Origin of the sequence: Saccharopolyspora cebuensis (assembly GCF_039542665.1) — a bacterium.
Lineage (GTDB): Bacteria > Actinomycetota > Actinomycetes > Mycobacteriales > Pseudonocardiaceae > Saccharopolyspora > Saccharopolyspora cebuensis.
This window is the reverse complement of the sequence record NZ_BAABII010000006.1, coordinates 56728-113779: the sequence shown is the minus strand read 5'-3', so window position 1 is coordinate 113779 and position 57052 is coordinate 56728. Positions and strand designations below refer to the sequence as shown.

General features: G+C 74.1%; 53 protein-coding genes (2 of these 53 running past the window's edge). 38 read left to right on the top strand and 15 right to left on the bottom strand.

The genetic code is table 11. From position 1 onward, the window contains the following. Positions 1-66, top strand: partial view of a heme o synthase gene (locus ABD976_RS12160; protein WP_345362033.1) — the 3' portion only. It extends 861 nt beyond the left edge of the window; the window shows 66 of its 927 coding nt (coding positions 862-927); its start codon lies beyond the left edge, outside the window; its stop codon occupies positions 64-66. A 164-nt stretch (positions 67-230) separates the two neighbouring features. Continuing rightward, positions 231-1163 carry a hypothetical protein gene (locus ABD976_RS12155; RefSeq protein ID WP_345362030.1) on the top strand — a complete coding sequence of 311 codons (933 nt, stop codon included), beginning with the start codon at positions 231-233 and terminating at the stop codon, positions 1161-1163. A 37-nt stretch (positions 1164-1200) separates the two neighbouring features. On the opposite strand, the gene ABD976_RS12150 is transcribed toward ABD976_RS12155, so the two are convergent. Then, positions 1201-2169 (bottom strand): quinone oxidoreductase family protein, encoded by a 969-nt coding sequence (locus tag ABD976_RS12150; RefSeq protein ID WP_345362027.1) that lies wholly within the window; start codon positions 2167-2169, stop codon positions 1201-1203. Positions 2170-2284: 115 nt separating this feature from the next. Here ABD976_RS12150 and ABD976_RS12145 point away from each other — a divergent pair, with 115 nt between their 5' ends. From ABD976_RS12145 to ABD976_RS12135, 3 genes are read left to right on the top strand one after another with little or no spacing between them, the layout of a single operon-like run. Next, positions 2285-2602, top strand: a complete 318-nt coding sequence (locus tag ABD976_RS12145) for a hypothetical protein (protein ID WP_345362024.1) — start codon at positions 2285-2287, stop codon at positions 2600-2602. Then, a complete protein-coding gene (locus ABD976_RS12140) occupies positions 2599-3489 on the top strand; it encodes an ATP-grasp domain-containing protein (protein ID WP_345362021.1) in 891 nt (296 codons plus the stop codon). The genes ABD976_RS12145 and ABD976_RS12140 overlap by 4 nt, the downstream gene beginning before the upstream one ends. Before the next feature lie 43 nt (positions 3490-3532). After that, positions 3533-4027, top strand: a complete 495-nt coding sequence (locus ABD976_RS12135; RefSeq protein WP_345362018.1) for a GbsR/MarR family transcriptional regulator — start codon at positions 3533-3535, stop codon at positions 4025-4027. 306 nt (positions 4028-4333) lie between these two features. On the opposite strand, the gene ABD976_RS12130 is transcribed toward ABD976_RS12135, so the two are convergent. The 5 genes from ABD976_RS12130 to mptB form a co-directional block, all read right to left on the bottom strand. Next, the gene (locus tag ABD976_RS12130; RefSeq protein ID WP_345362015.1) at positions 4334-5290 is read right to left on the bottom strand and encodes a COX15/CtaA family protein; all 957 of its coding nucleotides are present in this window, start codon (positions 5288-5290) and stop codon (positions 4334-4336) included. Between the two features lie 82 nt (positions 5291-5372). Continuing rightward, positions 5373-6221 (bottom strand): SCO6745 family protein, encoded by an 849-nt coding sequence (locus tag ABD976_RS12125; RefSeq protein WP_345362012.1) that lies wholly within the window; start codon positions 6219-6221, stop codon positions 5373-5375. Positions 6222-6300: 79 nt separating this feature from the next. Next, positions 6301-7107 (bottom strand): ABC transporter permease, encoded by an 807-nt coding sequence (locus ABD976_RS12120; RefSeq protein ID WP_369774590.1) that lies wholly within the window; start codon positions 7105-7107, stop codon positions 6301-6303. Further along, positions 7104-8039 carry an ABC transporter ATP-binding protein gene (locus tag ABD976_RS12115; RefSeq protein WP_345362009.1) on the bottom strand — a complete coding sequence of 312 codons (936 nt, stop codon included), beginning with the start codon at positions 8037-8039 and terminating at the stop codon, positions 7104-7106. The genes ABD976_RS12120 and ABD976_RS12115 overlap by 4 nt, the downstream gene beginning before the upstream one ends. A gap of 11 nt (positions 8040-8050) precedes the next feature. After that, positions 8051-9634, bottom strand: coding sequence for a polyprenol phosphomannose-dependent alpha 1,6 mannosyltransferase MptB (gene mptB, locus ABD976_RS12110; protein WP_345362006.1), 1584 nt, complete (start codon positions 9632-9634; stop codon positions 8051-8053). Between the two features lie 87 nt (positions 9635-9721). On the opposite strand from mptB, the gene ABD976_RS12105 reads away from it, so the two are divergent. From ABD976_RS12105 to ABD976_RS12075, 7 genes are read left to right on the top strand one after another with little or no spacing between them, the layout of a single operon-like run. Then, the gene (locus tag ABD976_RS12105; protein WP_369774591.1) at positions 9722-10543 is read left to right on the top strand and encodes a helix-turn-helix transcriptional regulator; all 822 of its coding nucleotides are present in this window, start codon (positions 9722-9724) and stop codon (positions 10541-10543) included. Next, a complete protein-coding gene (gene sufB, locus ABD976_RS12100) occupies positions 10540-11991 on the top strand; it encodes a Fe-S cluster assembly protein SufB (RefSeq protein ID WP_345362003.1) in 1452 nt (483 codons plus the stop codon). Before ABD976_RS12105 ends, sufB begins: the two co-directional genes overlap by 4 nt. A 1-nt stretch (position 11992) precedes the next feature. Continuing rightward, positions 11993-13171 (top strand): Fe-S cluster assembly protein SufD, encoded by a 1179-nt coding sequence (gene sufD / locus ABD976_RS12095; RefSeq protein ID WP_345362000.1) that lies wholly within the window; start codon positions 11993-11995, stop codon positions 13169-13171. Positions 13172-13224: 53 nt separating this feature from the next. Next, a complete protein-coding gene (gene sufC / locus ABD976_RS12090) occupies positions 13225-13998 on the top strand; it encodes a Fe-S cluster assembly ATPase SufC (protein WP_345361997.1) in 774 nt (257 codons plus the stop codon). Then, positions 13995-15311, top strand: coding sequence for a cysteine desulfurase (locus ABD976_RS12085; RefSeq protein ID WP_345361994.1), 1317 nt, complete (start codon positions 13995-13997; stop codon positions 15309-15311). The genes sufC and ABD976_RS12085 overlap by 4 nt, the downstream gene beginning before the upstream one ends. A gap of 23 nt (positions 15312-15334) precedes the next feature. Continuing rightward, a complete protein-coding gene (sufU, locus tag ABD976_RS12080; protein ID WP_345361991.1) occupies positions 15335-15793 on the top strand; it encodes a Fe-S cluster assembly sulfur transfer protein SufU in 459 nt (152 codons plus the stop codon). Beyond that, complete coding sequence (locus ABD976_RS12075) at positions 15790-16218, top strand: metal-sulfur cluster assembly factor (RefSeq protein WP_345361988.1); 429 nt, start codon at positions 15790-15792, stop codon at positions 16216-16218. The genes sufU and ABD976_RS12075 overlap by 4 nt, the downstream gene beginning before the upstream one ends. Positions 16219-16539: 321 nt before the next feature. Here the strand turns inward: ABD976_RS12075 and ABD976_RS12070 are convergent, their stop codons facing one another. Then, positions 16540-19188, bottom strand: coding sequence for a helix-turn-helix transcriptional regulator (locus ABD976_RS12070; protein ID WP_345361985.1), 2649 nt, complete (start codon positions 19186-19188; stop codon positions 16540-16542). Between the two features lie 161 nt (positions 19189-19349). Between ABD976_RS12070 and ABD976_RS12065 the strand changes: the two genes are divergently transcribed. Continuing rightward, the gene (locus ABD976_RS12065; protein WP_345361982.1) at positions 19350-20015 is read left to right on the top strand and encodes an esterase/lipase family protein; all 666 of its coding nucleotides are present in this window, start codon (positions 19350-19352) and stop codon (positions 20013-20015) included. Here the strand turns inward: ABD976_RS12065 and ABD976_RS12060 are convergent, their stop codons facing one another. Together ABD976_RS12060 and ABD976_RS12055 are read right to left on the bottom strand one after the other, a co-directional pair. Then, positions 20016-21764, bottom strand: coding sequence for a GGDEF domain-containing protein (locus tag ABD976_RS12060; protein WP_345361979.1), 1749 nt, complete (start codon positions 21762-21764; stop codon positions 20016-20018). It abuts the gene before it with no gap. Between the two features lie 209 nt (positions 21765-21973). Next, positions 21974-23170: a lycopene cyclase family protein gene (locus tag ABD976_RS12055; protein WP_345361976.1), complete on the bottom strand. Its 1197-nt coding sequence runs from the start codon at positions 23168-23170 to the stop codon at positions 21974-21976. Positions 23171-23272: 102 nt separating this feature from the next. Between ABD976_RS12055 and ABD976_RS12050 the strand changes: the two genes are divergently transcribed. The 6 genes from ABD976_RS12050 to ABD976_RS12025 all read left to right on the top strand — a co-directional run bounded on the left by ABD976_RS12050 (position 23273) and on the right by ABD976_RS12025 (position 28826). Continuing rightward, positions 23273-24844: a deoxyguanosinetriphosphate triphosphohydrolase family protein gene (locus tag ABD976_RS12050; protein WP_345361973.1), complete on the top strand. Its 1572-nt coding sequence runs from the start codon at positions 23273-23275 to the stop codon at positions 24842-24844. Then, complete coding sequence (locus tag ABD976_RS12045; RefSeq protein WP_345361970.1) at positions 24841-25509, top strand: acVLRF1 family peptidyl-tRNA hydrolase; 669 nt, start codon at positions 24841-24843, stop codon at positions 25507-25509. The genes ABD976_RS12050 and ABD976_RS12045 overlap by 4 nt, the downstream gene beginning before the upstream one ends. A 178-nt stretch (positions 25510-25687) precedes the next feature. Beyond that, on the top strand, positions 25688-27316 hold the full coding sequence (locus ABD976_RS12040; RefSeq protein ID WP_345361967.1) for an ABC-F family ATP-binding cassette domain-containing protein: 1629 nt from the start codon (positions 25688-25690) through the stop codon (positions 27314-27316). Positions 27317-27381: 65 nt separating this feature from the next. Then, positions 27382-27702, top strand: coding sequence for a hypothetical protein (locus tag ABD976_RS12035; RefSeq protein WP_345361964.1), 321 nt, complete (start codon positions 27382-27384; stop codon positions 27700-27702). Continuing rightward, complete coding sequence (locus ABD976_RS12030) at positions 27690-27899, top strand: helix-turn-helix domain-containing protein (RefSeq protein WP_010310662.1); 210 nt, start codon at positions 27690-27692, stop codon at positions 27897-27899. The genes ABD976_RS12035 and ABD976_RS12030 overlap by 13 nt, the downstream gene beginning before the upstream one ends. A 132-nt stretch (positions 27900-28031) precedes the next feature. Next, entirely contained in the window at positions 28032-28826 is a 795-nt protein-coding gene (locus tag ABD976_RS12025) for an enoyl-CoA hydratase/isomerase family protein (protein WP_345361961.1), read from the top strand. Positions 28827-28872: 46 nt separating this feature from the next. Here the strand turns inward: ABD976_RS12025 and ABD976_RS12020 are convergent, their stop codons facing one another. Continuing rightward, the gene (locus ABD976_RS12020) at positions 28873-29616 is read right to left on the bottom strand and encodes a sugar isomerase domain-containing protein (RefSeq protein WP_345361958.1); all 744 of its coding nucleotides are present in this window, start codon (positions 29614-29616) and stop codon (positions 28873-28875) included. Between the two features lie 151 nt (positions 29617-29767). Here ABD976_RS12020 and ABD976_RS12015 point away from each other — a divergent pair, with 151 nt between their 5' ends. Then, positions 29768-30394, top strand: a complete 627-nt coding sequence (locus tag ABD976_RS12015) for a TetR/AcrR family transcriptional regulator (protein WP_345361955.1) — start codon at positions 29768-29770, stop codon at positions 30392-30394. 170 nt (positions 30395-30564) lie between these two features. Further along, positions 30565-31281 carry an Imm1 family immunity protein gene (locus ABD976_RS12010; protein WP_345361952.1) on the top strand — a complete coding sequence of 239 codons (717 nt, stop codon included), beginning with the start codon at positions 30565-30567 and terminating at the stop codon, positions 31279-31281. A gap of 214 nt (positions 31282-31495) precedes the next feature. On the opposite strand, the gene ABD976_RS12005 is transcribed toward ABD976_RS12010, so the two are convergent. Continuing rightward, entirely contained in the window at positions 31496-32323 is an 828-nt protein-coding gene (locus ABD976_RS12005) for a M55 family metallopeptidase (protein ID WP_345361949.1), read from the bottom strand. A 159-nt stretch (positions 32324-32482) separates the two neighbouring features. Here ABD976_RS12005 and ABD976_RS12000 point away from each other — a divergent pair, with 159 nt between their 5' ends. The 4 genes from ABD976_RS12000 to ABD976_RS11985 are packed head-to-tail and all read left to right on the top strand — an operon-like array spanning position 32483 to position 37790. Continuing rightward, entirely contained in the window at positions 32483-34264 is a 1782-nt protein-coding gene (locus ABD976_RS12000; protein ID WP_345361946.1) for an ABC transporter substrate-binding protein, read from the top strand. 3 nt (positions 34265-34267) lie between these two features. Continuing rightward, a complete protein-coding gene (locus ABD976_RS11995; RefSeq protein ID WP_369774592.1) occupies positions 34268-35314 on the top strand; it encodes an ABC transporter permease in 1047 nt (348 codons plus the stop codon). Next, positions 35311-36207 carry an ABC transporter permease gene (locus ABD976_RS11990; protein WP_345361943.1) on the top strand — a complete coding sequence of 299 codons (897 nt, stop codon included), beginning with the start codon at positions 35311-35313 and terminating at the stop codon, positions 36205-36207. Before ABD976_RS11995 ends, ABD976_RS11990 begins: the two co-directional genes overlap by 4 nt. After that, the gene (locus ABD976_RS11985) at positions 36204-37790 is read left to right on the top strand and encodes a dipeptide ABC transporter ATP-binding protein (RefSeq protein ID WP_345361940.1); all 1587 of its coding nucleotides are present in this window, start codon (positions 36204-36206) and stop codon (positions 37788-37790) included. Before ABD976_RS11990 ends, ABD976_RS11985 begins: the two co-directional genes overlap by 4 nt. Before the next feature lie 111 nt (positions 37791-37901). On the opposite strand, the gene ABD976_RS11980 is transcribed toward ABD976_RS11985, so the two are convergent. Next, positions 37902-38525, bottom strand: a complete 624-nt coding sequence (locus ABD976_RS11980; protein ID WP_345361937.1) for a nucleoside/nucleotide kinase family protein — start codon at positions 38523-38525, stop codon at positions 37902-37904. 64 nt (positions 38526-38589) lie between these two features. Then, positions 38590-39516 (bottom strand): S66 peptidase family protein, encoded by a 927-nt coding sequence (locus ABD976_RS11975; RefSeq protein ID WP_345361934.1) that lies wholly within the window; start codon positions 39514-39516, stop codon positions 38590-38592. A 206-nt stretch (positions 39517-39722) separates the two neighbouring features. On the opposite strand from ABD976_RS11975, the gene ABD976_RS11970 reads away from it, so the two are divergent. From ABD976_RS11970 to ABD976_RS11955, 4 genes are all read left to right on the top strand, one after another. Further along, positions 39723-40289, top strand: a complete 567-nt coding sequence (locus tag ABD976_RS11970; protein WP_345361931.1) for a DUF3090 domain-containing protein — start codon at positions 39723-39725, stop codon at positions 40287-40289. 6 nt (positions 40290-40295) lie between these two features. Continuing rightward, positions 40296-41090, top strand: coding sequence for an SCO1664 family protein (locus tag ABD976_RS11965; RefSeq protein WP_345361928.1), 795 nt, complete (start codon positions 40296-40298; stop codon positions 41088-41090). 280 nt (positions 41091-41370) lie between these two features. Continuing rightward, positions 41371-42297 (top strand): MBL fold metallo-hydrolase, encoded by a 927-nt coding sequence (locus ABD976_RS11960; RefSeq protein WP_345361925.1) that lies wholly within the window; start codon positions 41371-41373, stop codon positions 42295-42297. A gap of 22 nt (positions 42298-42319) precedes the next feature. Continuing rightward, the gene (locus ABD976_RS11955; RefSeq protein WP_345361922.1) at positions 42320-43135 is read left to right on the top strand and encodes an SDR family oxidoreductase; all 816 of its coding nucleotides are present in this window, start codon (positions 42320-42322) and stop codon (positions 43133-43135) included. A gap of 306 nt (positions 43136-43441) precedes the next feature. Here the strand turns inward: ABD976_RS11955 and ABD976_RS11950 are convergent, their stop codons facing one another. Next, positions 43442-44680 carry a serine hydrolase domain-containing protein gene (locus ABD976_RS11950; RefSeq protein ID WP_345361919.1) on the bottom strand — a complete coding sequence of 413 codons (1239 nt, stop codon included), beginning with the start codon at positions 44678-44680 and terminating at the stop codon, positions 43442-43444. Between the two features lie 106 nt (positions 44681-44786). On the opposite strand from ABD976_RS11950, the gene ABD976_RS11945 reads away from it, so the two are divergent. From ABD976_RS11945 to ABD976_RS11935, 3 genes are all read left to right on the top strand, one after another. After that, positions 44787-45299: a nitroreductase family protein gene (locus tag ABD976_RS11945; RefSeq protein ID WP_345361916.1), complete on the top strand. Its 513-nt coding sequence runs from the start codon at positions 44787-44789 to the stop codon at positions 45297-45299. 65 nt (positions 45300-45364) lie between these two features. Further along, positions 45365-46603: a cysteine--1-D-myo-inosityl 2-amino-2-deoxy-alpha-D-glucopyranoside ligase gene (gene mshC / locus ABD976_RS11940; RefSeq protein WP_345361913.1), complete on the top strand. Its 1239-nt coding sequence runs from the start codon at positions 45365-45367 to the stop codon at positions 46601-46603. Between the two features lie 266 nt (positions 46604-46869). Further along, the gene (locus ABD976_RS11935; RefSeq protein WP_345361910.1) at positions 46870-48675 is read left to right on the top strand and encodes a C69 family dipeptidase; all 1806 of its coding nucleotides are present in this window, start codon (positions 46870-46872) and stop codon (positions 48673-48675) included. Positions 48676-48844: 169 nt separating this feature from the next. Here the strand turns inward: ABD976_RS11935 and ABD976_RS11930 are convergent, their stop codons facing one another. Then, a complete protein-coding gene (locus tag ABD976_RS11930) occupies positions 48845-49732 on the bottom strand; it encodes a PAC2 family protein (protein WP_345361907.1) in 888 nt (295 codons plus the stop codon). 567 nt (positions 49733-50299) lie between these two features. Between ABD976_RS11930 and hppD the strand changes: the two genes are divergently transcribed. The 6 genes from hppD to ABD976_RS11900 form a co-directional block, all read left to right on the top strand. Then, on the top strand, positions 50300-51415 hold the full coding sequence (gene hppD / locus ABD976_RS11925) for a 4-hydroxyphenylpyruvate dioxygenase (protein ID WP_345361904.1): 1116 nt from the start codon (positions 50300-50302) through the stop codon (positions 51413-51415). 114 nt (positions 51416-51529) lie between these two features. Next, the gene (locus ABD976_RS11920; RefSeq protein WP_345361900.1) at positions 51530-52552 is read left to right on the top strand and encodes a prenyltransferase; all 1023 of its coding nucleotides are present in this window, start codon (positions 51530-51532) and stop codon (positions 52550-52552) included. A 59-nt stretch (positions 52553-52611) separates the two neighbouring features. Next, complete coding sequence (locus ABD976_RS11915) at positions 52612-53628, top strand: polyprenyl synthetase family protein (protein ID WP_345361897.1); 1017 nt, start codon at positions 52612-52614, stop codon at positions 53626-53628. Beyond that, positions 53625-55286, top strand: a complete 1662-nt coding sequence (locus tag ABD976_RS11910) for a prenyltransferase/squalene oxidase repeat-containing protein (RefSeq protein ID WP_345361894.1) — start codon at positions 53625-53627, stop codon at positions 55284-55286. Before ABD976_RS11915 ends, ABD976_RS11910 begins: the two co-directional genes overlap by 4 nt. After that, on the top strand, positions 55287-56546 hold the full coding sequence (locus ABD976_RS11905; RefSeq protein WP_345361890.1) for an FAD-dependent oxidoreductase: 1260 nt from the start codon (positions 55287-55289) through the stop codon (positions 56544-56546). Beyond that, a protein-coding gene (locus tag ABD976_RS11900) for an NAD(P)/FAD-dependent oxidoreductase (RefSeq protein WP_345361887.1) crosses the window boundary here: on the top strand, positions 56537-57052 show its start. It continues 867 nt past the right edge of the window; 516 of the gene's 1383 nt are visible here — the first part of the coding sequence; it begins with the start codon at positions 56537-56539; the stop codon falls past the right edge of the window. Before ABD976_RS11905 ends, ABD976_RS11900 begins: the two co-directional genes overlap by 10 nt.

Below are 57052 nucleotides of genomic sequence, written 5' to 3'. Positions count from 1 at the left end.
TACCTGATGATCGTCTGCGTGGCCCTCGCGGTCGACTCGGCCCTCAGCCTCCCCACGGTCTTCTGAACCGTCTTCTGAGCCAGGTGAGGGGCACCCTTATCCGAGTTACTTGGTCAAGGGTGCCCCTCACCTGGCTCTCGAACGGGTGACGGCGTTCGGCTCGGGTGTCGGCCGCGGGGCGGTGAGCCGGTGGTTCCCGGTGGGTAACCTCCCGCCGAGAGGTGATGACCATGACGCTGACCGCGCGCCAGCGCACCGCGCTGCGCGGCCTGGTCGATCGGGGCGTGCTCACCGACGCGCAGGCCGAGGCGGTGACCGCCGAGCTCGGCGGTGCCGCGCCCGGCGGACGGCGCGGCACCCTCTGGGAGGTCTTCGGCTACCTCGGCGGGGTCCTGGTGCTCGGCGGAGCGGCGCTGCTGCTCGGCACCACCTGGGACGAGCTCTCCCGCACCGGGCAGGTGCTGGTGCTGGCGCTGGCCACCGCCGCGCTGGCCGCCGCGGGCGGCTTCATCGGCGGCGCCCCGCGCGCCTGGCGGCTGCTGGACGGGGTCCGGGCCCGGGTGGTGGCGGTGCTGTTCGCGCTGGCCTCGGTGACCGGGGCGTGGGCCGTCGGCACCGGCCTGCCCGACGACGCCCACGACGTGCTCTGGGCGCTGGCCGGACTCGTCCTCGCGCTGGCCGGGTACGCCGCGCTGCCCGCCGCCCCGGGTGTGCTGGCCGCCGGCGGGTTCAGCGCGGCGGTGGTGCATACCGGGGTGGTCGACCTGGGCGACTGGCCGTACAGCGCGGCGATGCTCGCCCTCGGCGCGGTGTGGACCGGCCTGGCGCTGGGCGGGCTGCTGGCCGCGCGCCGCGTCGGGCTGGCCGTCGGCCTGGTGCTGGCGCTGATCGGCGCGCAGTGGCAGGTCTCCGAGCCGCCGTGGGCGTACCTGCTGACCTTCCTGCTCGCGGTGGTGCTGCTGGCGGGCTTCCTGCGCTGGGACGAGCCGCTGCTGCTCGCCGGGGGAGTGGTCGGGATGACCCTGGCGGTGCCGGAGGCGGTCTGGGACTGGACCGGCGGGCGCCTCAGCGCCCCGCTGATCGTGCTCCTCGCCGGGGCGGTGCTGCTGCTGGTCGGCGGGTTCGGGCTGCGCAGGCACCGCCGCACTCCGTCGACGGAGTGATCAGGGCCGACGGCGTGACCAGGTCCCGCGGGCGTGGTCAGGGCAGCAGCAGCACCTTGCCGGTGGTGCGGCGGCCTTCGAGGTCCTCGTGCGCCCGGCGCGCCTCGGCCAGCGGGTAGGTCGCGCCGACCCGGATGTCCAGGACCCCGGTGCCGATCCACTCGAAGACCTGGCCCGCCCGCCACTCCAGCTCCTCGCGGGTGAGGATGTGGTGCGCCAGGCTCGGCCGGGTCAGGAACACCGAGCCCGCCGAGTTCAACCGCTGCGGGTCCACCGGCGGCACCGGGCCGCTGGCCGCGCCGTAGAGCGCCAGCAGCCCGCGCGGGCGCAGGCTGGCCAGGCTCGCGTCGAAGGTGCTCGCGCCCACGCCGTCGTAGACCACGTCGACCCCGCGCCCGTCGGTCAGGTCCCGGACCTCCTCGGCGACGTCGACCTCGGTGTACCGGACCACCTCGTCGGCCCCGGCCTGCCGGGCCAGCGCCTCCTTCTCGGCGGTCGAGACGGTGCCGATCACGTTGCCGCCGAGGCTCTTGACGAGCTGGGTGAGCAGCAGCCCCATGCCGCCGGCCGCGGCGTGCACCAGCGCGGTCTCCCCGGTGCGCACCGGGTGCGTCGAGGTGACCAGGTAGTGCGCGGTCATGCCCTGCAGCAGCGCGGCGGCTGCGGTCCGGTCGTCCACCGCGTCCGGCACGCGCACCGCGGACTCCTGCGGGACCAGCGCCCGCTCGGCGTAGCTGCCCGGGGTCATCGCCCACGCGACCCGGTCGCCGACCGCGAACCCGGTCACCTCCGGGCCCACCGCCACGACCCGGCCGGCGCCCTCCGACCCGGGCGTGAACGGCAGCGACATGCGGTAGAGCCCGCTGCGCTGGTAGGTGTCGATGAAGTTCACCCCGATCGCGGCGACCTCCACCAGGAGCTGCCGGGCCGCCGGTTCGGGTGCCTCGACCTCGGCGAGCTCCATGACCTCGGGTCCCCCGCTGGTCGCCACCCGGATCGCGCGCATGTCCACCTCCACGTCGACGGTCGTCCCCCGAACTCAACTGCATCCACCGGTGGTCCGGCAACAGGGAGGCGTAGGACACGCCCGGAGATCCTCCCGGCTGTTCTACGATCCGGGTGTGGCGGAGGACAAGACGGTCGAGAAGCAGCCCGAGCCCACCGCGAAGGCGATCGCGACGGCGCAGGCGTTCGTGCGCGAGCACGGCGAGTCCGCGCGCGCGGTGGTCGAGCACCTGGGCAACGCCGGTGCGCGCGTCGTGCTGGTCGGTGCGGACGGCGCGTTCGGCGACGTGCTGGTGCCCGACGTGGCGACCGGTACCGCGCTGGTCGAAGCGGTCGACGGGCTCGACGCCCACGACTGGGACGCGGAGACCACCGCGGCGCTGAAGATCGGTTCGGCGCACCGCAGGAAGATGGCCGGACCGCGCGCCCGATGACGCCCCGCGTCCTGCTGGCGAGCTGCGCCGGGCTGCCCAGCGCCCACCGGGACGACGCGCCGCTGGTCGACGCGCTCGCAGCCCTCGGCATCACCGCCGACTGGGCCCGGTGGGACGACCCGGACACCGACTTCGGCGCCGCCGAGCTGGTCGTGCTGCGCTCCACCTGGGATTACCCGGAGCGCCGCGCCGAGTTCCTGGCCTGGTGCGACGCGGTGCCGGGGCTGCGCAACCCGGCGGCCGCGGTCCGCTGGAACACCAGCAAGCACTACCTGCCGGAGCTGGCCGCGCGGGGGGTCGACGTGGTGCCGACGCAGGTGCTCGAACCCGGTGACCCCCCGGAGTGGCCGGTCGGCGAGTTCGCGCTCAAGCCCGCCGTCGGGGCCAGCTCCCGGGGCGCCGCCCGCTTCGGCCCGGGGCGGCTCGCGGAGGCCGCGGCGCACCTCGCCGAGCTGCGCCGCGACGGCGGCGCGGTCGTGGTGCAGCCGTACCAGGAGGCGGTCGACCGCGAGGGCGAGGTGGCGCTGGTCTTCCTCGGCGGGGTGTACTCGCACGCCTTCGCCAAGGGCCCCGCGCTGGCCGCCGCCGAACCGGCGGAGTTCCGCGGCGGCGCGCGGCACGAGGTCCCGGCGCCGGGACCGTGGCGGGCGCTGGCCGAGTCGGCGCTCGACGCCGCCGCCGGGATGCTCGGCCTGCCGCGCCGGGCGCTGCTCTACGCGCGGGTCGACCTGGTGCGCTCGGCGCGCGGCGCCCCGCTGCTGCTGGAGCTGGAGCTGACCGAGCCGTTCCTGGGACTGCGGCTCGCCCCCGGTGCCCCCGAGCGCTTCGCCTCGGCGGTGCGCGCCGAACTCGCCGCCGCTGTGGACAGGGACTTCGCGGTGGTTTAGCGTTTCAGCGCGCATTGAAACCGATCAGCGGGGGATGCACGCCGTGACCGAGTACCTGGACCGGACCGATCGCCCGGCGATGTCGGAGTGGATCGAGCAGATGGCGGCGCACTTCGAGGCCAGCGAGGGGATGCCGCTGATCGCCGGGCGGGTGCTGGCGTTCCTGCTGATCTGCGACCCGCCGGAGCGCACCGCCGCCGAACTGTCCCTGGCGCTGAGCGCGAGCTCCGGTTCGATCAGCACCAACGTGCGGTTGCTGATGCGCCTCGGCATCGTGTCCAAGACGACCCGGCAGGGGCGGGAGGCCGCGCTCTACCGCGTCGAGGAGGACCGCTGGCCGGAGCTGGTGCAGCAGCGGATGCGCCGGGTCACCGGCCTGGAGGAGCTCACCGAGCAGGGGCTGCGCATGTTCAGCGGCCAGGGTGAGCGGGCCCGCAGGCTGCGCACGGTGCACGAGTTCTACCGCTGGCTGGCCGGGGAGATGCCGGAGTTGTGGCGCAGGTGGGAAAGGGAAGGCCGCCCCCGCCTGCGTTTTTGAGGCTCTCCCTTTGCGTAGGGGTGCGGGTGGCGGAACCTCAGCGGCCTTCTCGCTCCGGGCGCCCTTCCTCATGTACCAACCACGTACACAGCGTCAGGGCGTCCTCGCGAGAAGACCGCTGAGAACCCGCGGCGGTGCAAGCTGCGAGGGTGGGGCAAGACGGAAGCGGCTTTCGCCGCTTGCCTGACGATGATCGGGTTTCGCGCGTGCGTGGCTGGAAGCGGCTTTCGCCGCTTGCTTGACGGTGGTCGCTGAGGTTCCGCCACCCGCACCGCCACGCACAACAACCACAGGGGCGGGGTCCGATCAAGCCGGGATCGGTTCTGCTTCTTGCCGGTCTTCGGTGGGTAGCGGGCCTCGGTAGCGGGACTCGGCCCACAGCAGGGCGGTGGCGATGATCACCAGCGTCGAGCCGAGGACGTGCAGCACCACCAGCGCCTCGGGGACGCTCAGCGCGTACTGCAGGGAACCGATGGCGCCCTGCACGAGCACCACCGCGCAGGCCGTGCCGTAGGCGCGCAGCAGCGCCTTGGTCGGGCGCGCGGTGCGCAGCCACACCCCGAACACCGCGAGCAGCAGCACGTAGGCCATCACCAGCAGGCCGTGGACCTGGGTGAGAGTGAGCACCGGCAGTCCCAGCCGCGGCGTCTCGGGGTCGCCCGCGTGCGGACCGGCGGCGGTGACCAGCGTTCCGGCGACGAGCATCGCGGCGGTGACCGCGGTCAGCGCCACCAGCAGCCTGCGCATCGGGCGGGGCACCACGTCCACCGGCGGCTGGTCGCCCTCGGCGGCGGCCTTGTAGAGCATCGCGGCCAGCCAGATCAGCACCGCGGAGGCCATGAAGTGCACCGAGACGCTCCACCAGGCCAGGTCCACCAGCACCGTCATGCCGCCGATGACGGCCTGCACGACGACCCCGAGCGGCATGATCCAGGCCAACCGGATCAGCCGGGGCCGTCGCGGACGCACCTTCCACGCCGCGATCAGGCAGGCCAGCGCCACGAAGCCGACCAGGAAGGTCAGCAGGCGGTTGCCGAACTCGATCACCTGGTGCAGCGTCGCCACCTCGTGGTGGTCGACGGGCACCATGCTGCCCGGGAAGCACTGCGGCCAGGTGGGGCAGCCCAGCCCCGAACCGGTCACCCGGACCGTCGCACCGGTCACCGAGATCAGCGACTGGGTGACCACCACCAGCAGCGCGAGCACGCGCACCAGCCGGGGGGTGGATCGGAAGGTCCGGGAGGAAGAGGACGCCTTCGGCACCCCTCGATGGTATGTCGGCCCGGGGCCGGTGCCGCGCGGTGGGTCGGCGGCACCGGCCCCGGCGGCAGCGGGGACCGGGTGCTCAGCCCCGGCCGAACAGCCCCTGCGGGACCGCTCCGGCGGCCAGGAGCTGCTTGGTCAGCCGCACGCCCGTCGCGCACAGCACCTCGGTGCCGTCCTCGCCCAGCACCTCCCAGGGGCCCATCGACATCGCGTCGGTGTCGCTCTCCACGGCCTCGCGCAGCGCGGTGCCCTGCTCGGTGACCCCGCCGTCGGGGTCGACCAGGCCGCGCTCCCGCAGCCGCTGCTCGGCCGCGGTCCACTCCTGCTCGGTCCAGCCGCGGGTCTTGCGGGCGGCGGCCGGGGTGAAGCCGCTGCCGGTGGCGCTGTGCAGCACCAGCGCGTCCAGGCCGGGCAGCCCGGCGCGCTGGAGGGCGGCCAGGTGGGCGTCGCCCCGGAACTCGCGCAGCAGCGTCACCGCGTGCCAGAGCCGCAGGTGGGGTTCGGCGGGCCGGTCCAGGTCGGCGTGCGCGGCGTAGAGCGGCTTGCCCTCCGGCGAGCACCCGGTCGCGGCCCGCTCGGCCAGGTCAGCGGCGTCGACGACCGCGGTGGACCCGACTTCCTCGCCGAGCATTCGGCGCAGCGCCACGTCGGCGGCGCGCAGCCGTGCGGCGAGCACGTCCTCGGGCGCGGCGATGCTCCAGGCGCGCGGGATGACCTCGGCGATCGGGCCGGGCGCGAAGTTGTAGAAGGTCGCGGTGACCGCGCCGGGCCCGACCCGCCCCATCGCCGCCGACCGGCCGACGAGGTACTGCATCAACCCGCGCTCGAGGCCCAGCGCGTCGAACTCGGCGGTGGGTTCGGGAGCGAAGTAGATCATGGCGTGCACGAGTTCGAGGGCGTCCTTGGCCTGGCGCGCGATCATCGTCATGTCGCCACACTACGGAGTGAAGCAAGCCGTTCGTGAACGGAATGAGGGTGCCCCTCACTCGGCACCGGTACGGGGGGAGTCAGGTGAGGCGGGTGGTGCGGAGCGCGATCGCGCCGGCCAGGGCGCCCCAGCCCAGCAGCACCGCGACCGGCAGCGGTCCCGGCAGCGCGCCGTGCCCCAGCGCCGCGGCCAGCGACTCGGCCAGCGCGCCGGAGGGCAGGTAGGCGGCGACGGTGCCGATCGGGCCGGGCAGGTCGGCCAGGGGCAGCGCCAGCCCGCCGGCCAGCAGCAGCACGAACCAGATCGCGTTGGCCACCGCGAGCACGATCTCGGCCCGCAGCGCCCCGCCGACCAGCACCCCGGCGGCGCCGAAGGCGAGGGTGCCCAGCACCAGCAGCCCGGCGGCGGGCAGCAGCCCGGCCGGGTCCGGTGACCAGCCCAGCAGCAGCGCGACCACCGACAGCAGCACGGCCTGCAGCGCGACCACCAGCAGCGTGGCCAGCACCCGGCCGCCGATCAGCGTCCACCGCGGCAGCGCCGTGGCCGACAGCCGCTTGAGCACCCCGTAGCGGCGGTCGAAGCCGAGCGCGATCGCCTGGCCGGTGAAGGCGGTGGACATCACCGCCAGCGCGAGGATGCGCGGCAGCACCGAGTCGACCCGCGGTTCCGGCAGCGTGCCGATCTCCAGCGCGCTGAGCCCGATCAGCAGCGCCAGCGGGATGATCAGCGTCAGCAGCGCCTGCTCGCCGTGGCGCAGGATGAGCAGCGCCTCGATCCGGGTCTGGGCCAGCAGCATCCGCCCGGGCCGGCCGCGCCCGGGGGCGGGGCGGAAGGTGCCCGGCGGGAACTCCGCGCCGCGCGGTGCGGCCTCGGTCTCGGCGCTCACGATCGCAGCTCCCGTCCGGTCAGTTCCAGGAACACGTCCTCCAGGCTGCGCTGGCCGACCCGCAGGTCCTCGGCGAACACGCCGTGCTGGGCGCAGAAGGCCGTCACCGTGGACACCACCTGCGGGTCGACGGCGCCGCGCACCAGGTACTCGCCGGGGCGCGGCTCGGTGGCCTCGCAGCGTTCCGGCAGCGCCGCCCGCAGCAGTTCCAGCGGGAGCCCGCGCTGGGAGCGGAACCTCAGCTCCTGGGTGCCTTCGGGGGCGGCGGTGAGCTCGGCGGCGGTCCCGTCGGCCACGGCCCGGCCCCGGTCGACGATGACGACCCGGTCGGCCAGCGCCTCGGCCTCGTCCATCAGGTGCGTGGTGAGCAGCACGCCGACCCCGTCCCGGCGCAGCGCGGTCACCAGCTCCCAGACCAGCCGCCGGGCCTGCGGGTCGAGGCCCGCGGTGGGCTCGTCGAGGAACACCAGCTCGGGGCGGCCGACCAGCGCGCAGGCCAGCGAGAGCCGCTGCTGCTGGCCGCCGGAGAGCCGCTTGTACGGGGTGCGGCGGGACCCGGTGAGCCCGAGCACGTCGAGCAGCCACTCCGGGTCCAGCGGGTGCGCGGCGCAGGTGGCGACCAGGTGCAGCATCTCGTCGGCGCGCACTCCCGGGTAGGCCCCGCCGCCCTGCGGCATCACGCCGATCCGGGGCCGCAGCAGCTCGGACTGGCCGATCGGGTCGAGGCCGAGCACGCGCACCGCACCGGAGTCGGGCTTCTGGAAGCCCTCGCAGATCTCGGTGGTGGTGGTCTTGCCCGCGCCGTTGGGGCCCAGCAGCGCCAGCACGCTGCCGCGCTCCATGCGCAGGTCGAGGCCGTCGACGGCGATCGACGCGCCGAAGCGCTTGGTCAGCCCGCGCAGCTCCACGGCCGGACTGTCGGCGTTGCTCACGACGTCCAAGCCTATGACGTGGCGGAGCGCACCCGGCCCCGGGGAGACCACGGCCACGGCACCTTCCCGCGGACGAGCCAGAGCAGCAGGGCGAAGGCGATCAGCGCGGCGGTCACCGCCAGCGGGATCTGGTAGACGCGCAGCACGTAGCCCGCGCCGGTGGGCGGGACCAGCAGCGACACCGCCGAGCAGATCGCCATCGCGGTGATCCGGAACCGGTTGTCGTTGGTCGACAGCGCCAGCGGCACCACCGCCCACATCAGGTACCAGGGCCACAGCACCGGCACCGCCAGCGCCAGCGCCAGGAACGTGATGCCCATCGCGGCCAGCGGTTCGACCCGGCCCCGGAAGGCCAGCCAGAGCATCCGCAGGCACACCACCGCCACGATGGCGTAGCCGATGACCTTGGTGATGGCCAGCATCGCGTCGGTGTGGTTGCCCAGGCCGAGGAGCATGCTGATGCCGCCGCCGGTCATCCCGAACGCGGTCAGCGGCGCCATGAACGTCTTGACCCGGTTGGGCACGTCGAAGGTCTCGATCCAGCCCAGCCCCCAGCCGCTGGCCAGCGTGATCACCGTCATGGTGGCGAGGAACACGGCGACGAGCAGCCCCGCGACCTTGAACAGGTCGGAGAACCGGCCGCCCCGGCGGAGCACGACGTAGATCCCGAAGAAGCCCAGCGCGATGAACCCGGGCGGTTTGATCGCCCCCGCGATGGTCAGCAGCACGCCGGTGACCACGGTGCCGGGCACCGTCTGCCAGCGCAGGCCCAGCTCGATCGCGGCGAGCATGATGCCGACCATCAGGGCCTCGTTGTGCATCCCGCTGACCACGTGGAACAGCACGATGGGGTTGGCGGCGCCGAGCCACAGCGCGGCGACCGGTTCGACCCCGCAGCGCCGGGCCAGCCGGGGGATCGCCCACACGGCGGCGGCCAGGCCGATCAGCATCACCACGCGCCACAGCAGCACGCCGAAGACCACGTTGTCGCCGATGATCGGGGAGAGCGCCTGGCCGAGCATGAGGAACAGCGGCCCGTACGGCGACGGGGTGTCCCGCCAGATGTTGGGCACGTTGCTGACGAACGGGTGCTCGGCGCCGAGCGCGTGGATCGAGCCGATCGTGTAGGGGTCGAAGCCCCTGGCCGCGACCTCGCTCTGGGCGAGGTAGCTGTACATGTCGGTGCTGAACAGCGGGGGCGCCAGGGCCAGCGGCAGCGCCCACATCACCACGGTGCGGGCGAGCTGGGTGACCGAGACCATCCGCTCGCGTCCGGGCCAGGACAGCTTGCCCAGCCAGAGCCAGGCGATGACGACCATCATCATGCCGAGCCAGGCGCAGGCCATCGCCACGGTGGGCATGCGCGCGGGCAGGCCGATCAGCCGGGCGCCGGCGATCGGGTTGACCACCGGGTTGGCCCCGGCGCCGATCGCGCCGACCGCCAGCACCAGCGAACCGGTGGTGCCGAACCGGCGCACCACGTCGAGCTGGCGCCGTTCGGGCGCCTCCAGGGGCGCCGGTCCGTCGCTGATCGCTGGGTGTTCGTCGGCCGTCCGGGTGCGCTCCGACCCGTCGGCTGCCTCGCCTGCCGCCACGATGCCGAAGCGTAACCGCGTGAGTCAGGTCACGTCGGCGCCCCGCGCGGTAGGCCACGGCCGACCAAATTAGGTAACATTCCTGTTGTGAAAAACGCCGGAACGCCGAACCCGGGCGTGGTGGCCGAGCCGGGCCCCGCGGCCCAGCGCGGCGCGTCCGCTTCCGGGGACGGTCGCACCCGGCACGCCGTGGCCCGGTTGCTGCTGGAGCGGGGACCGATCGCGGCGGCCTCGGTCGCCGACGCGCTGGGGGTCAGCCCCACCGCGGTGCGCAGGCACCTCGACGCGCTGGTGGCCGAGGGCGAGGCGTACGCCCGGGAGTCCTCCTCCCGGGGGCGCCGGGGTCGGGGCCGGCCCGCCAAGCAGTTCCTGCTCACCGAGGTGGGCCGGGCGCGCTTCGGGCACGGCTACGACGACCTGGCGGTGGCCGCGCTGCGGTTCATCGCCGACCATGCCGGGGAGCAGGCGGTGCGCGAGTTCGCCGAGCAGCGGGTGGCGGCCCTGGTCGCCGACCACCGCGAGGCGCTGGCCACCGTCCGGTCACCGGCCGAACGTGCGGAGGTGCTGGCCGACGCACTGACCCGGGAGGGCTACGCTGCCACGACGCGGAGCGTCGGGAGCGGCGAGCAGCTCTGCCAGCACCACTGCCCGGTGGCGCACGTCGCTGCGGATTTCCCGCAGTTGTGCGAGGCCGAGACGGCGGCGTTCGCCGAGGTCCTCGGCACGCACGTGCAGCGGTTGGCCACGATCGCCAACGGCGACGCGGCCTGCACGACGCACGTACCGGTCGACCGGTCCGCGCGTCGGAGCGGTGACCACCGCTCGACGACCGACAAGACCCCTGCCGATCCGCTCCCGAAGGGCCGGCAGGAGCACGCCCCGATTCCTGATGGAGGGGAGTCCGTATGACTGCCGCTGCGGAGCAGCGCACACCCACCACCTCTGGCCAGCTCAGCCAGGAGGAGACCCTGGCCACGCTGGGGAACTACGAGTACGGCTGGGCCGACCCGGACGTCGCGGGTGCGAGCGCCCGCCGTGGCCTCGACGAGAGCGTCGTGCGCGACATCTCGGCGAAGAAGGACGAGCCGGAGTGGATGCTCGAGGCCCGGCTCAAGGCGCTGAAGCTGTTCGACCGCAAGCCGATGCCGAACTGGGGCGCCGACCTCTCGGGCATCGACTTCGACAACATCAAGTACTTCGTGCGGTCCACCGAGCAGCAGGCCCAGACCTGGGAGGACCTGCCCGAGGACATCAAGAACACCTACGACAAGCTGGGCATCCCGGAGGCGGAGAAGCAGCGCCTGGTCGCCGGGGTCGCCGCCCAGTACGAGTCCGAGGTGGTCTACCACCAGATCCGCGAGGACCTGGAGGCCCAGGGCGTCCTGTTCCTGGACACCGACACCGGCCTGCGCGAGCACCCGGAGCTGTTCAAGGAGTACTTCGGCTCGGTCATCCCGGCCGGTGACAACAAGTTCTCCGCGCTGAACACCTCCGTGTGGTCGGGCGGCTCCTTCATCTACGTGCCGAAGGGCGTGCACGTCGACATCCCGCTGCAGGCCTACTTCCGGATCAACACCGAGAACATGGGCCAGTTCGAGCGGACGCTGATCGTCGTCGACGAGGGCGCCTACGTGCACTACGTCGAGGGCTGCACCGCCCCGATCTACTCCAGCGACTCGCTGCACTCGGCGGTCGTGGAGATCGTGGTCAAGAAGGGCGGCCGCTGCCGGTACACGACCATCCAGAACTGGTCGAACAACGTGTACAACCTGGTGACCAAGCGGGCCAAGGCCGAAGAGGGCGCCACCATGGAGTGGGTCGACGGCAACCTGGGCTCCAAGGTCACCATGAAGTACCCGTCGGTGTTCCTGATGGGCGAGCACGCCAAGGGCGAGGTGCTCTCGGTGGCGTTCGCCGGCGAGGGCCAGCACCAGGACGCCGGCGCCAAGATGGAGCACATGGCGCCGCACACCTCCTCGACGATCGTCTCCAAGTCGATCGCCCGGGGCGGGGGCCGCACCTCCTACCGGGGTCTGGTCAAGGTCGCCAAGCGGGCGCACCACTCGTCGTCGAACGTCAAGTGCGACGCGCTGCTGGTGGACACCGTCAGCCGCTCCGACACCTACCCGTACGTCGACATCCGCAATGACGACGTGAACATGGGCCACGAGGCCACCGTCTCCAAGGTCAGCGACGACCAGCTGTTCTACCTGATGCAGCGGGGTCTGACCGAGGACGAGGCGATGGCGATGATCGTGCGCGGCTTCGTCGAGCCGATCGCGCGGGAGCTGCCCATGGAGTACGCGCTGGAACTGAACCGACTGATCGAGCTGCAGATGGAAGGGGCCGTCGGCTGAGATGACGAGCACCACCAAGACCGACGGCACCCAGCACGGCCTGGGCGAGCACTCCCACGGGGGGGCTGTGATCCCGCAGTCCTCCCGCGGGGAGCGCTTCACGTCCTACGACGTGGAGGCCTTCGAGGTGCCCTCCGGCCGCGAGGAGGACTGGCGGTTCACGCCGACCAAGCGACTGCGCGGCCTGCACGACGGCACCGCGACCGCGACCGGCAGCATCCGGGTCGAGGTCGAGGGCGCCGAGGTGGAGACGGTCGGGCGCGACGACTCCCGGATCGGGCAGGGCGGGGTGCCCGCCGACCGGGTCGCCGCCCAGGCCTGGAGCTCGTTCACCGAGGCCTCGATCGTCACCATCCCGAAGGAGACCCGGCCCGAGCCGATCACCGTCACGGTGCACGGCCCGGGTGCGGGCGAGGTCGCCTTCGGCCACCTGCAGGTGCGCGCCGAGCAGTTCGCCGAGGCGGTCGTGATCCTGGACTACCGGGGCAGCGGCGTGCTGGCCGACAACGTCGAGTTCGTCGTGGCCGACTCCGCCCGCCTGTCGGTGGTGTCGGTGCACGACTGGGCCGACGACGCCACCCAGGTCAGCTCCGAGCACGTGGGCCTCGGCCGCGACTCGGTGTTCCGGCACCTGGCCGTCACCCTCGGCGGTGACCTGGTGCGGGTCAACACCACCGTGAACTACGGCGACAAGGGCGGCGACGCCGAGCTGCTCGGGCTGTACTTCGCCGACGCGGGCCAGCACCTGGAGCACCGGATGCTGGTCGACCACTCGGTGTCGCACTGCCGCAGCAACGTGCTCTACAAGGGCGCGCTGCAGGGCGACTCGGCGCACGCGGTGTGGATCGGCGACGTGCTGATCCGGGCCGCCGCGGAGGCCACCGACACCTACGAGCTCAACCGCAACCTGGTGCTGACCGAGGGCGCGCGGGCGGACTCGGTGCCGAACCTGGAGATCGAGACCGGCGAGATCGAGGGCGCGGGCCACGCCAGCGCCACCGGCAGGTTCGACGACGAGCAGCTGTTCTACCTGCGGTCGCGCGGCATCCCGGAGGACCAGGCCCGGCGTCTGGTCGTGCGCGGGTTCTTCGGCGAGATCCTGCAGAAGATCACCGTGCCGGAGGTCCGGGAGCGCCTCGAGGCCGCCATCGAGGAAGAACTCGCGGTGGTCGGGGCCTGAGGGTTCCCGCGGCAACCACAAGCTTTCGCACAGACCAGGAGAGACGAAGAAGAATGGCCACCCTGGAGATCAAGGACCTGCACGGCTCCGTCGTCACCGACGAAGGGGCCAAGCCGATCCTCAACGGCGTGAACCTCACGATCCGCTCCGGCGAGATCCACGCCATCATGGGCCCGAACGGCTCGGGCAAGTCGACGCTGGCCTACGCCATCGCCGGGCACCCGAAGTACCAGATCGACTCCGGTCAGGTGCTGCTGGACGGCGAGGACGTGCTGGAGATGAGCGTCGACGAGCGCGCTCGCGCCGGGCTGTTCCTGGCGATGCAGTACCCCGTCGAGGTGCCGGGCGTGTCGATGTCGAACTTCCTGCGCTCGGCGGCCACCGCGACCCGCGGCGAGGCCCCGCAGATCCGGCACTGGGTCAAGGAGGTCAAGAAGTCGATGACCGACCTCGACATCGACCCGTCGTTCGCCGAGCGCAGCGTCAACGAGGGCTTCTCCGGCGGTGAGAAGAAGCGGCACGAGATCCTGCAGCTCGACCTGCTGGACCCGGGCTTCGCGATCCTCGACGAGACCGACTCCGGTCTGGACGTCGACGCGCTGCGGGTGGTGTCCGAGGGCGTCAACCGCTACACCGGCAAGGGCGACAAGGGCGTGCTGCTGATCACGCACTACACCCGCATCCTGAACCACATCAAGCCCGACCACGTGCACGTGTTCTCCGAGGGCAAGGTCGTGGAGTCCGGCGGCCCGGAGCTGGCCGACGAGCTGGAGGCCAACGGGTACGTGCGCTTCACCGGCAAGAAGGAGGCCGCAGCCCAGTCATGACCGTCCAGCCTCCTCGCACCGCGGGTGCGAGCTCCGCAGCAGGCGCGACCACTCCGCTGGACGTCGCCGCGATCCGGGCGGACTTCCCGATCCTGGATCGCACGATCCGGGAGGGGCGCCCGCTGGTCTACCTGGATTCCGGGGCGACCTCGCAGCGGCCCCGCCAGGTGCTCGACGCGGAGCGCTCCTTCCTGGAGCGTTCCAACGCGGCCGTGCACCGCGGTGCGCACCAGCTCGCCGAGGAGGCCACGGACGCCTACGAAGGGGCCCGGCAGCGGATCGCGGACTTCGTCGGGGCGCCGCCCGAGGACCTGGTGTTCACCAAGAACGCCACCGAGGGCGTCAACCTGGTCGCCTACGCGATGAGCAACGCCGCGACGTCCGGTCCCGAGGCGGAGCGCTTCCGCCTCGGGCCGGGCGACGAGGTCGTGGTGACCGAGATGGAGCACCACGCCAACCTGGTGCCGTGGCAGCAGGTGTGCGAGCGGACCGGCGCCACGCTGCGCTGGTTCGGCGTCACCGACGACGGTCGGCTCGACCTGTCCGACGTGGACGGCGTCATCACCGAGCGGACCAAGGTGGTGGCGTTCACCCACCAGTCCAACGTGCTGGGCACGATCAACCCCACCGAGGCGATCGTGACCCGGGCGCACCAGGTCGGTGCGCTGGTGGTGCTGGACGCCTGCCAGTCGGTGCCGCACGGGCCGATCGACCTGCCCGGGCTCGGCGTGGACTTCGCGGTGTTCTCCGGCCACAAGATGCTCGGCCCGTCCGGGGTCGGGGTGCTCTACGGCCGCGGTGAGCTGCTGGCCGCGATGCCCCCGTTCATCACCGGCGGTTCGATGATCGAGATGGTGCACATGGAGCGGTCCACGTTCGCCGCTCCGCCGCAGCGCTTCGAGGCCGGGGTGCCGATGACGTCGCAGGCCGTGGGCCTGGGCGCGGCCGTCGACTACCTCGCGGCGCTGGGCATGGACCGGGTCGCCGAGCACGAGCAGGCCCTCACCGAGCTGGCGCTGCGCGAGCTCACCGCGATCGAGGGGGTCCGGATCGTCGGGCCGACCGAGGTCGCCGACCGGGGTGGCGCGGTGTCCTTCGTGATCGACGGGGTCCACCCGCACGACGCCGGTCAGGTGCTCGACGACCAGGGCGTCGAGGTGCGCGTCGGGCACCACTGCGCGTGGCCGCTGCACCGGCGGATGGGGGTTCCGGCCACCGTTCGCGCGTCGTTCTACGTCTACAACGAACTCGACGAGGTCAAGGCGTTGGCGGATGCGGTGCGCGCGGCGCAGCGCTTCTTCGGAGTGGCTTGACCGGGGACGGCCGGAGAGGCTAGATGCAGCTCGAACAGATGTACCAGGAGATCATCCTGGACCACTACCGCAACCCGCACCGGCACGGCCTGCGCGACCCGTTCGACGCCGAGTCGTTCCAGGTCAACCCGGTCTGCGGGGACGAGGTCACGTTGCGGGTGCGGTTGACCGGCGACGGCATGGACGCGATCATCGACGATGTCTCCTACCAGGGCCAGGGCTGCTCGATCAGCCAGGCCTCGGTCTCGGTGATGACCGACCTGGTGGTCGGCAAGCCGCTGCGGGAGGCGATGGGCGCCGAGGCCGCGTTCGGCGAGCTGATGCACGGACGTGGCAAGGTCGAGCCGGACGAGGACGTGCTGGAGGACGGCATCGCCTTCGCCGGTGTGGCGAAGTACCCGGCGCGGGTGAAGTGCGCGTTGCTGGGCTGGATGGCTTTCAAGGACGCGGTGTCGCGCGTAGTCGCCGTGGAGGCAACATGAGCGATGAGACGAAGGTTCGGACCGAGCAGGACCCGACCGAGCAGGACGCGGCGGAGCGGGGCGCGGCCGGGATGCCCGAGCCGCCGGCGCCCGCCGCCGAGGTGGCCGCTCTGGAGGACGTCGAGGAAGCCATGCGCGACGTCGTCGACCCGGAGCTGGGCATCAACGTGGTCGACCTCGGACTGGTCTACGACATCCGGGTCGAGCAGGACAACTCGGCCACCGTGGACATGACGTTGACCTCGGCGGCCTGCCCGCTGACCGACGTCATCGAGGACCAGGCGCGGGCCGCGCTGACCGGCGGCCCGGGCGGTGGCCTGGTGAACGACTTCCGCATCAACTGGGTGTGGATGCCGCCGTGGGGACCGGAGAAGATCACCGAGGAGGGGCGCGAGCAGCTCCGAGCGCTCGGCTTCACGGTCTGACCCGCGGCGCGAAGAAGACCTCGGGGGAATCACCGAGGGTCTGAAAACAGTTCGAGGTCTCACACCAGGTGGAGGGCGTCCCGCACGCGGGGCGCCCTCCGCTGTACCTCCAGCCACCTGGGTGAGGGGCACCGTCATCCGGCAATAGTCGGAAGAAGGTGCCCCTCACCCAGCTCACCACCGGGTGTCGACGCGGTGGACGCCCGGCTCGCCCCACCCGCGGGGCTCCTCACCCTTTCGTGACGTGAGTGAGGGGCACCCTGTACCGCGTCATGTGGGCCAGGGTGCCCCTCACCTCGTTCTCCTCCGGGTGAGGGCCGGTCAGGTCGGGGTGTCGGCGAGCAGGGCGGTGAGCTCGACCCGGGAGCGCAGGCCCAGCTTGGTGAAGATGTTGCGCAGGTGGTGGTCCACCGTGCGGTGGCTGATGTGCAGCCGCTCGCCGATCTCCCGGTTCGTGGCGCCCTCGGCGACCAGCCGGCACACCGCGGCCTGCTGCGGGGTGAGCTCCAGGCGTCGCGGCGCGCGCGGTTCCGGGGTGCTGACCCCCGTGGCGCGCAGCTCGGCGCCCGCCTTGGCGGCCCAGCCGCGGGCGCCGTGCTCCCGGAAGATCGTCCACGCCTCGTCGAGCAGCTCCCGGGCGCGGCGCGGCTCGCGGTTGCGGCGCAACCGGGTCGCGTAGAGCAGTTCGGTCTTGGCCAGCTCGACCGGTGTGCTGCTGGTGCGGTGCAGCTCGATCGCGGCGTGGAACCGCTCGTCGGCGTCCCCGGCCCGCTCGGCCAGCAGGCCGTGGCAGCGGTGCGACAGCGCCAGCCGCGCCGGGCTGGCCGTGGTGCTGGCCCACTCGTCGAAGACCCGCAGCGATCGGCTCGCCCGGTCCCGCTCGCCGCAGTGCACCGCGGCCTCCACGTAGTGCGGTGTCGCCAGCACCCGCACCACCGGGTTCGCGCCGCTGCCCGGGGTCCGCAGCCGCCGCATCGCGTCGGCCGGGCGGCCGGCGGCCAGCTCGGCGCAGCCCATCGCCCACAGCCCGAACGCGCCGGGCCGCCCCAGCCCGCGGCTGGCGACGCCCTCGCCGAAGGCGTCGGCCAACCGGTCCCACGCCTCCGCCCGGTCCCCGCGCAGCGCCGCCACCAGTGCGAGCAGCGCGCGGTGGTCGATCGCGCAGTTGCGCTGCCCGGCGGCGCGGGCCAGCCGGAGCCCGTCGAGGGCGCTGGTCTCGGCGTCGTCGTAGCGGTCCAGCAGCAGCGCCGACAACGACAGGTACACCAGCGCCCACGGCAGCCGCGCGATCTGGCCGCGCGCCCGCGCGTCCGCCACCGCGCGGTGCGCCAGCTCGTGCGCCCGCAGCGGATCGCCCAGCGCGAAGGCCGCCTGGCTGGCCAGGATCGACGTCACCGGGTCGGCGGCCCGCTCGACCAGCGCCAGCACCCGTCGCAGGGCGGGGACCGCCTGCCGGTGCCTGCCCTGGAACAGCGCCGCCATCCCGCCGAGGTGCTCGAAGACCAGCGCGGTGCCGGGCGGTTCGCCGCCGCCGTCGGCGGCCAGCCGCCGCCGCAGCCGGGCACCGTCCGCGGCGTACTCGGCGTAGCGCGCGTAGTCCCCGGCCACGCAGGTGGCCTCCCCGGCCAGCACCAGCGCGTGCAGGGCGAGCTCCCGGTCGGTGTCCAGCAGCCGGTCCAGCGCGCCGTGCAACTGGTGGTGCGCGGCGGCCGGCATCCCGTCGAGCAGCTCCGCTTCGCCCAGCACCAGGTCCGCCAGGCCCCGGGTGCGCGCCGACCCGATCAGCGGCCGGGCCCGGCGGGCGAGCGAGCGGGCCCGGCTGGCCCGGCCGTCGAGCAGGGCGTCGCGTCCGGCGGTGAGCAGCAGCCCGGCCGCGACGTCGGGATCGGTGCTCAGCGCGGCGGCCCGCCCGGCGGCTTCGGCGGCCACCGCGTGCCGCCCGGTGCGGCGGGCGCGCTCGGCGGTGCGCACCAGCTCCTCGGTGACCCCCTCGGCCGGCCGGTCCCCGGCGCGCACCCGGTGCCACTCGGCGCGCAGGCCCGTCGTGGCGCGGGCCAGCCGCCGGTGGACCTCCGGGTCGGGGGCCGCGGCGCGCAGGCAGGCGCGGGCCAGCGCGTTCGGCGGGTGCGCGCGGTCGCCGGTGATCACGACCAACCCGGCGCGCTCGGCCGCGTCGAGCTCGTCGAGCCCGTCGCAGGCCGCCGCGAGCACGCCCAGATCGACACCGGGCTCGGCGGCGGTGGTCAGCGCCAGCAGCCGCGCCCGGGGACCGGCGTCGGCCAGCGCGCGGTGCAGCGCCCGCCGGTACCGGCTGCGGGCGGGTAGCAGCGGCGGCACCGGGACCAGCCCGGCGGCCTGCCCGGCGGTGAGCGCGGTGGCGGCGTCGACGAGCGCGAGCGGGTTGCCCCCGGCGCGCGCCACCAGCTCCGCGGCCACCACCGGGTCCAGCCGGTGCCCGCAGCGGTCGGCCAGCAGCCGGTGGCACGCCTGCTCGTCCAAGGCGCCCAGCGGCAGCCCCGGCACCCCGGCCAGCGGGCCGTCCGCGGTCTCCGGGTCGGCGGCGAACAGCAGCGCGAACGGTCCGCCCGCCGCCCGGCGCGCGGCGAACCCCAGCGCGTCCAGCGATGCGGCGTCCAGTTCGGCGGCGTCGTCCAGGCAGCACACCAGCGGTCGGGCGCTGAGCAGCGCCACCAGCCGGTCGCCGCCGAGCGCGGGCGGTCCGGCCAGCCCGGCGGCCCGCAGCAGCCGGTCGAGCCCGGCGAACGGGATCTCCCGCTCCGCCCGCACGCCGCCGATCCGCACCGCCCGGCACGGCGATTCGGCGCGCACCAGCTCCAGCAGCGCGGACCGGCCGCTGCCCGCCGCACCGGTGATCACCAGCGCACCACCGGCACCGCCGCGCACCCGGTCGAGGACGTCGCGCAGGGCAGCCGCCTCCCGATCCCGGCCGTGCAGCACCGCATCGGACATGACGCCAGTGTGTCCCCGGGATGACCGGCGCGGAACACGCCCAACGCAGCAATCACCGGCGTCCGGCCGCGCGGAACCGGTGATTTCGCCGATGCCCCCGGCACCTCGCCGTCGCGACGCTGTCCGCCGTCCCCCTTCCCCCGAATTCCCCAGGAGGGCCGATGCGTCGGCTGTTCGGAGTCCTGTTAGCCGCGCTGGCGATGGTCGTGGTCGGGCCACCGCTGGTCGCCGGCGCCGCCGGGAGCCACCCGGTGGTCTTCGTCCACGGCTACACCGGCAGCGCCTCGAACTGGGCGTTCGCCGAAGCCCAGTTCCGCCTCAACGGCTACGACTCGGCGGATCTGCACCCGTTCGAGTACGACTGGAGCCAGTCCAACGAGACCAGCGCCGCCGAACTGGGCGCGTTCATCGACCAGGTGCGGGCCGAGACCGGTGCCGACCAGGTCGACATCGTGAACCACTCGATGGGCGGGCTGGTCACCCGCTGGTACATGAAGGAGCTCGGCGGCGTCGAGAACGTCGCGCACTGGGCGTCGCTGGCCGGGGCCAACCAGGGCACCACCTTCGCCAGCGCCTGCCTGCAGTACGCCTCGTGCCGCGAGATGATGCCGAACTCGCCCTTCGAGGTGCGGCTCAACTCCGGTGACCAGACGCCGGGCGACGCCGCCTACGCGACCTGGTACTCGCCGTGCGACGGCATCATCGTCCCCTACACCAACACCCGGGTCGAGGGCGCCGACAACAACCTGGTCGCCTGCGAGACGCACATCGCGTTCCTCACCGACGCCACCATCCTCGGCGAGGTGATCGACTTCTTCGAGTCCTGATCAGCCGCGGTGCGACGCGTCGGGCGCCTGCTCCGGGAACTCCCGGGGGGCGCCCGGCGTGCCGCGCAGCACCTCGACGCGGTCGGTGCCCGGCCGCTGCAGCACCCAGCTCGACCCGGCCAGCGACTTGGCGGAGTGCTTCAGCGGCGCGAGGCGGCGGGAGGCCTCCTCGTAGCCGCTGACGGTCGTCGGGGTGCACACCAGCGTGGCCAGCGACAGCGTGACCTCCACCCCGCCCGCGCTGCGCGGCGGGTCGAGCAGCGCCTCCGCCAGCTTCACCAGGTCGTCGAGGTCGGCGATGAGCAGGAAGTCGTCCCCGCCGACGTGCCCGACGTGCACCGACCCCAGCGCGGTCGCGGCGTCGGTGAGGCTGCGGCCGATGGCCCGGATGAGGTCGTCGCCCGCCGAGAAGCCGACCGTGTCGTTGACCGCCTTGAACCCGTCGATGTCCAGCCAGCTCACCGCGAACACCTCGCCCGCCTCGATGCGGCGGGCCACGTCGCGGGCGATGGCATCGCTGCCGGGCAGCCGGGTCAGCGGGTTGAGCGCGGCGGCCTCCTCGACCTTCAGGTCGGCCATGCCCCGGATCAGGTCCCCGGCCCGGACCGCGCCCAGGCAGCCGCCGGATTCGTCGACCACCACCGCGTCGTCGTACATCCGGTACGGGTCGGCGCGGGTGACCAGGCTCAGCGCCTCCATCGCGGTGGTGGCGGTGGTGACCACCCGCGGCTCGTCGGCCAGCCGGGACGCCGGGCGGGTGGCGTGCAGCGCGTGCCCGTACGGGCCGGTGACCGCGAGCAGGAACCGGTTGCGGTCGATGGTGTAGCGGGGCCGGTTCCGGTCGTCGACGAGCACCACACCGCTGATCTCGGGGTGATCGGCGAGCACGCCGCGCACCTCGTCGGCGGTGACGTCGAGGGACAGCACCGTCGCGGGGGACAGGAACTCGGTGACCCGGGGGCCGGTGGCCAGCACGTCCAGACCGGGGCCCTGCGGATCGGTGACCTCGGCGGCGACGCCGGGCACGGTGGCCGCCGTCGGCGGCCGGCGCGCGGCCGGGGCCAGCAGCTTGCCCTGCACCAGCCGGACGCCGTGCCGCCGCAGCGCGCTGAGCTGGCGCTCGCTCTCCACGCCTTCGGCGACGAGCCGCCCACCGGTGGCTTCGCACAGGTGGCGGAGGGAGTCGACCAGCGCCACCCGGGCCTCGTCGTCGGGCAGCCCGGTCACCACGGCCCGGTCCAGCTTGACCATCGCGGGGCCCAGGTCGGCGATCAGGGTCAGCGAGGCGTCGCCTTCACCGATGCCGTCCAGCGCCAGCCCGAAACCCTGCTCGCGCAGCGACCCGGCGCCCGCGACCAGCGCCTGCTGGTCCAGCCGCCCGAACGGTGGGCCGATCTCCAGGGTGACGTCCCGCGGGCGGCGCCCGACCTCGTGCAGCCGGTCCCGCAGCAGCTCCAGCCGGGCCAGGTCGGTCGCGACGGTCCCGCCGAAGAGGTTGAGGTGCAGCGGCAGCAGGTTGCCGTGGTCGGCCGCCGCGCTGACCGCGGCCCGCGCCAGCTCCACGTCCAGATCGGTGAGCCGCCGCTCCCGCGCGGCGGTCCGGAACAGGTCCTGCACGTGCGCACCCGCCGGGCGCGCGAGCGCCTCCACCGCCACGATGGCGCCCGTCCGGATGTTGATCAACGGTTGGAAGGCGAAGCGCACCTCGCCCACCAGCGCGTCCACGATGTCGAGGTCGTTCGCGCTCACGACCCGTCCCCGATCACGGCCCGGTCCCCGATCACGGCCTGGTTCCCGATCACGGCCTGGTCACCGACAACTCACGTCCTCCCCGTCAACGGAGGATTGCCTTCCCCGGGCACAACCTAGCGCGGTTGACCAGCGGAGAGCACCCACCCGGGCGGGGGCGTGTGGTCATCAACACAACGCAGCGCCGCCGTCACCGTCGGTGCCGGTCGTCAGCGCCCGCCGAGCGCGTGCTCCGCGGTCGGCAGCGCGGCCCCCAGACCCGCGGCGGCCAGCCGGCGCCGGAGCCGCCACGGCGCCGCGCGGAACAGCGCCGACATGGCCGCCGCGGTGGCCACCGGGTCGCGCTCGCCCGCCAGGAAGGCGGTGCGGTGCTGCTCCGGCAGGCCGAAGAACGCCTCGAAGAACCCGGGCACCTCCTCCGGGGGCAGGCCCAGCAGCGCGTGCAGCGCGCGGCGCCGCAGCGCGTGCGCGGCCAGCGCGGGGGGCGGCCACAGGATCGACCAGGCGGCGCGCGCGGCGGCGGTCGGTCCGGAGGTCAGCCGGGCGCTGATCGCGGCGGCCACCCACGGTGCCTGCCGCAACGACGTGGCGACGCTGAACCCGCTCGCCGGGTGGACCAGCCCGGCCGCCGCGCCGAACGGGATCACCCGGCCCGGCCGGGGCAGCGGGTCGTCCACCGGGAACCGGACCCGCTCCTCGTCGAGCACCGCCGACTCCGGGATGCCCGCCTCGGCCAGCCGACCGGTGAGCCGCCGCCGCAGCACCGCCAGCGGCAGGCCGGGGCGCCGGGCCAGCGAGGTCTCCTCCAGCAGCACCCGGCCACCGCCGAGCCGCACCCCGTACTGGAACGTCGGCCAGCCGCCCCGGGTGGCGGGCGCCGGCCGCCAGTCCATGAACAGCCCCGCGCCGGGGGCGAGCCGCCCGGCCGCGTCGGCCTCGTCGAGCACCGCGCCGACCGCGGTCTGCTGGGCCGGGGTGCGGGCGGGCCGACCGCCGCTGAGCACCCGGGCGGCCCCGGTGGCGTCCACCACCACGGCCGCGGCGAGTCGCTGCCCGCTGCGCAGCACCAGCGTCGACCCGGTCGGGCCGTGCTCGGCGGTGGCGGCGCGCCCGGTCACCTCCCGCACGTCGGGACGCCACAGGTGCTTCCACAGGCCGGTGCAGTCCAGCACCGCGTAGCGCCGGTCCCACCGGTGCTCGGTGGTGCCCACCAGGTGCATCCGGTCCATCACCGCGGCCACCGCCGAGTCGGGCAGCGCCGGGAACTCGTCGACCCAGCCCGCGTAGGTGTGCGGCCAGACCCGTCGCGGCGCCGGGTCCACCAGCGCCACCCGCAGCCCGGTATCGCTGCAGGCCGCAGCCACGGCGCGGCCCGCAGGCCCGCCGCCCACCACCACAACGTCCACGAGGAGAGCCTTTCCAACGACACCGCGTCGCGCACCCCGGGACCGAGCGCGCCCACCCGCATCAGATCACGGTCCGCCGCCGGGGACGGCTAACGTGGGTCCATGCACGACGAACCGCTCCGGACCAGCCGCCGCAGCGGTCTGCCCGGACTCCGCAAGCTGCCCGGCGACCTCGCCGCGAGCCCGTTCCGGGGCGACCGGGACCGCGTCTCCGGCTCGGCGTTCTTCGCCCGGCTCGGCGGCGTCACGCAGGTCGTCAGCCCCAGCGGTTCCGGTCTGCTGCTGCACAACCGGCTGACCCACAGCCTCAAGGTCGCGCAGGTGAGCCGGGCCATCGCCGAGCGCTTGCTCGGCGACCCGGCGGACGTGGCGCGGGTGGACCGGCTCGGCGGGCTGGACCTGGACGTGGTGGAGGCCGCCGGGCTCGGCCACGACCTCGGGCACCCGCCGTTCGGGCACCTCGGCGAGGCGGTGCTGGACCGGCTCGCCCGGGACCACTTCGCGCTGCCCGACGGGTTCGAGGGCAACGCCCAGACGTTCCGGGTGATCACCCGGCTGGACGTGCGGGGCAACGAGGACGACGGCCTGGACCTCACCGCCGCGGTGCGCGCCGCGCTGCTGAAGTACCCGTGGACCCGGCTGTCCCGGCCCGACCCGCACCCGAGGCACCTGCCCGCGCCGCCGCGCGGGGCGGGCGAGCCGCCGGAGGCGCCCGGCACCGGCTCGGCCAAGTTCTCCTGCTACGTCACCGAGCTGGGCGACCTGACCGGCGCCCGGGCGGCCTTCGCCGGCCGGCTCGAACCGTGGCAGCAGACCGTCGAGGCGTCGGTGATGGACACCGCCGACGACATCGCCTACGCCATCCACGACCTGGAGGACTTCCACCGGGTCGGCATCCTGCAGCACACCACCGTCTCGCACGAGCTCACCGAGTGGCTCGGGCGCGCGCTGGAGTTCGCCGGGCGCTCCGAGGCCGAGCTGATCGGGGGCCGCCCGGGGCAGTCGCTGGAGCTGCTGCGCCGCAGGCTCCGCGACAAGGACTCCTGGATCGCCGACGACGACGCCTTCACCGGCGCGGTGAAGAAGGTGGTCACCAACCTGGTCGGCAAGCTGCTGGAGATGCCGTTCGACCGGTCCCGGCAGGCCGAGCAGGCGGTGGCGGCGTTCTCCGGCGAGTGGACCCGGCGGCTGGTGGAGGGCGTCCGGGTGGAGCCGTCGCCGACCACCCGGTCCGGGCACGTCGCGCTGTCCACCGAGCAGTGGCACGAGGTGCAGGTCCTCAAGTTCGTGCACCGGCGCTTCGTCCTGCAACGCCCCGACCTGGCGCTGCACCAGCGCGGCCAGGACCGGTTGCTGACCCAGCTGGTCGAGGCGCTGGACCACTGGCTGATCGACCGCTCGGAATCGTCCCGGCTGCCGCACCGGCTGCGCGACCTGTTCGACCACGCCACCGAGGAGTTCGCCGAGGCCCGCCGCACCGACCCCGAGCTGCTGGTGATGCCGGGGGAGACGTTGCCCACCGGCCGGGCCGGGGCCGAGCACCTGGAGCGGATGGCGCGCGGCCGGGCCGTGATCGACTTCGTCGCCTCGCTCACCGATGACCAGGCCGAAGCGCTGCTCGCGGCCCTGTCCGGTCGGACCACGCAGCTGTGGAACGACACCTTCGTGCTGTGAGCCGGGTGCGGGAGCTGCCCGGCGGCGGGCGCGCGGTGGAGGTGGAGCCGGAGCGGCTGGCGGGCTGGTTCGAGCGGTTCGCGGCCCGCCACGGCGGGGTGGAGCGCACCGCGCTGACCGGCGCGCGGGTCGAGGTGCGGGCCGCCGACGGTGCCGCGGCCGGGGTGGCGGTGCCGTTCGGCCCGCTGCCCACCGCACCCGCCGAGCACGCCGGGCTGGCCGTCGACGCCCTGGTGGACCACCTCCGGGCGCCGCGGCGGATCGGGCTGGTGCTGGTCCGGCGCGGCGCGCACAGCGTGGGGGTCGCCGAGGGCGGCCGGGTGGTGCGCTCGAACACCGACCGCCACCTGGTGCAGGGCCGGAGCAAGGCGGGTGGCTGGTCGCAGCAGCGCTTCGCCCGGCGCCGGGAGGGCCAGGGCAAACGCGCGGTGCGCGACGCCGCCGACGCGGTGGCCGCGGTGCTGCTGCCGGAGCGGCTGGACGCGGTGGTGCTGGGCGGCGACCGGGCGGCGCTGGAGTCGCTGCGCGCCGATCCGCGCCTGGCCGGCCTGCTGGCCCGCGCCGAGCCCCGGGTGCTCGACGTGCCCGAACCCCGCCGCGCGGTGCTCGACGAGGCCGCCCGGCGGGCCCGCGCCGTCGAGGTGGAGGTCCGGGAGCCGGGGTGATCCGGCGCTCGCGGAATTCGTTCGACAGCGGTCGTTACACTGGGGACGTGGTCAGCTCGCGTTTCGCGGTGCGCGTCCCGCGCGACCGCCCGTCCCTCTCCTAGCGCCGCCGCCCGCCCGGCCGTGCCGGGCGGTGTCCGCGTGCCCGCTCGACCACCCCGCTATCCCGGAGTTTCCCTTGATCTCTGCCACCGGCCTGGAACTGCGCGCCGGCTCCCGCATCCTGCTCTCCGACGCGACCCTGCGCGTCCAGCCCGGCGACCGGGTCGGCCTGGTCGGCCGCAACGGCGCCGGCAAGACCACCACGCTGCGCGTCCTGGCGGGCGAGGGCGAGCCGTACGCGGGCGAGGTGCTGCGCCGCGGTGAGCTGGGTTACCTGCCGCAGGACCCGCGCGAGGGCGACCTCTCGGTGGCGGCCAAGGACCGGGTGCTCTCCGCCCGCGGGCTGGACGAGTTGCTGCGCGACATGGAGAAGGCGCAGACCGAGATGGCCGAGCTGGCCGACGACCGCGCCCGGGACCGGGCCATCACCCGGTACGGCCGGCTGGAGGAGCGCTTCGCCGCGCGCGGCGGGTACGCCGCCGAGAGCGAGGCGGGCCGGATCTGCGGCAACCTCGGGTTGCCGGAGCGGGTGCTCAACCAGCCGCTGCGCACCCTCTCCGGCGGGCAGCGCCGCCGCGTCGAGCTGGCGCGCATCCTGTTCGCGGCCGCCGAGGCGGGACCGGGCGGCCGGTCGGCGACCACGCTGCTGCTCGACGAGCCCACCAACCACCTCGACGCCGACTCGATCAACTGGCTGCGCGAGTTCCTCAAGGCGCACGACGGCGGCCTCGTGGTCATCAGCCACGACGTCGACCTGCTCGACGCGGTGGTGAACAAGGTCTGGTTCCTGGACGCGGTGCGCGGCGAGGCCGACGTCTACAACATGGACTGGAAGCGCTACCAGGAGGCGCGGGCCGCCGACGAGAAGCGCCGCCGCCGGGAGCGCGCCAACGCCGAGAAGAAGGCCGGGGCGCTGATGGCGCAGGCCGACAAGATGCGCGCCAAGGCCACCAAGGCCGTCGCCGCGCAGAACATGGCCCGCCGCGCCGAGAAGCTGCTGGCCGGAGCCGAGGGCGAGCAGGCCCAGGACAAGGTCGCCAAGATCCGGTTCCCGGAACCGGCCGCCTGCGGGCGCACCCCGCTCACCGCCGAGGGCCTGTCCAAGGCCTACGGCTCGCTGGAGATCTTCAGCGGGGTGGACCTGGCCATCGACCGCGGTTCCAAGGTCGTGGTGCTCGGTCTCAACGGTGCGGGCAAGACCACCCTGCTGCGGTTGCTCGGCGGCCTGGAGACCCCCGACGCGGGCGCCGTGGTGGCCGGGCACGGCCTGCGGCGCGGCTACTTCGCGCAGGAGCACGAGACGCTGGACCACGACGCGACGGTGTGGGAGAACGTCCGCACCGCCGCCCCGGACGCCGCCGAGCAGTCCCTGCGCACGCTGCTCGGCGCGTTCCTGTTCAGCGGCGAACAGCTCCAGCAGCCCGCGGGCACCCTCTCCGGCGGCGAGAAGACCCGGCTGGCCCTGGCCGGCCTGGTCTCCAGCGCGGCCAACGTGCTGCTGCTCGACGAGCCGACCAACAACCTCGACCCGGCCAGCCGGGAGCAGGTGCTCGACGCGCTGCGCAGCTTCACCGGGGCCGTCGTGCTGGTCACCCACGACCCGGGCGCGGTCGAGGCGCTGGAGCCCGAGCGCGTGATCCTGCTGCCCGACGGCACCGAGGACCACTGGTCGGCCGAGTACCTCGAGCTGGTCCAGCTCGCCTAGCGCTCGCCCCGGCGCCCCGTCCGGCGCACGGCGTCGGGGCCGTCCTCATGGGAGGCCTCCCGGCGGTGCCGGTCGCGCGGCTGGGTCGCTCGTCCGACGGCGGTCGCGCGGCGCGCGGTTGCGATGCCGCTGCGCGCCCGTTGCCGATCTTCGGCGGCGGCCGGATCACGTCTCCACCCGAACGGGTGCCTGCCGGTTCGCAGCACCCGCTGCGCCGCGTGGAGCAGAGCGTTCCGGTGATCGCCACGCGCCGAACTCGACTATTGGCCGATCTTTTTTCCATGATCGCCTGGCGTTCGCGGCTTTCCTGTTCGATCATTGCGCTGACAGGGGTCGCGAGGCCCGACCTGCTCGGAGGGAAGGCGGGGACACCGTGGCTGAGCTGAAGAAAGGTGCGCGCATTACGGGAAGCGCACGGGACAAGCTTGCCAGTGACCTGAGGAAGAAATACGAGAAGGGGGCGAGCATCCGCGCGCTCGCGGAAGCGACTGGCCGTTCTTACGGCTTCGTGCACCGAGTCTTGAGCGAATCCGGTGTGCAACTGCGCGGGCGCGGGGGCGCTACGCGTTCCAAGAAGAAGTGATTTCACCCATCGGTTGTCGCGGTTGACGTCTCGCCGGACGTGGCGGTTCGCTCGTCCGGGTGCGGCGTCGGTCCCGGTCCCCGTCGCATACGGTGTGTGCGGGACGAACGCGACAACACAACGGAGGCCCGCTTGGCGGAGTCGACAGTGGACGCCGACCTGATGGATCGTGGCGGTGTGGGGCTCACGATCCACGGGCGGCGGGCCACGATCACGCTCAACCGCCCGGACAAGCTCAACGCGCAGACGCCGCACACGTGGCAGGCGTTGCGCGAGATCGGGCAGCGGCTCGATCCGGAGGTCCGGGTGGTCGTGGTGCGCGGCGCCGGGGGGTCGTTCTCGGCCGGGCTGGACCGGCGCCTGTTCGGGGCCGAGGACGTCGAGGGCGCACCCGGCCTGGCCGCGCTCGCCGGGCGCCCGACCGAGCAGGCCGACGCGGAGATCGCCGGTTTCCAGCAGGGCTTCAGCTGGCTGCGCGAACCGGAACGGGTGACGATCGCGGCCGTGCACGGCCACGCCATCGGCGCCGGGTTCCAGCTCGCCCTGGCTTGCGACCTGCGCGTGCTCGCCGACGACGCGCGGCTGCGGATGGCCGAGACGGGACTCGGCCTGGTCCCCGATCTGGGTGGCACGCTGCCGCTGGTCCGCGCGGTCGGGTACGCGCGCGCGGTGGAGATCTGCTTGACCGGGCGGGAAGTCGAGGCGGCCGAGGCCCTGCGGATGGGCCTGGCCAACGCGGTGGTCCCGGCCGCGGATTTCGACGTGGCGGTGGACCGCCTCGCCGACGCGGTGTCCGCACCGCCGGTGGGCGCGGTGCGGGAGACGCTGGCGCTGCTGGTCCAGGCCGACGAGATGGTCGACCCGGAGCAGCAGCTCGCCGAGGAGCGGGCCGCGCAGCTCCGCCGGATCGCCGAACTGGCCGGGTGAGGCCGAGCGCGCGCCCGGTGCCCCGGGCGCGGCTCCCGGTGGTCGCTCAGCCCAGCGCGGGGATGCGCGGCTGGTAGCGCCCCAGGTGGGCGCGGTTGGCCTCGTCGCCGTCCGGCACGTTGGAACTGCGCCACAGCGGCAGGTCCGCCGCGTCCGCCAGCTCGTGCGCGCGCACCAGGAGCTGGTTCCACAGCAGCACGTTGGCCAGCGAGGACAGCGGCGCGGTCACCGGTTCGGCCGGCGGGTGGCTCGCGTCGCCGCCGGGCACCAGCGTGTCCAGCACGACGTCGGCCTGCGCGGCGAGGGTGCTCGCGGCGCGGGGCGGTGCGGCGGCCGCCGCGGTCGGGGAGGTCACCGCGATGACGGTCGAGCCGGCCGCGCGGGCGGTGGCGGCCAGTTCGACCGGGTACGGGTTGATCCCGGAGTTGGAGAACACGACCAGGACGTCGGTGCCGCCGCGGAAGTCCGCCTCGGCGAGCACCTGCTCGGCCAGCCCCGGGGTGCGCTCGGCGGCGGTGCTGCTGGTCGCGCCGTGCAGCGGGAGCAGGTCGGGGTGGTACAGCGGGCGCACCGCGGCGAGCCCGCCCGCGCGGTAGAAGGATTCGAGCACCCCGGCCAGCGAGTGCCCGGCGCCCGCGGTGTGCACCAGCCCGTCGGCGCGCACGCAGTCGAGCACGCGGGTGGCGGCGGTGGTGATCCGCTCGGCGTTGAGCCGGGCGACCTCGCGCAGGTGGCGCAGGGTGTGCTCGGTGTGGTCGAGGGTGGTCTCGGCGTCGGTGCGGTGCGGCATGGCGGCTCTTCCCGGTGGAGGACCTGGACGAAGAGGTCTATACCAATGCGGTCCGATCGGGTCAAGACACGCCGCGCCCGGTGCCACCACTGGTGTGGTGTCGCGGTTAGCCTGGTGATCAACGTCCGATCATCGAACCGCCAGGGGACGCATGACGCAGCGAGGCAACCGCCGGGAACTGCTCGCCGACGCCGCGATCGAGGTGCTCGCCCGCGAGGGCGGCCGCGGCTTGACGCACCGCGCCGTGGACCGCGAGGCCGGGGTCCCGGAGGGCACGGCCAAGAACTACCACCCGACCCGCAGCGCGCTGTTCCGCGCGATCGCCCGGCAGATGTCCGAGCGGCACGTCGCGTCGCTGCGGGAGCTGGCCGAGCACGCGCCCGCGGAGCTCACCCCCGACGACGTCGCGGCGCTGTACGCGGCGATGCTGCGCCGGATGACCACCAGCGCCCGCGCGCACTTCCTGGCGCTGTTCGAGCTGCACCTGGAAGCGGTCCGCGACGCCGAGGTGCGCGCCGCGCTCGGCGAGATCGCCCGGGCCAACGCCGACACCGCCGTGCGGCTGCACGGCGCGGTCGGCCGCCGGATGAGCCGCCGCGGCGCCGGCCTGCTCGACGCGGGCCTGCTCGGTGCGGCGCTGTCGGTGCTGAGCCTGCCGCCGGAGGTCGTCGCCGACAGCGGTTTCGACGACCCCGAGGTGCTGGCCAGGGCGCTGCTGTCGCTCGGATCGGTGGAGGACGACCCGGTCGTCGGCGTGCTGCGGGGGCACGCGAGCTGACCCAGGGTGGCGCTGCGGGTGCGGCTCGTGACGAGCGGTAGCCTTTCGCGAGGCGTTGTCGCGGCCGGTCCCGCGACCGGTCGGGTCGTGTCGGCGCCGGACGAATCGCGAGCGCGGGGCCGCCCGGTGGGGACCGTCGCGCTCCCGACCGGAGTGGATGCAGGGAAGGCATGTCGAATCCGTCACCGCAAGCCGAACCCGGCCCGTTGGAGCAGCCCGCCGTCGTCTTCGCACGGCTGGCCGACGTCCCGATCGATGCCCTGGACAAGTTGATCGAGGCGACCCAGGCCGCCTACGGCGAGCTGAACCAGGTGCACGGCCACCCGTACTGGGGCGACCTGGTGTTCCACCAGGGTTCGGCGATCAAGGCGCTGCGCGAGGCGCGGGAGTGCCTCGTCGGGCTGCGGTCCGAGGCCGTCGGCGCGCGCAACACCGAGCTCGGCGTCACCGTCACCACGGCGGTCGTGGACGGCGAGCGGTTGTTCGCGCACGCCGAGGAGGACAAGGCGCAGCTCGTCGACCGGGTGCTGCGCCCGCAGCGGCCCGGGGCCTGCCACCTCTACGTCTGGGACCGGCCGCACGAGAACCCCGACGCGCCCGGCCCGTACCGGCAGATCCGGATCGTCACCGACCACGAGGCCGAGGTGGGGGTCCTGAACTTCACCGAGGAGTCCGAGGACGGCGAGCTGGAGTCCTGGCACACGCACAGCCCGGAACCGCTGCCGGAGGCCCCCGCGCTGGCCTTCGACGCCGGCAGCACGCTGAAGTTCCCGCGCGACGCCGTGCTGCCGTTCCGCGAGCTGCGCGCCGCGCTCGACGAGTTCACCCGGTCGGGGGCGCGTCCGGAGGCGGTCCGGTGGCAATCCGCCCGGTGGGGCGACCTGTGAGTTTTTCCCGCCCGTCGCGGGGAAAACCGCGCCGCCGGCATTCGCGAAAAGCGTTCGGCGCATCCGGCGGCGCGCCGAACGTGAATTCTGGGAATGGAATCCGCCGAACGCCGCCGGTTCGGGTTCTGCCCGCTGCCGCCGCGGGAATCGGAGCGGGATTCTTCCGCTTCGAGGAATGGTGGTTCCACTCCGCGTCGGCGAATCCCGCGTCCTTTCAGCCGTAGATTCCTTCGACGGCCCGCGCCGCGATGGTCGTCACGATCTTGAAGGCCTTCATCGCTTCGGTCATGTCCGGGGCGTCGAATCCGACCCGGCGGACGTCGACGCGTTCCACGGTGGGAATGATCTCGGTGGCCGCGGCGAGCTGCGCGGCGTCGAACTCGACCTCGATCCGGTGCGCCCGGACCTCCGGTGCCGCGCGACCGGCGCGGGCCATCGAGCGTCGCGCCGCCTGCTCGACGAGCTCGGCGGTGCGGGCGGGCGGCAGGCAGCTCGCCGCGTAGCGGCTGACGCTCTCCTTGACCACCGCGACCGCCACGCCCGGCGCGTAGTCCGCGGCGTCGGCGCAGGCGCGGTCGTCGCCGGTGATCAGCAGCACCGGGACGCCGTGCTCGGCGGCCAGCGCCGCGTTCAGCCGCCCCTCGCTCGCGCGCACGCCGTCCAGCCAGACCCCGGTGATGGAGCGCTCCAGGTAGGTGTGCGCGAGCACCCCCTCCTCGCCCGCGCCCGCGTGGTAGCCGAGGAACACCACGCCGTCCACCCCGGAATCTACGCCCTGCATCATCGACAGCGGCTTGTGCCGCCCGGTGAGCAGCCGCGCGCGGGGGTCGAGCTCCTCGATCAGCAGGTTGCGCTGCGCCGAATGCGCCTCGTTGACCAGCACGTCGGTCGCCCCGGCGGCGAACAGCCCGGCGAGGCAGGCGTTGGTGTCGCCGGTGAACAGGCGCCGGAAGCGCTGGTAGGGCTCGGTGCCGGGCACCACGTCGTCGGTCCAGGTGACGCCGGTGGCGCCCTCCATGTCCGCGGAGATCAGGATTCGCACGGCGGCCAATCTAGGCGCCGGCGGGGCGGTGGGCACGCGGGTGGGCCGGAACCGCCTGCCACCGGCCGGGTGGCGCGCTGCGCACCGAGGGTGGCCGGTCATTGACGAAACGCAGGCGGAGGTGGTTCTTTCTTCTCACCCATCGCGAAGGAGGCCACCGTGGGCAGACGTCTCGCCGCCACCTGGGTCGCGCTGCTGGTCGCGTTGACGGCGCCGGCACCGGCCTCGGCGCAGCAGGAGCAGGGCGCGACGCTGCGGATCGGCCTGCAGCAGCAGTTCGACACGCTGAACCCGTTCCTGGGCATCACCCTCGCCGCCACGGACGTCTTCCGGAACATCTACCCGACGCTGACCACCTACCGCGCCGAGGACTTCGCGGTGACGCCGGAGCTGGCGCAGCGGTGGGACCACAGCGAGGACCGGCTGACCTGGACCTTCCACCTGCGCGAGGGCGTGCGGTGGTCCGACGGCGAGCCGGTCACCGCGCACGACGCGGCCTACACGTTCAACCGGATGATGACCGATCCGGCGGCGAGCACCGCCAACGGCAACTTCGTGGAGAACTTCGCCGAGGTCACCGCGGTCGACGACCGGACGCTGGTGATCCGCACCGAGACCCCGCAGGCCACCATGCTGGCCATCGACGCGCCGATCGTGCCCGAGCACATCTGGTCCCGGGTGCCCGACGTCGCCGCGTTCCCCAACGACGAGATGCCGATCGTCGGCAGCGGGCCGTTCACCGTCACCGAGTACCGGCCCGGCCAGTACCTCACGCTGCGCGCCAACGAGGACTTCTGGCGGGGCCCGCCGCGGATCGACGAGCTCCAGTTCGTGCAGTTCAAGAACAGCGACGCGGCCGTGCAGGCGCTGCGCAAGGGCGACGTCGACGTGGTCCGCGGCCTGACCCCGGCGCAGTTCGACGCCCTGGCCGGGGAGCCGAACGTCGAGCAGGTGCGCGGGCAGGGGCGCCGGTTCTACGAGATCATCCTGAACCCCGGCGCGACCAACAGCGAGGGCGCCCCGATCGGCACCGGCCACCCGGCGCTGCGCGACGTGCGGGTGCGGCGGGCGATCGACCACGCCATCGACGAGCAGGTGCTGGTCGACCGGGTGCTCGGCGGCTACGGCCAGGTCGGCGGCGGCTACCTGCCGCCGATCTTCGAGGACTACCACTGGAGCCCGCCGCAGCGGCGGGCGTTCGACCCGGCGCTGGCGAACCGGATGCTCGACGAGGCCGGTTACCCGCGCGGCGCGGACGGCATCCGGCGCACCGCGGCCGGCGAGCCGCTGCACTTCGACTTCGTGCTGCACGGTGACGAGTCCGCCGACACCCAGGTCGGGCAGTTCGTCAAGCAGTGGCTGCGCGACATCGGGATCGCCGTGGAGCTGCAACCGATCTCGGACAACCAGCTCGGCGACCGCACCACGGCCGGCGACTTCGACATGGTGATCAGCGGCTGGTCGGCCAACCCGGACCCGGACTACGTGCTGCGGCTGCAGACCTGCGCGGCGCGGCCGGACCCGCAGGGCGGCGGCACCCCGGACACGTTCCTGTGCGACCCGGTCTACGACGCGCTCTACGCCCAGCAGCTCGGCGAGTTCGACCCGGCGGCGCGGGCCGAGCTGGTCGCGCGGATGCAGCAGCGGTTCTACGAGCAGGCGACCGGGCTGATCCTGTTCTACCCGAACTCGCTGGAGGCCTACCGCAGCGACCGGTTCGCCGGTTTCGACCTGCAGCCCGCCGAGGACGGTGTGATCGTGTCCCAGCAGGGTTATTGGGGCTACTACGGCGCCCGGCCGACGCAGGCCGCGATCAGCGGGGCGGGGGGCACCGACTACGGCACCGCGGCGTGGGCGCTCGGCGGTGCGGTGGTGCTGATCGGCGCGGTGGTGGTGCTGGTGGTCGTGCGCAGGCGCGCGACCGCGGACAGCCGGGAGTGAGACGTGCCGGAAACGACCACCGCGCCGGAACCGGCGCCGACCGGGGCGGGCCGCCGGGGACGTGGGCTGCGCGCCCTGCGGTACGCGGCGGGCAAGCTCGTCGGCGGCGCGGTGAGCCTGTTCCTGGTGGCGGTGCTGGGCTTCTTCCTGTTCCGGGTGATGCCCGGCGATCCGGCCCGGACCATGACGCGCGGCGCCCCGGTCAGCGCCGAGCAGCTCGCCGCGCTGCGCACCCGGCTCGGCCTGGACCTGCCGCTGTGGCAGCAGTTCCTGCACTTCCTCGGTGATCTGCTGCGCGGCGACCTGGGCACCTCCTACACCTACAGCAGGCCGGTGGCCGAGCTGATCGGCGAGCGGTTCTGGCCGACGGTGCTGCTGGTGGGCACCGCGACCTGCCTGGCGGTGCTGCTCGGGCTGTGGCTGGGCACCCGGGCCGCGTGGCGGCACGGCGGCGCCTTCGACCGCTCGGCGACCTCGGTGGCGCTGACCCTGTGGTCGGTGCCGACGTTCTGGCTCGGGCTCATCGTGCTGATGGTGTTCGGCGTCGGCGCCGGGCCGATCCCGGGGCTGTTCCCGGTCGGCGGGATGTCCTCGCCGGACGCGCCGCCGGGGCTGCTGCCGCAGGTGCTCGACGTGGCGCACCACCTGGTGCTGCCCGCGCTGACGATGGTCGCGGTGATCTACGCCCAGTACCTGATGGTGATGCGGTCCTCGCTGCTGGAGGAGATGGGCGCCGACTACCTGACCACCGCGCGCGCCAAGGGCCTGCGCGAGGACCTGGTGCGGCGCAGGCACGCGGTGCCCAACGCGCTGCTGCCCACCGTGACGCTGATCTTCCTGCACCTCGGCCTGGTGGTGTCGGGGGCGATCACGGTGGAGACCGTCTTCTCCTGGCCCGGGCTGGGCCTGCTGACCTACGAGGCGCTGCGGGTGCCGGACCTGCCGCTGCTGCAGGGCACCTTCATCGTGCTGGCGGGGAGCGTGATCGTGATGAACGTGCTGGCCGACCTGCTGTACCGGGTGCTCGACCCGAGGGTGCGCGAGTCGTGACCGCCACCGCGAAGCAGATCGTCCGGGCCCGCCGCCGGGCCACCGCCGCCGAGGCGTGGCGGGTGTTCCGCGCCGATCGGGGCGGGCTGCTGGGGCTGGTGCTGCTGGTCGTCGTGGTGGCGCTGGCGCTGCTGGCGCCGGTGCTCACCGACGCCGGCGGGCTCGACGTCACCCGGGCGACCGGGCAGGCGCTGCGGCCGCCGAGCGCCGAGCACTGGCTGGGCACCGACGAGTCCGGCCGTTCGGTGCTGCTGCTGACCTGGTGGGGCGCCCGGGTGTCGCTGGTCGTCGGGCTGGCCGCCGCGCTGCTGTCGGTGGTGATCGGGTCGCTGGTGGGCGTGCTGGCGGCGCACTTCGGCGGCTGGACCTCGCGGATCCTGATGCGGGTCACCGACTTCTTCCTGGTGCTGCCCTCGCTGGTGCTGGCGATCGCGCTGTCCACGGTGCTCGAACGGGGGCTGGCGACGATCGTGCTGGCCATCGGGGTCACCGCGTGGCCGACGACGGCGCGGCTGGTGCGGGCGCAGACGCTCACCGTCGAGGCCCGGCCCTACATCGAGCGGTCGATCGCGCTGGGCGCCGGGCACCGGCACGTGATCGGCAGGCACGTGCTGCCCGCGGTGCTGCCGCTGGTGTTCGCCAACACCACGCTGTCGGTGGCCTCCGCGATCATCGCCGAGTCCACGCTGTCGTTCCTCGGGCTCGGCGATCCCAGCCGGGTGTCCTGGGGGTCGATGCTCAAGGCCGCGATGGACACCGGCGCGGTCACCGGCGGCGCCTGGTGGTACCTGCTGCCGCCGGGCCTGGGGATCGTGGTGGTGGTGCTGGGCTTCACGCTCTGCGGTCGCGCGCTGGAAGCGGTGTTCAATCCGAGGCTTCGGGGGCGCTCGTGAGTCCGATCCTGCACCTGCGCGACCTGGCGGTGTCCTACCGGGGCGAGCCGGCCGTGCACGGCGTGGACCTCACCCTCGACGCGGGCGAAACCCTCGGCCTCGCGGGCGAATCCGGGTGCGGCAAGACGACCCTGGCGATGTCGGTGCTGCGGTTGCTGCCGCGTTCGGCCGAGGTGTCCGGGGAGGTCCTGCTGGACGGCCAGGACGTCCGCGCGATGTCGTTCGGGCAGCTCCGGGCGGTGCGCTGGGCCAGCGCCTCGGTGGTGTTCCAGGGCGCGATGCACGCGCTGAACCCGGTGCGCAGCATCGGCGCCCAGATCGCCGAGCCGATCAGGCTGCACGGCTCGGTCCCGGCGACCGGGGTGGCCGCCCGGGTCGCCGAGCTGCTGGAGCAGGTCGAGCTGCCCGCGGACCGGGCGGGCGCGTACCCGCACGAGCTCTCCGGCGGGCAGAAGCAGCGGGTGATGATCGCGATGGCGCTGGCCTGCGAACCCCGGCTGGTGATCGCCGACGAACCGACGACCGCGCTGGACGTCGTGGTGCAGGCCCAGGTCCTCGGGCTGCTGCGGCGGATCGTCGCCGAGCGCGGCCTGGCCCTGCTCATGATCAGCCACGACCTGTCGGTGCTGTCCACGACCTGCGCCCGGCTGGCGGTGATGCACCGCGGGCGGCTGGTCGAGGACGGCCCCGCGCGGCAGGTGATGGCCGAGCCGGCGCACGAGCACAGCAGGGCGCTGGCCGAAGCCTTCCCGGTGGTGGGCGATCCGGGGTTCCGCTATGCGGGGACCTCGCGGCGGGCGGCCGAGCCGCGCGAACTGCTGGCCGCCGAGGACGTGCGGGTCCGCTTCCGCAGCCGGACCGGCGACGCGGTGGACGCGGTGCGCGGTGTCGACCTGGCGGTGCGGGAGGACGAGATCCTGGCCCTGGTCGGCCAATCCGGGTCCGGCAAGACCACGCTGGCCCGGACGCTGCTCGGGTTGCAGCGCCCGACCGGCGGCGCGGTGCGCTACGACGGCGCGCCGCTGCCCACCGACGGCGCCGGGCTGCGCGCCTACCGCAAGCGGGTGCAGCTCGTCCTGCAGGACCCGGCCGGGGCGCTCAACCCGCGGCACTCGGTGTACGAGGCGGTCGCCGAGGGCCTGCGCATCCACGGTGCCCCCGGCGACGAGCGGGAGCGGGTCACCGCCGCGCTGGAGGCGGCCGAACTGCGCCCCGCCGAGAAGTTCTTCGCCCGGCTGCCGCACGAGCTCTCCGGCGGGCAGCGGCAGCGGGTGGTGATCGCGGGCGCGCTGGTGCTCGACCCGCAACTGCTCATCGCCGACGAGCCGGTGGCGTCGCTGGACGCCACGGTGCGCGGCGAGATCCTCGCGCTGCTGCTGCGGCTGCGCGCCGAGCGAGGACTGTCCACGATGGTCATCACCCACGATCTCGGCCTGGCGTGGAACATCGCCGACCGGGTGGCGGTGATGTACCGGGGCGAGATCGTCGAGCTCGGCAGCGTGGAGCAGGTGCTGCTCGACCCGCGGCACGACTACACGCGCACCCTGCTCGCGGCCGTGCCCACGGTCCAACGCTCCCCCTGAACGGAACGCCGCCCAGCCGCGAACCGGGTTGGTCTTTCGAGGTGAGGGGCACCCTTGACCAAGTATGTTGGGCAAGGGTGCCCCTCACTCACCTCCCGAACGGGTGATGGCTCACCACTGGTCGATGATGGCGGGCTTGTCCGGGTGGTCGGTGCGGACGAGCAGGTCGGCGCGGTGCTGCGGGGCGACCTCGGCGGCGTAGCGCTCGAAGGCGGGCAGCGTCCAGTGCTCCTCCGGCGGCATCCTGCGCCGCAGCGCGGCGGGGGAGAGCCACAGGTGCGCGGCGAAGTCGAACGGGAGCCCGCCCAGCAGCAGCGGACCGTCCACGATGGCCGCACCGCCCGGGTTCAGCGCGACCCTCGGCAGCCGGGGCGAGCGGTCGTGCTCGGCGTCCCAGAGCGCGGGCAGCACGCTGCCGGTGCCGCCGTCGGCCAGCGGGTCCAGCACCTCGCGGCGCACCGCGTCGAAGTCGAACCAGTCGTCGTGGAAGGAATCCGGGTCGCGCCTGCCGTGCTCCAGGCGCAGCGAGGCCGGGCGGACGTAGTCGGCCAGCCGGACCCGGACCACCTGGTGACCGCGAGCGCGCAGCGGCTCGACCAGGCCGTCCGCGAACGCCGCGGTGTCCTCGGACAGCGCACCGTCCACCGCGACCCGGTGCCACCGGCCCGGCAGCGCCGCGATCCGCTCGACCGCTTCGGCCGCCAGCAGCGCGGGCGTGATCGGGCGGACGTGCATGGGCCTCCTCGGTGCTGCCGGAGTCCGGTGGCGCGCGGCGTTCCCGGCCGAGGCTACCGGGCGGCTACGCCAGCGCGGGGCGCTGCACGACCAGGCGCCGCCCCTCGGTGTCGAGCTCGGCGACCGCGCCCAGCGGGACGGTGAGCGCGGCGGGGCAGTGCCCGAAACCCAGTTCCCACAGCACCGGGACGCCCAGGCCGCCGAGCCGGTCGGTCATGGTGGCGCGGACCTGCTCGGGCGGCCCGCACTCCACCCAGGAGCCCAGCGCGATCCCGGCGACGCGGTCGAACCAGCCCGCGCGCAGCAGTTGGGTGAGGAACCGGTCGAGCTGGTAGGGGTCCTCGGTGATGTCCTCCAGCAGCGCGAGGGCGCCGTCCGGCGGCAGCGGGGTCCGGGGCGCGCCGAGCGTTCCGGCGAGCAGGCTCAGGTTGCCGCCCCAGGTGGTGCCCCGGGCGCGGCCGGGCACCAGCGAGCCCGTCGCGTCGCCGGACAGGGCGGTGACCGAGGCCGGGTCGAACAGGGTGCGGCGGAGGTGCTCGCGGGCGGGTTCGTCCTCGGCGAAGGCCTTGGTGGCGACCATCGGTCCGAACACGGTGACGAGCCCGAGCCGGTCGCCGACCAGTTCGTGCAGCGCGGTGATGTCGCTGGAGCCGACGAACGCCTTGGGCGCGGCACCGGCGAGCTCGTCCCAGTCCAGCAGGTCGAGCACCCGCATGCTGCCGTAGCCGCCGCGCGCGCAGAACACCGCGCGCACCTCCGGATCGCACCACGCCCGCCGCAGGTCGCTCGCGCGTTCGGCGTCGGTGCCCGCCAGGTAGCCGAGCTCGGTGCGGCGCAGGTGCTCGCCGAGCCGGACTTCCAGCCCCCAGGAGCGGAGCTGGGCGAGCCCGGTGTCCAGCAGCCCGGCCGGGACCGGACCGGCCGGGGCGACCACGGCGACGACGTCGCCCGCGCGCAGCCGGGGCGGTCGGGTGCGTTCGCGGGGGCTCATCGGGCTCCTTCCGGCCGGCGGTGATCTCCGGAAGTCTCGCAGAGCCCGGCGTCGCCGACGTGTTCGCGTACGGCGAACGCCGCCCCGCGTGCGCGGCGTCGGCGCAGCGCAGCGCGGTCGCCGAGGCCTGCGCGCGGGGTGGTGAGGAACAAAACGGGGACCGGTCGCGCACGTCCGGCCCCGGGTGGCCTAGTGTCGGAGGTGCCATGGCTCGTGTCATCCACGTCTTCCGCCAGCCCGACCGGTTCGTCGCAGGGACGGTCGGGGAACCTGGCGAGCGCACCTTCTACCTGCAGGCCACCGAGGACGTGCGCACGGTGAGCGTCCAGCTGGAGAAGCAGCAGGTCACGGTGCTCGCCGAACGCATCGGTGCGCTGCTGGAGGAGGTCCAGCGCCGGTTCGACACCGAACTGCCCGCCGAGGTGCCCGAGGCGATGGTCGACAGCGACCCGCTGGAGGTGCCGGTCGAGGAGGAGTTCCGGGTCGGCACGATGGGGCTCGGCTGGGACGCCGAGACCGAGGCCGTGGTCGTCGAGCTGCTCGCCGTCACCGAGGAAGAGGTCGACGAGTCCGTCGTGCTCGACGACACCGAGGAGGGCCCCGACGCGCTGCGGGTCTTCCTCACGCCGGAGCGCGCCCGGGCCTTCGCCGAACGCGCCGAGCGGGTGATCAACGCGGGCCGCAAGCCGTGCCCGCTGTGCTCCGAGCCGCTGGACCCGGCCGGCCACATCTGCCCGCGCCAGAACGGCTACCGCCGTTCGGAAGAGGCATAGGCGCTCGTGCTGGCCGGTGACGCACCGGCGTGCGAACTGCTGCGGCACGGCGCGCTGGAGGTCCGGGGACGCCTGGTCGAGGCGTCCAACGCGACCCTGCTGTGCGGCATCGAGCACGACGGCGTGACCGCCGAGTGCGTCTACAAACCGGTGCGCGGGGAACGGCCGCTGTGGGACTTCCCGGACGGCACCCTGGCCGGTCGCGAGGTCGCCGCCTTCCTGATCTCGGAGGCGGGCGGCTGGGGCCTGGTGCCGCCGACGCTGTTGCGCGACGGCCCGTTCGGCCCGGGCATGGTGCAGCTCTGGGTGGACACCGAGGAGGACTCCGACCTCGTCGCCCTGGCCCCGCCGGACGACGTGCCGGAGGGCTGGCGGCACGTGCTGCGCGCCGAGGACGAGGACGGCGACGTGGTGGCCCTGGCGCACGCCGACCACCCGCTGCTGCGCGACCTCGCGGTGCTCGACGTCGTGATCAACAACGCCGACCGCAAGGGCGGCCACGTGCTGCACCCGCCGGACGGCCGGGTGCTCGGCGTCGACCACGGGGTCAGCCTCAACACCGAGGACAAGCTGCGCACCGTGCTGTGGGGCTGGATCGGGCGCGAGCTGACCGCCGACGCGGTGGAGCGGCTCGGGGAGCTGCGGGCCCTGCTGGAGGGACCGCTGGCCGCCCGGCTGGCCGAGCACATCACGCCCGCCGAGGTGCGCGCCGTCGGCGACCGGATCGACCGGCTGCTGGCCGAGGCCGTCCACCCGGCGCCGACGGGAAAGTGGCCACCGATCCCCTGGCCAGCTTTCTAGTCGTTTGATCGTGGTCGCTTTGCGGAGCGGTGCCGGTGGCGGAACCTCAGCGGCCTTCTCGCTCCGGGCGCCCTTCCTCATGTACAAGCGCGTACACAGCGTCAGGGCGTCCTCGCGAGAAGACCGCTGAGAACCCGCGGCGGTGCCGGTTGCGAGGGTGGGGCAAAGCGGAAGCGGCTTCGCCGCTTGCCTGACGGTGGTCGACCCGTGCTCGGGCGGTGCGGAGCCCGAACCACTTGCTTGTGGTTCGTCTTTTGCGGCTTTGGGTAGGGGTAGGTTGATGCGCCGTGATGAGCGGTCCTACCGGGACCGGCTGGAGACCCCGCTGCCGCGCTTCGCCGATGTGCTGCGGCTGATGTGGGGCGGGATCCGGTGCCAGGAGGTCGACGCCGACCGGGTGCCGGTGCTGCGCCGCGGTCTGGGGCCGGTGGCGCCCCGCGACACGGCGGTGACCTGGGTGGGGCACGCGACGTTCCTGGTGCGCTGCGGCGGTGCCGCGGTGCTGACCGATCCGGTGTGGTCGGCGCGGATCCCCGGCGTGCCGCGTCGGCTCACCCCGCCCGGGGTGGCCTTCGGCGAGCTGCCGCCGATCGACGCCGTGGTCATCAGCCACAACCACTACGACCACCTGGACGCCCCGACGATGGCCCGGCTGCCGCGCGGCACCCCGGTGCTGGTGCCCGCGGGCCTGGGGCGGTGGTTCCGGCGGCGCGGGTTCACCCGGGTCGTCGAGCGGGACTGGTGGGAATCGGTGGAGCTCGCCGGTCTGGTGTTCGACTTCGTACCCGCCCGGCACTGGAGCAGGCGCGGACCGCGGGACACCTGCCGCAGCCTGTGGGGCGGCTGGCTGATCACCGGTCCGGACGGGCAGCGGCTCTACCACGCGGGCGACACCGGGTACGGTGCGCACTTCGCCGAGATCGGGCGGCGGTTCCCGGGGATCGACCTCGCCATGCTGCCGATCGGCGCCTACGAACCGCGGTGGTTCATGCGCCCGCTGCACCTCGACCCGGAGGAGGCGGTCCGCGCGGTCGACGATCTGGGCGCTTCGGCCGCGGCCTCGATGCACTGGGGCACCTTCGCGCTCACCCGCGAGCCCGTCACCGAGCCGCTGGCGCGCTTCCGCAAGGCGTGGCGGGACGCGGGCCGCGAGCCGGAAGGACTGTGGGACCTGGCCGTCGGCGAAACCCGGGTGCTGCCGGGCTGAGCGATCGCTAGGGTGCGCCCGCATGGACGATCTGCGACGTGATCCGCTGCCGCTGCTGGGCCGCACCGCGCTGGTCACCGGGGTCAGCCGCAGGCAGGGCATCGGGTACGCCCTCGCGCGTCGGCTCGCCGCCTACGGCGCCTCGGTGTTCGCCCACCACCACCGGCCGCACGACCTCGACCAGCCGTGGGGCGGCGACGACCTGGACGCGGTGCGCGCGGGCGTCCGGGAGCAGCTGGGGCCGGAGCAGCGGCTGGCCGACGCCGGCGCCGACCTCGCCGACCCGGACGCGCCGCGCGCCCTGGTCGAGGCGGCGGTGGCCGAGTTCGGGCACCTCGACGTGCTGGTGTGCAACCACGCCCGCAGCGGCTCGGACGGGGCGCTGGGCGAGCTCGACGCGGCGATGCTGGACGGGCACTGGGTCGTCAACGCCCGCTCCTCGATCCTGCTGGCCCAGGAGTTCGCCGCCCGGCACGACGGCCGCCCGGGCGGCCGGATCGTGTTCCTGACCTCCGGGCAGCAGCAGGGACCGATGCCCGGCGAGGTCGCCTACGCGGCGGCGAAGGGCGCGCTCGCCGAGATCACCCTCACCCTGGCCGACCAGCTCGGCGACGCCGGCCTGACGGTCAACACCGTCAACCCCGGTCCGGTGGACACCGGCTACCTGGACGAGCCGACCTGGGCCACCATCGCCCCGATGTTCCCGTTCGGCCGCTACGGCCACCCCGACGACCCGGCGCGCCTGATCGCCTGGCTGGCAACCGACGAGGCCCGCTGGATCACCGGCCAGGTGCTCAACACGGAAGGAGGCTTCGGCCGCTGGCGCCCCAGAGCCTGACCCACCACCAACCGGCGAAGCCACGCACGCGCCAAACACTCGCGCACAAACGGAACCACCGTCAGGCAAGCGGCGAAGCCGCTTCCAGCCCACGCCCGCGCCAATCGGAACCCCCGTCAGGCAAGCGGCGAAAGCCGCTTCCGCTTTGCCCCACCTGATCAACCGGCACCGCCGCGGGTTCTCAGCGGCCTTCTCGCGAGGACGCCCTGACGCTGTGTACGTGGTTGTACATGAGGAAGGGCGCCCGGAGCGAGAAGGCCGCTGAGGTTCCGCCACCCGCACCGCGCGCCAAAAAGACCACCAACCTCACACAAGCGCTTGGTAGATGAGTTGGTGTAGCTGCGACCTGATCGGATGCGTGCTGGAGGGGATGAGCTGGGTCAGGAACACCACGGTCAGGTCTTCCACCGGGTCGACCCAGAACGCGGTGCTGGCCAGGCCGCCCCAGGAGAACTCGCCGGGGGAGGCGATCACCTTCGCCGCCGCCGGGTCGTCGATCACCGCGAACCCGAGGCCGAAGCCCTTGCCCGCGTTGGCCACCTCGGAGAACGAGCCCATCGCCAGCGATTCCAGGTCGGCGCCGCCGGGCAGGTGGTTGCGCGTCATGTACTTCACCGTGCGGTCGCCGAGGATCCGCTGCCCGTCGAGTTCCCCGCCGCGCAGCAGCATCTGGGTGAAGCGGTGGTAGTCGCGGGCGGTGGAGTAGAGCCCGCCGCCGCCGGAGGCCGCGGTCGGCGGCGCGAGGGCCGCCGCCTGCACCCGCTCGTGCTGCGGGTGCGGTTTGGCCCGGCCCGCCCGGTCGGCGACGTAGAGGGAGGCGAGCCGGTCGGCGTCGTCGGCGGCCACGGCGAAGCCGGTGTCGGACATGTCCAGCGGGGCGAAGATGCGGGTGCGGAAGAACTCGTCGAGGGACTGGCCGGAGACGACCTCGACGAGGCGGCCGAGCACGTCGGTGGCCACCGAGTAGTTCCACGCCGCGCCGGGGTCGAACAGCAGCGGCATCCCGGCCCACGCGTCGCAGCACCCCGCCAGGTCGAGGTGGTCGGCCATGCCGAACTCGAATCCCGCGCCCCGGTAGAGCTCGTCGACCGGGTGCAGGTGGTGGAACGCGTAGGTCAGCCCAGCGGTGTGGGTGAGCAGGTGCCAGATCCGGATCGGCTCGGTCGCCGGGCGGGTCTTCGGCGCGCGTGCCGGGCCACCGGTGTAGACGCGGGGTTCGGCGAAGGCCGGGAGGAAGTCGGCGACCGGATCGGTGAGCTCGAAGGCGCCTTCTTCGTGGAGCATCATGGCCGCGACCGAGGTGATCGGCTTGCTCATCGAGTAGATTCGGAAGACGGTGTCCCGCTCGACCGGCCTACCGCCCGCCACGTCGCGCATCCCGTGCTGGGACAGGTGCGCGATCCTGCCTCCTCGGGACACGAGCAGCTGCCAGCCGGGCAGCTTCCCGTCCTCGACGTACCGCGCGAAGTGCCGGTCGACGCGGGCCAATCGCTGCGGGTCGAAACCCGCCTCGGCCGCCTCGACCTCGATCTGCACCGGATTCACAGCACTCCTCCCGTCGGCGTGGTCCGCGATCGTTTCTAGTCGCGATCGGCGTGCCGGGGCCAGGGATCGTGGCGCGATCGGCACCGCGGGCTAGACTCCACGCCCCATGACCGACGACCTGCTGTCCGCGCTGTCCTCGTTGCGGGCGACCCGCTGGTTCACCGACCAGGACGTGGACGACGCGGTGCTGCACCGGGTGCTGGCGGCCGCCCGGTGGACCGGTTCGGCGCGCAACCGGCAGCCGTGGCGGTTCCACACCGCCCGCGACCCGGCGACCCGCGCCGAGCTGAGCCGCTGCGGCGCCTACGCGGCCCACCTGTCCGCGGCCCCGGTGGTGCTGCTGCTGGGCCTGGACCGCACCGGCGCCGACGCCGAGTTCGACGGCGGCCGGGTGGCGCAGAACGTCATGCTCGCCGCGCACCTGCTCGGTCTGGGCTGCTGCCCGGTGACCTTCTTCCCGGAGGACAACGCCCGCCGGGCGACCGAACTGGCCGGGTTCGCCGCGCCGTGGCTGGTCCGCACCGGCATCGCGCTCGGGCACCCGGCCCCGGCGCCGCCCGGACGGTCGGCCATCCCCACCGGCCGCCTGCCCCTCGCCGACCTCTGGACCGGCGACTGAGCGGCTCACCTGGGACGAAGGCGGGTGGCGGCGGTCGGGGCCCGGCGACGTTTAAGGTCGGGTGCATGCAACCCTGGTCGTCGATCCCCGTGCCCGAGATCCCGGGCACGCCTCGCCCCCTGCGCCTGTTCGACACCGCCTCCGGCGAGGTCCGCCCGTCCGAACCGGGCCCCGTCGCGCGGATGTACGTGTGCGGCATCACGCCCTACGACGCCACCCACCTCGGTCACGCCGCCACCTACCTGGCGTTCGACCTGGTGCACCGGATGTGGCTGGACAACGGGCACGAGGTGCACTACGTGCAGAACGTGACCGACATCGACGATCCGCTGCTGGAGCGCGCCGACCGCGACGGCGAGGACTGGGTCGTGCTCGGGATGCGCGAGACCGCGCTGTTCCGCGAGGACATGGAGGCGTTGCGGGTGCTGCCGCCGCGCGACTTCATCGGCGCGGTGGAGTCGATCCCGGAGATCGCCGAGGCCGTCGGCACGCTGCTGGCCTCCGGCGCCGCCTACCGGGTGGACGACGCGGAACACCCGGACATCTACTTCCGGCACCAGGCCAGCGGGCGGTTCGGCTCCGAGTCGAACTACGACGAGGCGACGATGCGGACGTTCTTCGCCGAGCGCGGCGGCGACCCGGACCGGCCGGGCAAGGAGCACCCGCTCGACGCGCTGCTGTGGCGCGCGGCCCGCGACGGCGAGCCGTCCTGGGAGTCCGAGCTGGGGCCGGGGCGCCCGGGCTGGCACCTGGAGTGCTCGGTGATCGCCCTGGGCACCCTGGGGCTGGGCTTCGACCTGCAGGGCGGCGGCTCGGACCTGATCTTCCCGCACCACGAGTTCAGCGCCGCGCACGCCGAGGCGCTGACCGGCGAGTTCCCGTTCGCCCGGCACTACTCGCACACCGGCATGATCGGGCTGGACGGGCAGAAGATGTCGAAGTCCCAGGGCAACCTGGTGTTCGTCTCGCGGCTGCGCGGGGACCGGGTGGACCCGATGGCGATCCGGCTCGGCCTGCTCGACGGCCACTACCGGCAGGACCGGTCGTGGACGGCCGACGTGCTGACCAAGGGCGCGGGCCGGCTGGACCGGTGGCGCGAGGCGGTCGCGCTGTCCGCCGCCCCGGCGGCCGGGCCGGTGGTCGACGAGGTGCGCGAGCGGCTGGCCGACGACCTGGACTCGGCCGGCGCGCTGGCGGCGGTGGACCGGTGGGCGGCGCAGGCGCTGGCCGGTCGCGGCGAGGACCCGGAAGCCCCGGCCGGGATCCGCGCCGCGGTCGACGCCCTCCTCGGAGTGACCCTCTAACCGGCGACCTCGTCCCAGGTGAGGGGCACCCTTGTCCGACATACCCGGATGATGGTGCCCCTCACTCAGCACACTTCCGGGTGAGCTGTTCGGAGTGAGGGGCCCCCTTGCCCCAGTTACTCGGATAAGGGTGCCCCTCACTCACGTCTCGAACGGGGGTCGCCTGCGCGGGTGTTGTCCCGGTGGGGTCGCGGAGGATTGTGGTCGTCACCCTGAAGGGTCTAGAAAGAGCGGGCTGATCGTCTCGACGCCAGGAGGTGTGGCCCGTGCGGCGGTTGCGGTATCGGATCGGCGCGACCGGACTCGCGGTGGGGGTGCTGCTCGCGGCGGCCCCGATCGCCTCGGCGGCGGAACCGGCGCCCGCGCCCGAACGCCCGATGCCGGACAAGAGCATCGCCTTCTACGTCGGCAAGAACCGCACCGCCGGCGGGGCGACGATGCTCGGCGGGTTCGGCCACGAGCCGTCGAGCCACTGGACGGAGATCGTGCCCCGCCGGCAGCACCCGCCGGGCTCGGCGATCACCGTCGGCGCCACCGGCGAGGCCGACCTGCCCGGGCGCCTCACCGAGATCCCGCAGGTCCCGGAGACGGCGAAGTACATCACCTCGAACTACTCCGAGTTCGCCGGGTTCCCGGCGCCGCTGACCAACGGCGGCCTCAACGAGCACCAGGTCGCCGCGCGCGACGTGTGGTCGGACTCCCGCCCGGAGCTGGTCGAGATGACCCCGCCCGGCCAGACCGGCCCGAACTACAGCGACCTCTCCCGGATCGCGATGGAGCGCGCCCGCAGCGCCCGCGAGGCCGTGGAGATCCTCGGGCGGCTGATCGACGAGCACGGCTACACCACCTACGGCGGCAACTCCCACCTGTTCGCCGACGAGAACGAGGGCTGGGTGTTCATCGAGTTCGCCGGTGGCCAGGGGCTGTGGGCCGCCGAACGGCTCGGGCCGGACGACGTGCGGGTGTCCTACCCCGGCTACATCGGCGACTTCCCGACCGACCACCAGCGCGACCCGGACCACCTGGGCTCGGCGAACCTGGTCGACTTCGCCGTCCGGCAGGGGTGGTGGGACCCGGACAGCGGTGAGCCGTTCAACCTCCAGGAGGTCTACGGCACGCCGTTCCCCGGTCACCCCGGCCGGTCCACCCCGGACGACGAGGCGCCGTGGCGGCACCCGCCGACGCTGGAGCAGGAGCTGCGCGCGCTCGGCGAGGTGACGCTGACGGACATGCAGCGGATGGTCCGCGACCCGCGCTGGTCCGACGACCGCGCCGGCTACGGCCACGTCGCCGAGCTGCGCGACGACCTGCTGCACCCGGACCTGGCGACGCTGTGGGTGGCGAACACGGCGGCGATCACCGCGCCCTACATCCCGTTCCACATCGGGGCCACCACGGTCCCGCCGGAATACGCCCAGCACCGCTACCTGACCTCCGGCGCCGCCGCGGACTACCTGGACCCGGAGTACGCGGCCCAGGAGGCGACCCGCTCGGCGACCTACCTGTCGAAGCGGCTGATGTACTACACCTGCGACCGGCCGGAGGTGTTCCTGTCCGAGGTCACCCGCGCGTTCGAGGGCTTCGAGGCGCGGATCATGGCCGACGTCGAGGAGGTCGAGCGCCGCGCCGCCGAGGCGTACCGGGAGGGCCGCGACGAGGAGGCCCGCGCGCTGCTCACCGAGTGGAGCGGCGACTGGGCGATGGAGGGGCTGGCGCTCACCGAACACCTGGTCGAGGACGTCGAGGCCCGCACCAAGGAGCGGTTCGGCATCCGCGAACCCGAGGTCGAGGTGCCGCCCGGGGTGACCGCGCGCCCGCGCAGCCTGGACATGTCGCTGCCGGAGGACGCCGTCGCCGCCCGCGACCGGGTGCACTGCGACCTCGGCGGCGGCTGGGCCGAGGGCACGACGGTGGACCGCAAGGGCGAGTCGGGCGATCCCGACGCGGTGCCGGACTACCGCGCCGCCGACGAGCGCGAGCGGGGCTTCCCGTGGCCGCCGGTGGTGGGGGCGGCGCTCGGCGGCCTGCTGGTCGGCGCCGCGGTGATGTTCTTCGTCCGCCGCCGGGCCTGAGGAGTCCTCCCGCATGGGGTGCGGCTGTCAACCGGCCCCGCCGCTGGGGTTCCGCCACCCGCACCGCCACGCGAGCCGTGCTGGAAGCGGTCCTGAAGCGGGCGAGGGCACCCGGCGACCGGGTGCCCTCCTGCCTGGTGCATCGCCGAGCGGCTCGGCGCGGCGCCCCTCAGCCCGGTCCGGGGCCGGTCGGGCCCTTGCCGCCGGGGCCGCGCCTGCGCAGGTAGCGCTCGAACTCCGCGGCGATGGCGTCGCCGCTGGTCTCGGTCAGCGTCGACTCGGCGTCCCCGCGCTCCTCCAGCGCCCGGACGTAGTTGCGGACGTCCTCGTCCTCCTCGGCCATCTCGCTGACCGTCTGCTCCCACTCCTCGGCCTGCTCCGGCAGGTTGCCGAGCGGGACCTCGATGTCCAGCGCCTCCTCGACCCGGTGCAGCAGGGCCAGGGTCGCCTTCGGCGACGGGGGCTGCGAGACGTAGTGCGGCACCGCCGCCCAGAACGAGATCGCCGGGACCCCGGCCTGCACGCACGCGTCCTGGAACACCCCGACGACCCCGGTGGGACCTTCGTAGCGGGACCGCTCCAGGCCGTACTGGGCGGCCGAGTCGGCGTCGTAGGCCGCCCCGGTGACCGGCACCGGGCGGGTGTGCGGGGAGTCGGCCAGCAGCGCACCGAGGGTGACCACGGTGCTGGCGCCGACCTTCTCCACCTGTTCGACCAGCTCCGCGCAGAACGCGCGCCACCGCATGTTGGGTTCGATGCCGTGCATCAGCACGACGTCGTGGTCCACACCGGGCGGTCGGCACACCGAGAGCCGGGTGGTGGGCCAGTTGATCTTGCGCGTGATGCCGTCGACGAGCTTCACCGTGGGGCGGCTCACCTGGAAGTCGTAGTACGGGTCCGGGTCGATCTCGGCGAGCGGAGTGGCGTCCCAGATGAGTTCGAGGTGCTCGATCGCTTGGGTGGCGGCATCGCCCGCGTCGTTCCAGCCCTCGAAGGCCGCGATCACGGTCGGGGCGGACGGGCGGGGGTCGTCGGGAGCGGAAGGGCGTTCGGACACGTGGCGAGCGTACTCCCTGCGCGCCGTCGGCAGCGGCGCGGACGAGGACCGCCGGGCACCGGGCGGCGGTCCCGGCCCGGCCGCGCTGACCAGCGGCACCCCGCTCGCCGCCGCGCCCGGTCCGCACCACCGCCCCGGCGTGCCTGTGACCACCGCCGCGCCGCCGGACGACCGCTGCGCCGACGTCGCGCCCACCCGATCGCGCCACGCCCGCCGAACCCGCCGACGCCGCCCGCGCGGCCGGGCCCGGCGGTCGGCCGCCGGTGGCCCCACCCGCCCCCGGCTCGACCCGCCGTCACCCGTTCGTGACCTGAGTGGGGGGCACCCTTGCCCAAGTATCTGGGGCAAGGGTGCCCCTCACTCACTTCTCCACCGGGTGACGGTGCGGGGTGCGGGTGTGAGCGGGGCTACAGGTCCGTGGGGGGACCTTTCACGCGGTGGTGAAAGGATTGCCGCTGCGCGCCGGGCTCGTGGACGCTGCGGGACGGCCGAACGCGCGAACCCGCCGAGCGCGTTCGGGCCGATCCGCCGGCTCGAAGCCCCGCCAGGGGCGGAACAGGACCTGACATGGCGCCCACCGAAGACCTGCTCGTCCGCGCCGCCGCCGCACCCGCCGCGACCGAGGACCCGTTCCCGGTGCTGGGCATCGACCACCTGCGGTTCGTGGTCGGCAACGCCAAGCAGGCCGCGCACTTCTACCGCACCGCCTTCGGGATGCGCCGCACCGCCTACCGGGGCCCGGAGACCGGTCACCCCGAGCACGTCGAACACCTGCTGGAGTGCGGTGACGCCCGGTTCCTGCTCACCGGTGAGGCCCGGCCGGGCACCGAGATCGGCAGGCACCTGCTCCGGCACGGCGACGGCGTCACCGACATCGCGCTGCGGGTCGCCGACGTCGAACGCGCCCACGCGCACGCCGTCGCGCGCGGCGCCGAATCGCTGGCCGAGCCCCGCGAAGTCGCCGACGGGCTGCGGGTCGCGGCGATCGCCGGGTACGGCGAGGTGCTGCACACCCTCGTCGAGCGCACCGGCGACACCCCGTTCCTGCCCGGTTTCGAGACCACCGACGAGCCCGGCACCGGCCCGATCACCGGCATCGACCACGTCGTCGGCAACGTCGAGCTGGGCCGGATGGACGAGTGGGTCGGCTTCTACCAGCGCGTCATGGGTTTCACCAACATGAAGGAGTTCATCGGCGACGACATCGCCACCGAGTACTCCGCGCTGATGTCGAAGGTGGTCGCCGACGGCTCCCGCGCGGTGAAGTTCCCGATCAACGAGCCCGCCGCCGGTCAGCGCCGCTCGCAGATCGACGAGTTCCTGGAGTTCCACGGCGGTCCCGGCGTGCAGCACGTCGCGCTGGCCACCGACGACATCGTCGGCGCGGTGCGCAGGCTGCGCGCGGCCGGCGTCGAGTTCCTGAGCACGCCCGGCGCCTACTACGACGCGCTGGCCGAGTGGCCCGAACCGCTGCCCGTCGAGGAACTCCGCGAGCTGGGCATCCTCGCCGACCGCGATGAGGACGGGCACCTGCTGCAGATCTTCACCGCCCCGGTGCAGGACCGGCCGACGATGTTCTTCGAGCTGATCGAGCGGCACGGCTCGGAGGGCTTCGGCAAGGGCAACTTCAAGGCGCTGTTCGAGGCGGTGGAGCGGGAGCAGGCCCGCCGGGGCAACCTCTGAGCGCACCCGCCGCGTCGAGGACCGACGCGCACCGGCCGTTCCTCCCATCCGAAGCGCGGGCAGCCGCCTCCCCGCGACGAGTTCGCCGGCCAGGCCCCGAGAACGGGAGTTCCGATGACCGCACCCGCCACCACAGCGCCGTTGCGCGCGTTCATCCGGTTGGGCCGCCCCAAGTTCCTGTTCCAGAGCATGCTCGTCGTCGCGCTGGGCGGCACCATCGCCGTCCACAGCGGACACCAGGCGCAGCTCGGCGGCTACCTGCTGACGCTGGCCTTCGCCTGGTGCACGCACCTGATGACGCACTACTGCAACGAGTACTTCGACCTCGAAGCCGACCGCGCCAACGCGGTGCCGACCTCGTGGACCGGCGGCAGCCGGGTGCTGGTCGACGGCGCCCTCCGCCCGGTGGTGAGCCTCGGCGCGGCGTTCGCGCTGCTGTTCGCCGGGATGCTGCTGCTGGCGCTGCTGCCCGACACCACCACCCGGCTGATCGCCGTCGCCATCACGGCGCTGGCCTGGTTCTACACCGCGCCGCCGCTGCGGCTGAACTACCGGGGGCTCGGTGAGATCAGCTGCGCCCTGGTGCTCTACGGGTTCGGTCCGCTGCTGGCCTGCCTGGTCCACGCGGGCACCATCGGCGCCACCGGGATCGCCGGCATCGCCGTGGTGTGCGGCTTCCAGTTCCTGCGGATGGCCGTCATGAACCTCTCCGACATCGAGGGCGACGCGGCCACCGGCAAGCGCACCCTGGCCGTGCTGCTCGGCGCGGCCGGACTGCGCGCGCTGTACGCGGGAGGTCAGCTGGTGATCCACGCGGCGGTGGTGCTGCTGCTGATCACCGGCGTCCTCCCGGTCGTCGCCGGGCTGCTGGTGCTGGTCACCGGTGCCGTCCCGGCCTGGGTGTCGCGGCAGCTCGCCGCCGGTGCGATGGCGGTGCCCGCCCGGGCGAACGCGGTGACGTTCTGGGCGTCCATGCACATGCCGCTGACCGCCGCCGCGATCACCGCCGGGCTGCTGGCCGACCTCCTCGCGCGTTCCGGGGCGCAGTGGCAGCCGTGGTTCGCGGTGTGCCTGCTGACCTTCGCGCTGTTCGGCGGCTGGCTCGCCACCGCGGTGCGCGCCCACCGGACGGCATGACCGCCGGGGCACCCGCGCCGCCCGCACGACCGTTCCCGAAGCACCCCAGGAGGCCGACGATGACCGCGATGCAGGACCACGACGTGCTCGTCGAGGTGACCCGGCGGGCCCGCGAGCTCACCGACCCGCTGCTGCGCGCCGCCGTCGACCGGATGGGGCCGGAGCTGGCCGGGATCGGCGGCTACCACTTCGGGTGGTGCGAGACCGGCGCTCCCGGGGGCAAGAGCGTCCGGCCCGCCTTGGCGGTGCTGGCCGCCGAGGCCGTCGGCGGCACCGGCGAGCAGGCCGCGCCCGCGGCGGCCGCCGTGGAGCTGGTGCACAACTTCAGCCTGGTCCACGACGACATCATCGACCACGACGAACGCCGCCGGGGCCGCCCCTCGGTGTGGGCGGTGCACGGGGTGCCCGCGGCGATCCTGATCGGCGACGCGTTGCAGGCCGCCGCGTTCGAGGTGCTGCTCGGCGCCGGTCCGCGGGCGTCGGCCACCGGCGAGCGGCTGGCCGTCGCGCTGCGCGAGGTCGTGGTGGGCCAGGTCCAGGACATCGGCTTCACGGGACGGCCGTGGCTGGGGCCGGACGCGGTGACCCGCGCCGAGTACCAGGCGATGGCCGAGGCCAAGACCGGTGCGCTGCTGTCCTTCGCCGCCTGCGCCGGGGCGGAGCTCGCCGGGGCCGGCGAGGCCGCGGTCGCCGCGTTCGACCGGCTCGCCCGCCACCTCGGCCTCGCCTTCCAGTGCACCGACGACGTGCTGGGCATCTGGGGCGATCCGGCGGTCACCGGCAAACCCGTGCACGGCGACCTGCGGGAGGGCAAGCGCTCGCTGCCGGTGATCGCGGCGCTGTCCACCGGTGGATCGGCCGCGGCCGAGCTGGCGGCGCTGCTCGACGACCCCGAGGCCGACCTGGAGCTGACCGCCCGCATCGTCGAGGACCGCGGCGGACGCCGGTTCGCCGAGCAGGAGGCCGCCCGGCACCTCGCCGCGGTCGCCGCGGCGCTGGACGAGCTGACCGTGCCGCCGCCGGTGCGCACCGCGCTCGACGCGCTCACCGGATCGCTGATCGGACGCACCCGGTGATCGAGGCGATCGACGACGCGCTGCGGGCCGCCGCCGGGGCGCTGCTCGCCGAGGACCACCCCGGTTCCTGGCCGAACCCCCGGCGCCCGGCGATCTCGGGTGCCGCCGGGGCGGTGCTGGCGCTGCACACCGCCGACCGGCAGCGCTCCGCCGGGCTCGTCGCCGAGGGCGTGGCCTGGTTGCTCGCCGAGCAGCACGAGGACGGCGGGTGGGGCACCTTGCAGGGGCTGCCCAGCGACTTCGTCGCCACCGCGATGGCCACCGCCGCCCTGCACGTGGCCGCCCCGGAGCGGGCCGCCGAGGCGGTGCGGCGCGGGCGGGCGTGGCTGGCCGACCGCGGCGGCGTCGACGGCCTGGATGACGCGGTGATGGCCCAGCTGACCGGACTGGTGCTGTCGGTCGCCGGGCTGCACGACGCCGACCGGGTGCCCCGGGTGCCGGTCGAGGTGCTGCTGCTGCCCGCCCCGCTGCGCCGCCGCCTGCTGTCCTACCTGACCCCGCCGTTCGCGGCGCTGACCTTCCTGCAGTCCCGCCAACGCGGGCACGGCCGCGCCGCGCGGCTGCTGGACCGCTCGGCCCGCCGGGCGCTGCTGCCGCTGCTGGCCGCGTTCCACGAGCAGGAGGGCTCGGTCGGTTCCTACGGCGGCGACCCGTGGTTGAGCGGCCTGCTGTGCACCGCGCTGTCCCGCGCCGGGGCGGCGCCCGAGCTCGTCGACTCCTCGGTGCGGTACCTGCGGATGACCGCGCAGCCCGGCGGCGGCTGGCACCTCGTCCACGGCGTGCGGCGGGATCGCGTCGAGGTGACCGGGATGGCCTTCTCCGTGCACGCGCTGCAACGCGCCGGGTGCGGCGATCGGCCCGGCGTGCTCCGCGCCCGGGACTGGTTGCGCGACTGCCAGCAGCGGGAACCGTCCGAGGTGTACCGGTCCCCGGCGGGGGCGTGGACCTGGACCGGCCGGACCGGCTGGCCCAACGGGCTGGAAACGGTGCTGGTGCTGCGGGTCCTGGCGAACGGGCCCCGCGACGCCGAGTCCCGGCGGGCGCTGCGCCTCGGGTCGGCCTGGCTGCTCGCCCAGCAGGACCGGCGCGGCTCGTGGAGCACCTTCGTGCGCGACACGCTGGTGCCGCTGGACGGCCCGTGCCCGTTCATCACCGCGCTGGCGGTGGAACTGCTGCACACCGGTGGACTGCCGCTGCGGCACCCGCGGCTGCGCCGGGCGCTGCGCTGGCTGCGCCGCCACCAGGCCGCCGACGGCTCCTTCGACGCCCGCTGGCACCGGGGCGGGGTGCCCGCCACCGCCGCGGTCGCGCAGTCGCTGACCCGGGTCGGGCTCGGTGCGGACCCGATCGTCCGGCGGGCCCGGGACTGGCTGCTGGCCGCCCAACTGCCGGACGGCTCGTGGAGTTCGGGCCGCGGCGATCCGGTCGGCACCCCGGACGAGACCGGGCACGCGGTGTCCGCGCTGGTCGCCTGCGGGCAGCGCGCGGCCGCGGCGCGCGGGGTGCGCTGGCTGCTCGCCGCGCAGGGCGCGGACGGCCGGTGGGAACCCGGCCAGACCTGCGTCTACGTCCGCGACCACGTGCACTACTCGGATCCCCTGATCGCGCAGGGGCTGGCGACCGGTGCGCTGGCGGCGTACCGCGGATCGGAGGCATGAGTGCCGGAGCGCAACTGCGACGCGGTGGTGTGCGGCGCGGGCGTCGGTGGCTTGGCGGCGGCCTTCGCGCTGGCCGCCCGCGGCCTCGACGTGCTGCTGCTGGAGAAGCAGCGGCGTCCCGCCGCCATCGCCAAAGGTGAAGTGCTGCAACCGGGTTCGGTGGACGTCCTGCGCGAGTGGGGGCTGCTGGAGCCGCTGCGCGAGCGCGGTGCGGTGCGGCTGGAGCGGCTGGTGCTGCGCGAAGCCGACGGCCGCGAGGTGATGGTCTTCGACTACCCGGCGCTGGACGGGGGCGGGCACCGGCTCTACAGCCACGACCACCCGGACATCCTCGGGCTGTTCGCCGACCACCTCGCCGACCGGGTGCGCTGGTGGCGCGGCGCGCGGGCGGCGGACCTGCTGCGCGACGGATCCGGCCGGATCACCGGGGTGCGGGTGGTCCGGGACGAGGCGACCGAGGACGTCCGCGCCCCGCTGGTGGTCGCCGCCGACGGCGTGTCCTCCCGGCTGCGCGCCCAGGCCGGGATCCCGGCCCGGCCGGTCGAGTACGCGCACCGGCTGGCCTCCTTCGACCTGCGCACCGAGGTGCCCGCCGAGGTCGGGGGGCTGCTCACCGATCGCGGGCTGCGGTTGCACTACCCGCTGCCCGGCGGGCGGACCCGGCTCTACGCGCAGGTCACCGCCGACGAGCTGCGCGGGGTCAAGGGTGCCGAGCTCACCGGCTGGGCCGAGGGCGCGGTCCGCGACGCGCCCGCGCTGGAGCCGCTGCTGCCCGCCTGGCGGGAGGCGCTGGGCAGCAGGCAGCTGCTGCGGCTGTTCCGCTTCACCGCCGCCCGGATGACCGCGCCCGGGCTGGCGATGGTCGGCGAATCCGCCCACGCCGTGCACCCGATGGCGGCGCAGGGCATGAACACCGCGATCGCCGACGCGCACGCGCTCGCCGCCGCGCTCGGCCCGGGTCCACTTCGCCCGTCCGATGTGGACGATGCGCTGGCGGGCTACCAGCGGGCGCGCTCCGGCTGGGTCCGGCACATCGACCGGATGAGCCACGACGCCACCCGGATGATCACCGACACCTCGTGGGCCGGTCGGCTGCTCGGCCGCCGGATGCTGCGCCGCACCAGCCGCAACCCGCGCCTGCGCTACGTGGCCACCTACAACATGGCCGGGCTCGGCATCCGCCCGTTCACCCCGCTGGACCGGCTGCACCAGCTCGGCCTGCCCGACCCGAGGGCGCAGCGGAGGCCGGTGTGGGCGTGACCGCGGTGGTGCTCGGCGGCGGACTCGCCGGGATGCTGGTGGCCTCGGTGCTGGCCGAGCGCGGACCGGTCGTGGTGGTGGAGCGGGACCGCTACCCGGCGGAAGCCGTGGAGCGCAAGGGCGTGCCGCAGGCCCACCACGGGCACCTGCTGCTGCCCGGCGGCGTGCGGCGCCTCGACGCCCTGCTGCCCGGACTCGTCGACGAGCTGCTGGCGCGCGGGGCGCAGCGGTTGGGCCTGCCCGAGGACGTGGTGTCGCTGTCCGCGCAGGGCTGGGCGCCGCGGTTCCCCGCCGTGCAGCACGCGCTGTCGTGCAGCCGCGCGCTGCTGGACCACGCGGTGCGCACCCGGGTGCTGGCCGACGAGCGGATCTCGGTGCGCACCGGCACCGACGCCGAGGAGCTGCGCGGCGACGCCGCCCGGGTCGGCGGGGTGCTGGTGCGCGACCGGGAGACCCGGCGCGCGGCGGAGCTGCCCGCCGAGCTGGTCGTGGACGCCACCGGGCGC

What these genes read in the sequence shown, in the direction of transcription:
- ABD976_RS12155 (WP_345362030.1), top strand. Translation starts at nt 231, where the DNA reads ATGACGCTGACCGCGCGCCAGCGCACCGCGCTGCGCGGCCTGGTCGAT.
- ABD976_RS12150 (WP_345362027.1), bottom strand. Translation starts at nt 2,169, where the DNA reads ATGCGCGCGATCCGGGTGGCGACCAGCGGGGGACCCGAGGTCATGGAG.
- ABD976_RS12140 (WP_345362021.1), top strand. Translation starts at nt 2,599, where the DNA reads ATGACGCCCCGCGTCCTGCTGGCGAGCTGCGCCGGGCTGCCCAGCGCC.
- ABD976_RS12125 (WP_345362012.1), bottom strand. Translation starts at nt 6,221, where the DNA reads ATGACGATGATCGCGCGCCAGGCCAAGGACGCCCTCGAACTCGTGCAC.
- sufB (WP_345362003.1), top strand. Translation starts at nt 10,540, where the DNA reads ATGACTGCCGCTGCGGAGCAGCGCACACCCACCACCTCTGGCCAGCTC.
- sufD (WP_345362000.1), top strand. Translation starts at nt 11,993, where the DNA reads ATGACGAGCACCACCAAGACCGACGGCACCCAGCACGGCCTGGGCGAG.
- sufC (WP_345361997.1), top strand. Translation starts at nt 13,225, where the DNA reads ATGGCCACCCTGGAGATCAAGGACCTGCACGGCTCCGTCGTCACCGAC.
- ABD976_RS12085 (WP_345361994.1), top strand. Translation starts at nt 13,995, where the DNA reads ATGACCGTCCAGCCTCCTCGCACCGCGGGTGCGAGCTCCGCAGCAGGC.
- sufU (WP_345361991.1), top strand. Translation starts at nt 15,335, where the DNA reads ATGCAGCTCGAACAGATGTACCAGGAGATCATCCTGGACCACTACCGC.
- ABD976_RS12075 (WP_345361988.1), top strand. Translation starts at nt 15,790, where the DNA reads ATGAGCGATGAGACGAAGGTTCGGACCGAGCAGGACCCGACCGAGCAG.
- ABD976_RS12070 (WP_345361985.1), bottom strand. Translation starts at nt 19,188, where the DNA reads ATGTCCGATGCGGTGCTGCACGGCCGGGATCGGGAGGCGGCTGCCCTG.
- ABD976_RS12065 (WP_345361982.1), top strand. Translation starts at nt 19,350, where the DNA reads ATGCGTCGGCTGTTCGGAGTCCTGTTAGCCGCGCTGGCGATGGTCGTG.
- ABD976_RS12050 (WP_345361973.1), top strand. Translation starts at nt 23,273, where the DNA reads ATGCACGACGAACCGCTCCGGACCAGCCGCCGCAGCGGTCTGCCCGGA.
- ABD976_RS12020 (WP_345361958.1), bottom strand. Translation starts at nt 29,616, where the DNA reads ATGCCGCACCGCACCGACGCCGAGACCACCCTCGACCACACCGAGCAC.
- ABD976_RS12015 (WP_345361955.1), top strand. Translation starts at nt 29,768, where the DNA reads ATGACGCAGCGAGGCAACCGCCGGGAACTGCTCGCCGACGCCGCGATC.
- ABD976_RS12010 (WP_345361952.1), top strand. Translation starts at nt 30,565, where the DNA reads ATGTCGAATCCGTCACCGCAAGCCGAACCCGGCCCGTTGGAGCAGCCC.
- ABD976_RS11980 (WP_345361937.1), bottom strand. Translation starts at nt 38,525, where the DNA reads ATGCACGTCCGCCCGATCACGCCCGCGCTGCTGGCGGCCGAAGCGGTC.
- ABD976_RS11975 (WP_345361934.1), bottom strand. Translation starts at nt 39,516, where the DNA reads ATGAGCCCCCGCGAACGCACCCGACCGCCCCGGCTGCGCGCGGGCGAC.
- ABD976_RS11970 (WP_345361931.1), top strand. Translation starts at nt 39,723, where the DNA reads ATGGCTCGTGTCATCCACGTCTTCCGCCAGCCCGACCGGTTCGTCGCA.
- ABD976_RS11960 (WP_345361925.1), top strand. Translation starts at nt 41,371, where the DNA reads ATGCGCCGTGATGAGCGGTCCTACCGGGACCGGCTGGAGACCCCGCTG.
- ABD976_RS11955 (WP_345361922.1), top strand. Translation starts at nt 42,320, where the DNA reads ATGGACGATCTGCGACGTGATCCGCTGCCGCTGCTGGGCCGCACCGCG.
- ABD976_RS11945 (WP_345361916.1), top strand. Translation starts at nt 44,787, where the DNA reads ATGACCGACGACCTGCTGTCCGCGCTGTCCTCGTTGCGGGCGACCCGC.
- mshC (WP_345361913.1), top strand. Translation starts at nt 45,365, where the DNA reads ATGCAACCCTGGTCGTCGATCCCCGTGCCCGAGATCCCGGGCACGCCT.
- hppD (WP_345361904.1), top strand. Translation starts at nt 50,300, where the DNA reads ATGGCGCCCACCGAAGACCTGCTCGTCCGCGCCGCCGCCGCACCCGCC.
- ABD976_RS11920 (WP_345361900.1), top strand. Translation starts at nt 51,530, where the DNA reads ATGACCGCACCCGCCACCACAGCGCCGTTGCGCGCGTTCATCCGGTTG.
- ABD976_RS11915 (WP_345361897.1), top strand. Translation starts at nt 52,612, where the DNA reads ATGACCGCGATGCAGGACCACGACGTGCTCGTCGAGGTGACCCGGCGG.